General features: G+C 71.9%; 57 protein-coding genes (2 of these 57 only partly in view). 36 read left to right on the top strand and 21 right to left on the bottom strand.

The genetic code is table 11. The annotated features are described in order from the left end of the window. From EF879_RS01860 to EF879_RS01850, 3 genes are all read left to right on the top strand, one after another. Positions 1–137, top strand: the end of a protein-coding gene (locus tag EF879_RS01860; protein WP_123554005.1) for an ABC transporter substrate-binding protein. 1,066 nt of this gene lie to the left of the window's left edge; only the last 137 of its 1,203 coding nucleotides appear in the window; its start codon lies beyond the left edge, outside the window; its stop codon occupies positions 135–137. Positions 138–207: 70 nt separating this feature from the next. Next, positions 208–1,398, top strand: a complete 1,191-nt coding sequence (locus EF879_RS01855) for a D-arabinono-1,4-lactone oxidase (RefSeq protein WP_123554003.1) — start codon at positions 208–210, stop codon at positions 1,396–1,398. Next, a complete protein-coding gene (locus EF879_RS01850) occupies positions 1,395–1,787 on the top strand; it encodes a sensory rhodopsin transducer (RefSeq protein ID WP_123554001.1) in 393 nt (130 codons plus the stop codon). Before EF879_RS01855 ends, EF879_RS01850 begins: the two co-directional genes overlap by 4 nt. A 100-nt stretch (positions 1,788–1,887) precedes the next feature. Here EF879_RS01850 and ddaH read toward each other — a convergent pair whose 3' ends face one another. Then, complete coding sequence (gene ddaH / locus EF879_RS01845; protein WP_123553999.1) at positions 1,888–2,697, bottom strand: dimethylargininase; 810 nt, start codon at positions 2,695–2,697, stop codon at positions 1,888–1,890. 82 nt (positions 2,698–2,779) lie between these two features. On the opposite strand from ddaH, the gene EF879_RS01840 reads away from it, so the two are divergent. After that, entirely contained in the window at positions 2,780–3,238 is a 459-nt protein-coding gene (locus tag EF879_RS01840; protein ID WP_123553997.1) for an Lrp/AsnC family transcriptional regulator, read from the top strand. A gap of 150 nt (positions 3,239–3,388) precedes the next feature. Next, the gene (locus EF879_RS01835; protein WP_123553995.1) at positions 3,389–5,404 is read left to right on the top strand and encodes a beta-propeller domain-containing protein; all 2,016 of its coding nucleotides are present in this window, start codon (positions 3,389–3,391) and stop codon (positions 5,402–5,404) included. 22 nt (positions 5,405–5,426) lie between these two features. Here EF879_RS01835 and EF879_RS01830 read toward each other — a convergent pair whose 3' ends face one another. After that, positions 5,427–6,530, bottom strand: coding sequence for a hypothetical protein (locus EF879_RS01830; protein ID WP_123553993.1), 1,104 nt, complete (start codon positions 6,528–6,530; stop codon positions 5,427–5,429). A 216-nt stretch (positions 6,531–6,746) separates the two neighbouring features. Beyond that, the gene (locus EF879_RS01825; protein WP_123553991.1) at positions 6,747–7,643 is read right to left on the bottom strand and encodes a PHB depolymerase family esterase; all 897 of its coding nucleotides are present in this window, start codon (positions 7,641–7,643) and stop codon (positions 6,747–6,749) included. Positions 7,644–7,739: 96 nt separating this feature from the next. On the opposite strand from EF879_RS01825, the gene EF879_RS01820 reads away from it, so the two are divergent. Further along, positions 7,740–8,507: a PadR family transcriptional regulator gene (locus EF879_RS01820; RefSeq protein WP_123553989.1), complete on the top strand. Its 768-nt coding sequence runs from the start codon at positions 7,740–7,742 to the stop codon at positions 8,505–8,507. Here the strand turns inward: EF879_RS01820 and EF879_RS01815 are convergent. From EF879_RS01815 to EF879_RS01800, 4 genes are all read right to left on the bottom strand, one after another. Then, entirely contained in the window at positions 8,448–8,774 is a 327-nt protein-coding gene (locus EF879_RS01815; RefSeq protein ID WP_233604167.1) for a DUF6457 domain-containing protein, read from the bottom strand. The two genes, EF879_RS01820 and EF879_RS01815, sit on opposite strands and share 60 nt — an antisense overlap. Then, positions 8,771–9,412, bottom strand: a complete 642-nt coding sequence (locus EF879_RS01810; protein WP_123555238.1) for a molybdenum cofactor guanylyltransferase — start codon at positions 9,410–9,412, stop codon at positions 8,771–8,773. The genes EF879_RS01815 and EF879_RS01810 overlap by 4 nt, the downstream gene beginning before the upstream one ends. Before the next feature lie 199 nt (positions 9,413–9,611). Continuing rightward, complete coding sequence (locus EF879_RS01805) at positions 9,612–10,658, bottom strand: DUF4192 domain-containing protein (RefSeq protein ID WP_123553987.1); 1,047 nt, start codon at positions 10,656–10,658, stop codon at positions 9,612–9,614. A gap of 280 nt (positions 10,659–10,938) precedes the next feature. Next, the gene (locus EF879_RS01800; protein WP_123555236.1) at positions 10,939–11,562 is read right to left on the bottom strand and encodes an HAD-IA family hydrolase; all 624 of its coding nucleotides are present in this window, start codon (positions 11,560–11,562) and stop codon (positions 10,939–10,941) included. Positions 11,563–11,613: 51 nt separating this feature from the next. Here EF879_RS01800 and EF879_RS01795 point away from each other — a divergent pair, with 51 nt between their 5' ends. The 5 genes from EF879_RS01795 (at position 11,614) to EF879_RS01775 (ending at position 16,579) form a co-directional block, all read left to right on the top strand. Next, entirely contained in the window at positions 11,614–12,873 is a 1,260-nt protein-coding gene (locus EF879_RS01795; RefSeq protein WP_123553985.1) for an ROK family transcriptional regulator, read from the top strand. A gap of 152 nt (positions 12,874–13,025) precedes the next feature. Further along, positions 13,026–13,916 carry a fructosamine kinase family protein gene (locus EF879_RS01790; RefSeq protein WP_123553983.1) on the top strand — a complete coding sequence of 297 codons (891 nt, stop codon included), beginning with the start codon at positions 13,026–13,028 and terminating at the stop codon, positions 13,914–13,916. A 17-nt stretch (positions 13,917–13,933) separates the two neighbouring features. Then, positions 13,934–14,971 (top strand): GTP 3',8-cyclase MoaA, encoded by a 1,038-nt coding sequence (gene moaA, locus EF879_RS01785; RefSeq protein ID WP_370375431.1) that lies wholly within the window; start codon positions 13,934–13,936, stop codon positions 14,969–14,971. A gap of 2 nt (positions 14,972–14,973) precedes the next feature. Beyond that, positions 14,974–15,240 carry a MoaD/ThiS family protein gene (locus tag EF879_RS01780; RefSeq protein ID WP_233604166.1) on the top strand — a complete coding sequence of 89 codons (267 nt, stop codon included), beginning with the start codon at positions 14,974–14,976 and terminating at the stop codon, positions 15,238–15,240. Positions 15,241–15,250: 10 nt separating this feature from the next. Beyond that, positions 15,251–16,579 (top strand): metallophosphoesterase, encoded by a 1,329-nt coding sequence (locus tag EF879_RS01775; protein ID WP_123553979.1) that lies wholly within the window; start codon positions 15,251–15,253, stop codon positions 16,577–16,579. Positions 16,580–16,663: 84 nt separating this feature from the next. On the opposite strand, the gene EF879_RS01770 is transcribed toward EF879_RS01775, so the two are convergent. Genes EF879_RS01770 through EF879_RS01760 form a run of 3 tightly spaced genes read right to left on the bottom strand, consistent with a single transcriptional unit; the run spans position 16,664 to position 19,349 of the window. After that, positions 16,664–18,784, bottom strand: a complete 2,121-nt coding sequence (locus EF879_RS01770) for a hypothetical protein (RefSeq protein ID WP_123553977.1) — start codon at positions 18,782–18,784, stop codon at positions 16,664–16,666. Next, positions 18,781–19,038 (bottom strand): hypothetical protein, encoded by a 258-nt coding sequence (locus EF879_RS01765; RefSeq protein ID WP_123553975.1) that lies wholly within the window; start codon positions 19,036–19,038, stop codon positions 18,781–18,783. The genes EF879_RS01770 and EF879_RS01765 overlap by 4 nt, the downstream gene beginning before the upstream one ends. Next, the gene (locus EF879_RS01760) at positions 19,035–19,349 is read right to left on the bottom strand and encodes a DivIVA domain-containing protein (RefSeq protein WP_123553973.1); all 315 of its coding nucleotides are present in this window, start codon (positions 19,347–19,349) and stop codon (positions 19,035–19,037) included. The genes EF879_RS01765 and EF879_RS01760 overlap by 4 nt, the downstream gene beginning before the upstream one ends. 399 nt (positions 19,350–19,748) lie before the next feature. Between EF879_RS01760 and EF879_RS01755 the strand changes: the two genes are divergently transcribed. From EF879_RS01755 to EF879_RS01745, 4 genes are all read left to right on the top strand, one after another. After that, positions 19,749–19,976, top strand: a complete 228-nt coding sequence (locus EF879_RS01755; protein WP_123553971.1) for a winged helix-turn-helix domain-containing protein — start codon at positions 19,749–19,751, stop codon at positions 19,974–19,976. Positions 19,977–20,081: 105 nt separating this feature from the next. Further along, on the top strand, positions 20,082–20,342 hold the full coding sequence (locus EF879_RS01750; protein ID WP_123553969.1) for a hypothetical protein: 261 nt from the start codon (positions 20,082–20,084) through the stop codon (positions 20,340–20,342). Continuing rightward, a complete protein-coding gene (locus EF879_RS26910; protein WP_148086336.1) occupies positions 20,339–21,004 on the top strand; it encodes a hypothetical protein in 666 nt (221 codons plus the stop codon). The genes EF879_RS01750 and EF879_RS26910 overlap by 4 nt, the downstream gene beginning before the upstream one ends. Beyond that, positions 20,979–21,410 (top strand): hypothetical protein, encoded by a 432-nt coding sequence (locus EF879_RS01745; RefSeq protein WP_123553967.1) that lies wholly within the window; start codon positions 20,979–20,981, stop codon positions 21,408–21,410. The genes EF879_RS26910 and EF879_RS01745 overlap by 26 nt, the downstream gene beginning before the upstream one ends. A gap of 124 nt (positions 21,411–21,534) precedes the next feature. Here the strand turns inward: EF879_RS01745 and EF879_RS27465 are convergent, their stop codons facing one another. Both EF879_RS27465 and EF879_RS01735 read right to left on the bottom strand, forming a co-directional pair. Further along, the gene (locus EF879_RS27465; RefSeq protein ID WP_199736141.1) at positions 21,535–21,945 is read right to left on the bottom strand and encodes a very short patch repair endonuclease; all 411 of its coding nucleotides are present in this window, start codon (positions 21,943–21,945) and stop codon (positions 21,535–21,537) included. A 395-nt stretch (positions 21,946–22,340) separates the two neighbouring features. Further along, positions 22,341–23,645: a DNA cytosine methyltransferase gene (locus tag EF879_RS01735; protein WP_123553963.1), complete on the bottom strand. Its 1,305-nt coding sequence runs from the start codon at positions 23,643–23,645 to the stop codon at positions 22,341–22,343. A 188-nt stretch (positions 23,646–23,833) separates the two neighbouring features. Between EF879_RS01735 and EF879_RS01730 the strand changes: the two genes are divergently transcribed. After that, positions 23,834–24,292 (top strand): DUF4259 domain-containing protein, encoded by a 459-nt coding sequence (locus EF879_RS01730; RefSeq protein ID WP_158624089.1) that lies wholly within the window; start codon positions 23,834–23,836, stop codon positions 24,290–24,292. Positions 24,293–24,369: 77 nt separating this feature from the next. Here EF879_RS01730 and EF879_RS01725 read toward each other — a convergent pair whose 3' ends face one another. The 3 genes from EF879_RS01725 to EF879_RS01720 form a co-directional block, all read right to left on the bottom strand. Continuing rightward, positions 24,370–25,272, bottom strand: a complete 903-nt coding sequence (locus tag EF879_RS01725; protein WP_148086335.1) for a GIY-YIG nuclease family protein — start codon at positions 25,270–25,272, stop codon at positions 24,370–24,372. A 98-nt stretch (positions 25,273–25,370) separates the two neighbouring features. Further along, positions 25,371–25,568 carry a hypothetical protein gene (locus EF879_RS26905; RefSeq protein WP_148086334.1) on the bottom strand — a complete coding sequence of 66 codons (198 nt, stop codon included), beginning with the start codon at positions 25,566–25,568 and terminating at the stop codon, positions 25,371–25,373. A 189-nt stretch (positions 25,569–25,757) separates the two neighbouring features. After that, on the bottom strand, positions 25,758–26,597 hold the full coding sequence (locus tag EF879_RS01720) for a DeoR/GlpR family DNA-binding transcription regulator (RefSeq protein ID WP_123553958.1): 840 nt from the start codon (positions 26,595–26,597) through the stop codon (positions 25,758–25,760). Positions 26,598–26,917: 320 nt separating this feature from the next. Here EF879_RS01720 and EF879_RS01715 point away from each other — a divergent pair, with 320 nt between their 5' ends. From EF879_RS01715 to EF879_RS01665, 11 genes are all read left to right on the top strand, one after another. Then, a complete protein-coding gene (locus EF879_RS01715; RefSeq protein WP_123553956.1) occupies positions 26,918–28,204 on the top strand; it encodes a sugar ABC transporter substrate-binding protein in 1,287 nt (428 codons plus the stop codon). A 61-nt stretch (positions 28,205–28,265) separates the two neighbouring features. Continuing rightward, on the top strand, positions 28,266–29,228 hold the full coding sequence (locus tag EF879_RS01710) for a carbohydrate ABC transporter permease (RefSeq protein ID WP_233604165.1): 963 nt from the start codon (positions 28,266–28,268) through the stop codon (positions 29,226–29,228). Position 29,229: 1 nt separating this feature from the next. Next, on the top strand, positions 29,230–30,078 hold the full coding sequence (locus EF879_RS01705; RefSeq protein WP_123553954.1) for a carbohydrate ABC transporter permease: 849 nt from the start codon (positions 29,230–29,232) through the stop codon (positions 30,076–30,078). Between the two features lie 28 nt (positions 30,079–30,106). Then, on the top strand, positions 30,107–30,967 hold the full coding sequence (locus EF879_RS01700) for a ketose-bisphosphate aldolase (RefSeq protein ID WP_123553952.1): 861 nt from the start codon (positions 30,107–30,109) through the stop codon (positions 30,965–30,967). 1 nt (position 30,968) lies between these two features. After that, positions 30,969–32,261 (top strand): ADP-dependent glucokinase/phosphofructokinase, encoded by a 1,293-nt coding sequence (locus tag EF879_RS01695; RefSeq protein ID WP_123553950.1) that lies wholly within the window; start codon positions 30,969–30,971, stop codon positions 32,259–32,261. Then, positions 32,258–33,214, top strand: a complete 957-nt coding sequence (locus EF879_RS01690) for a class I mannose-6-phosphate isomerase (protein ID WP_123553948.1) — start codon at positions 32,258–32,260, stop codon at positions 33,212–33,214. The genes EF879_RS01695 and EF879_RS01690 overlap by 4 nt, the downstream gene beginning before the upstream one ends. 581 nt (positions 33,215–33,795) lie before the next feature. Further along, the gene (locus EF879_RS01685; RefSeq protein ID WP_123553945.1) at positions 33,796–34,662 is read left to right on the top strand and encodes a hypothetical protein; all 867 of its coding nucleotides are present in this window, start codon (positions 33,796–33,798) and stop codon (positions 34,660–34,662) included. 115 nt (positions 34,663–34,777) lie between these two features. Then, complete coding sequence (locus EF879_RS01680; RefSeq protein ID WP_123553943.1) at positions 34,778–38,017, top strand: UvrD-helicase domain-containing protein; 3,240 nt, start codon at positions 34,778–34,780, stop codon at positions 38,015–38,017. Positions 38,018–38,239: 222 nt separating this feature from the next. Beyond that, positions 38,240–39,127 carry a flagellar basal body protein FliL gene (locus EF879_RS27900; protein ID WP_233604164.1) on the top strand — a complete coding sequence of 296 codons (888 nt, stop codon included), beginning with the start codon at positions 38,240–38,242 and terminating at the stop codon, positions 39,125–39,127. A 148-nt stretch (positions 39,128–39,275) separates the two neighbouring features. After that, positions 39,276–40,187, top strand: a complete 912-nt coding sequence (locus EF879_RS27895) for a hypothetical protein (RefSeq protein ID WP_233604163.1) — start codon at positions 39,276–39,278, stop codon at positions 40,185–40,187. 261 nt (positions 40,188–40,448) lie between these two features. Further along, complete coding sequence (locus tag EF879_RS01665) at positions 40,449–41,690, top strand: ATP-binding protein (protein WP_123553942.1); 1,242 nt, start codon at positions 40,449–40,451, stop codon at positions 41,688–41,690. A gap of 19 nt (positions 41,691–41,709) precedes the next feature. Here EF879_RS01665 and EF879_RS01660 read toward each other — a convergent pair whose 3' ends face one another. Further along, a complete protein-coding gene (locus EF879_RS01660; RefSeq protein ID WP_123553940.1) occupies positions 41,710–42,249 on the bottom strand; it encodes a GNAT family N-acetyltransferase in 540 nt (179 codons plus the stop codon). Positions 42,250–42,332: 83 nt separating this feature from the next. Between EF879_RS01660 and EF879_RS01655 the strand changes: the two genes are divergently transcribed. Together EF879_RS01655 and EF879_RS01650 are read left to right on the top strand one after the other, a co-directional pair. Beyond that, the gene (locus EF879_RS01655; protein ID WP_123553938.1) at positions 42,333–42,878 is read left to right on the top strand and encodes a DoxX family protein; all 546 of its coding nucleotides are present in this window, start codon (positions 42,333–42,335) and stop codon (positions 42,876–42,878) included. 341 nt (positions 42,879–43,219) lie between these two features. Then, positions 43,220–44,665 carry a glycosyltransferase 87 family protein gene (locus EF879_RS01650; RefSeq protein ID WP_123553937.1) on the top strand — a complete coding sequence of 482 codons (1,446 nt, stop codon included), beginning with the start codon at positions 43,220–43,222 and terminating at the stop codon, positions 44,663–44,665. A gap of 147 nt (positions 44,666–44,812) precedes the next feature. On the opposite strand, the gene EF879_RS01645 is transcribed toward EF879_RS01650, so the two are convergent. From EF879_RS01645 to moaC, 4 genes are all read right to left on the bottom strand, one after another. After that, the gene (locus EF879_RS01645) at positions 44,813–45,277 is read right to left on the bottom strand and encodes a molybdenum cofactor biosynthesis protein MoaE (RefSeq protein ID WP_123553935.1); all 465 of its coding nucleotides are present in this window, start codon (positions 45,275–45,277) and stop codon (positions 44,813–44,815) included. Then, positions 45,274–46,545 (bottom strand): molybdopterin molybdotransferase MoeA, encoded by a 1,272-nt coding sequence (locus tag EF879_RS01640; RefSeq protein ID WP_123553933.1) that lies wholly within the window; start codon positions 46,543–46,545, stop codon positions 45,274–45,276. Before EF879_RS01640 ends, EF879_RS01645 begins: the two co-directional genes overlap by 4 nt. 88 nt (positions 46,546–46,633) lie before the next feature. Then, positions 46,634–47,116, bottom strand: coding sequence for a molybdenum cofactor biosynthesis protein B (locus EF879_RS01635; RefSeq protein ID WP_123553931.1), 483 nt, complete (start codon positions 47,114–47,116; stop codon positions 46,634–46,636). Further along, positions 47,113–47,604, bottom strand: a complete 492-nt coding sequence (moaC, locus tag EF879_RS01630) for a cyclic pyranopterin monophosphate synthase MoaC (protein ID WP_123553929.1) — start codon at positions 47,602–47,604, stop codon at positions 47,113–47,115. The genes EF879_RS01635 and moaC overlap by 4 nt, the downstream gene beginning before the upstream one ends. A gap of 1,005 nt (positions 47,605–48,609) precedes the next feature. Between moaC and EF879_RS01625 the strand changes: the two genes are divergently transcribed. The 7 genes from EF879_RS01625 (at position 48,610) to EF879_RS01595 (ending at position 55,498) form a co-directional block, all read left to right on the top strand. Then, on the top strand, positions 48,610–51,123 hold the full coding sequence (locus tag EF879_RS01625; RefSeq protein ID WP_123553927.1) for a bifunctional diguanylate cyclase/phosphodiesterase: 2,514 nt from the start codon (positions 48,610–48,612) through the stop codon (positions 51,121–51,123). A gap of 206 nt (positions 51,124–51,329) precedes the next feature. Then, positions 51,330–52,616 carry a glycosyltransferase 87 family protein gene (locus EF879_RS01620; protein ID WP_123555226.1) on the top strand — a complete coding sequence of 429 codons (1,287 nt, stop codon included), beginning with the start codon at positions 51,330–51,332 and terminating at the stop codon, positions 52,614–52,616. After that, positions 52,613–53,128, top strand: coding sequence for a fluoride efflux transporter CrcB (gene crcB / locus EF879_RS01615; RefSeq protein ID WP_233604162.1), 516 nt, complete (start codon positions 52,613–52,615; stop codon positions 53,126–53,128). The genes EF879_RS01620 and crcB overlap by 4 nt, the downstream gene beginning before the upstream one ends. After that, positions 53,122–53,490, top strand: coding sequence for a CrcB family protein (locus EF879_RS01610; RefSeq protein ID WP_370375430.1), 369 nt, complete (start codon positions 53,122–53,124; stop codon positions 53,488–53,490). The genes crcB and EF879_RS01610 overlap by 7 nt, the downstream gene beginning before the upstream one ends. Positions 53,491–53,560: 70 nt before the next feature. Next, entirely contained in the window at positions 53,561–54,196 is a 636-nt protein-coding gene (locus EF879_RS01605) for a phosphoribosyltransferase (RefSeq protein WP_123553925.1), read from the top strand. A gap of 19 nt (positions 54,197–54,215) precedes the next feature. Further along, the gene (locus tag EF879_RS01600) at positions 54,216–54,605 is read left to right on the top strand and encodes a zf-TFIIB domain-containing protein (protein ID WP_123553923.1); all 390 of its coding nucleotides are present in this window, start codon (positions 54,216–54,218) and stop codon (positions 54,603–54,605) included. A gap of 170 nt (positions 54,606–54,775) precedes the next feature. Next, positions 54,776–55,498, top strand: a complete 723-nt coding sequence (locus EF879_RS01595) for a maleylpyruvate isomerase N-terminal domain-containing protein (RefSeq protein ID WP_123553921.1) — start codon at positions 54,776–54,778, stop codon at positions 55,496–55,498. 116 nt (positions 55,499–55,614) lie between these two features. On the opposite strand, the gene dnaB is transcribed toward EF879_RS01595, so the two are convergent. Continuing rightward, positions 55,615–56,384, bottom strand: the end of a protein-coding gene (gene dnaB, locus EF879_RS01590; protein ID WP_123553919.1) for a replicative DNA helicase. It continues 1,765 nt past the right edge of the window; 770 of the gene's 2,535 nt are visible here — the last part of the coding sequence; the start codon falls outside the window, past its right edge; its stop codon occupies positions 55,615–55,617.

The raw sequence follows: 56,384 nt of genomic DNA, 5'->3' as shown, positions 1-56,384 counted from the left end.
AGATCGACAGCCCGCGCGGGCCGTGGCAGTTCAACCAGCCGCGTACCCCGCAGCAGAAGTGGTACCTGCGCCGGGTGCAACGGGACGGGCAGGTCCTCTCCAACGTCCTCATCAGCGAGTTGGCGACCCTGGGCTGACCGCCTCCGTACCGCCGCGTCGCTGTTTCGGTCCCCCCGGCCTGGGTAAGAACCGGACGAGGGGGGTGGCATGGCCCGGGAATGGCGCAACTGGTCGGGCAGCCTCCGCTTCGTTCCGGGCGAGTACGCGGAGCCGGCCAGCGAGGACGAGGTCCGGGGGCTGGTCGAACGGGCCCGGGCCACCGGCCGGACCCTGCGACCGGTCGGTTCCGGGCACTCCTCCAGCCCGCTGGTCCGCACCGACGGGATCCTGATCGACCTGCGCCGACTCGACGGCCTGCTGCACCAGGACCAGCAGCGCCGGCAGGCCACCGTCGGCGCCGGCAGCCGGCTGCGGGACCTCGGCGAGCAGCTCTACGACGCCGGGTTGGCGATGGACAACCTCGGCGACATCGACCTGCAGACGATCGCGGGCGCCACCGCCACGGGTACGCACGGCACCGGGCTGCGGTTCGGCAATCTCTCCACGCAGATCGTGGCGGTCCGGTTGGTCACCGGGACCGGTGACGTGCTGGACGTCTCCGCCACCGACCACCCCGACCTGCTGCCGGCGGTCCGGCTCTCCCTGGGCGCGCTCGGCGTCCTCACCCGGATCACCCTGCAACTGAGTCAGGTGTACAAGCTGCACCGGCGCACCTGGTGCAGCCACGTGGACTGGACCCTCGACAACCTGGAACAGCTCCAGCGGGAGAACCGGAACATGGACTTCTACTGGTACCCGCGCAGCGATCAGACCCAGATCCGGACACTGAACCCGATCGGGCACGAGCCGGAGCTGCGGCCGCCGACGCCGTACCGGGAGAGCCTCGCCGAGGCGAGCCACCTCAGCATTCCCCGCCACCGCGAGCTGCGGTTCGACGAGATCGAGTACCTGATCCCCTCCGCGGCCTTCCCCGACTGTTTCGCCGAACTGCGGCGGCGGATCAGGGACCGCCACCGGCGGGAGGTGGGCTGGCGGATCCTGGTCCGTACGGTGGCGGCGGACGACATCTACCTCAGCGGCGCGTACGGCCGGCCGACCACCACCATCGCCTGCCTCCAGAACACCTCCCTGCCGCACGACGCGTACTTCGCCGACGTCGAGGAGGTGTTTCTGCAGTACGGCGGACGACCGCACTGGGGGAAGAAGCACTCGCTCACCGCCCGGGAGCTGCGTCCGCTCTATCCCGCGTGGGACGCCTTCGCCGAGGTCCGTCGCACCCTCGACCCGGACGGCGTCTTCCTCACCCCGGACCTGGCCCGCCTGCTGGAGCAGCCGTGACCCGGGAACTGGGGCACCGGGTGTGGGTGGTCCCCGCCGGCCGGATCCCGTTCCCGAGCAACGGGCCCGAGCCGGCCTTCACCAGCTTCGACGAGGTCTGCGTGCTGAACGCGGGAGACGAACCCGCCGACCTGGTCCTGACCATCTACTACGAGGACCAGGAGCCGGTGGGCCCGTATCCGGTGCAGGTGCCGGCCCGCCGGGTCCGGCACATCCGGTTCAACGACCTGATCGACCCGGAGGCGCTGCGGCTGGACCGGCCGTTCGGGTGTGTGCTGCACTCCAGCGTGCCGGTGGTCGTGCAGTTCGGCCGCCAGGACACCCGGCTGCCCGGGGCGCTGGGCATCGCGACCGCTCTGGCGCACCCGGCGGACCTGCCGGACGGATAGCGGCTGGCGGCGCCCTCGGCCACGGCCGGAGCCTCGACCACGGCCGGAGCCTCGACCACGGCCGGAGCCGGCGCCGCGCCGGGGTCGGGTCGGGGTCGGGCTACGCCCGGAGCTCGGCGACGCAGCACTTCACGCTGCCGCCGCCCTTCTTCAGTTCGGACAGCTCCACCGGCACCGGCAGGTAGCCGGCCGCCTTGACCTTGGCCGCCATCCCGGTCGCCTCGCTGCTCAGGACGACGTGCCGGCCGTCGCTGACCAGGTTCAGCCCGAACGCGACCGCGTCGGCCTCGTCGGCCAGGACCGCGTCGGGGAAGAGCTGGGCCAGGACCCGCTGGGAGGCGGCCGAGAACGCCCCGGGGTAGTAGGCGATCGTCCGGTCGTCGAGCGGGGCCAGCGCCGTGTCCAGGTGGTAGAAGCGGGGGTCGACGAGCCGCAGGGACACCACCGGCCGGCCCAGTACCTCCTGCGCCTCGGTGTGCGCGGCGGCGGTGGTGCGGAAGCCGTACCCGGCGAGGATCAGGCCGCCGTGCGCCTCGGGGAGGTACGTGAAGTCTCCCTCGCCCTCGTTCGTCTCGGTGGGCGCGACGTACGGCCAGCCGTACGCCTCGTAGAACGCCCGGTGGGCGTCGGACTCGGCCGCCCGCTGCCGGTGCCGGAACCGGGCACCGTAGCTGGTGCCGTCGACGGTGAACGCGCCGTTCGCCGCGTAGACCATGTCCGGCAGCCCCGGCTCGGGGGTGAGTTCGTGCACCGTGTGGCCGAGGTCGAGCAGGGTCTCACGCAGCCGGTGCCACTGCTTGACCGCGAGTTCGCGGTCGACCGGGGTGGCGGTGTCCATCCACGGGTTGATGACGTACTCCACCGCGAAGTACTCCGGCGGACAGAGAAGATATGTCCGCTTTCTTGGCATCCTCGGCTGGCTCACGGGTCCAAGGGTAGGTACGGTGCAGGTTTACTAACAGCCGGAACCGTTGCCTACGAGAGGCGGAACGTTGCAGATCGACGACGTTGACCAGCGAATCATTGCGTCGCTGGTGGCGGACGCCCGGGCGTCGTACGCGGAGATCGGGGCCCGGGTCTCCCTCTCCGCGCCCGCCGTCAAGCGGCGGGTCGACCGGCTCCGGGCCGCCGGGGTGATCCGGGGATTCACCAGCGTCATCGACCCGGCCGCCGTGGGGTGGAGCACCGAGGCCTTCGTCGAGCTCTTCTGCACCGGCCGGACCACCCCGGCCCAGATCGCGGTCGCGACCCGACGGCACCCGGAGGTGGTGGCCGCGTACACGGTCTCCGGCGAGGCGGACGCCCTGGTGCACCTGCGCGCGGCCGACATCGCCCACCTGGAACAGGCGTTGGAGCGGCTCCGCGCCGAACCCTTCATCACCTCGACCCGAAGCATGATCGTGCTCTCCCGGCTGGTCGAGGCGCCGACGGTGATCGCCGCCCCGGAATGACCCGGGCGACGCACTCCCACACCCTGACCGCGACCGAGAGATCCTTCGGCGCTGCGGTGCCCCCGGCCCGGATGGGGCGGGTGCCGGGGTGACCGGTCCGTCCCGACGTGCCGCGGGAACGGTGAGCCGGGTCCCCGCGTCTGACCGGGCATGAGCTCCGATCGCGGAACCCGCGCCGCCACTCCCGGCACCGCGCTGATCGCGGGGCTGACACTGCTCGCCGGCACCCTGCTCGCCGGCTGCACCGCCGAGCCCGAACCGACGCCGACCGCCCCGGTCCGCGACCCCGGCGTACCCGCCGGCGGGTTCCGGCTCGTCTCCTTCGACTCCTGCACCGACGCGCTGGAGGGGCTCCGGGCCGCCACCGTGGCCGCGGTCGGGCCGTACGGGCTCGTCGGCGACGGGTGGTTCCGGGCGGAGCCGGCGCTGGAGGGCGCCGAAACCGACAACCGGGCCGCCACGGAGCAGGGCGTGCCCGACGGTCCCGGCGGCCCCGGCCACTCCGGCACGAACACGCACGAGGCCGGGGTGGACGAGCCCGACCTCGTCAAGACCGACGGCCGGCGGATCGTCACGGTCAGCCGGGGCACGCTCCGGGTGGTCGACCCGGCGGGCCGGCGGCTCGCCGGCAGCCTCGACCTCGATCCCGGTACGGACCGGGACGGCTGGGCCGAGGCGGAGCTGCTGCTGCACGGCGACCGGGCCCTGGTGCTGGTCCGGCAGTACGGGATCGACCTGTCCCACCCCGTGGGTCGGCCGGGCGGAGCGGAGGTACCGCCGGCCGACGACACCCCCGTCGTCGGCCCCCGACTGATCCTGGTCGACCTGGCCGGCGCGCCGCGGATCCTCGGCGAGTACCGGTTCGACGGTGAGCTGGTGGATGCCCGGCAGGTGGGCGCGACCGTCCGGGTCGTGGTGCGCTCCAGGCCCCGGTTCGCCTTCCCGACGCACCGGGGATCGGGGCCGGTCGACGAGCGGAAGAGCCTCGCCACGAACCGGAAGATCGTCGAGAAGGCTCCGATCGAGGCCTGGCTGCCCCGGTACGAGACGACCACCGCCGGCCGGACCACCACCGGTCGGGTCGGCTGCGACCGGCTGAGCCGGCCGGCGGAGTACTCCGGCACCTCACTGCTCTCGGTGCTCAGCTTCGACCTCGGGGCGACCAGCCTCGGCGACGGCGATCCGGTCACCGTGGTGGCCGACGGCGACACCGTCTACAGCAACGGATCCCGGCTCTACGTCACCAGCGACCAGCGCTGGCGGATGTCGGTGTTCCGTGCCGACGGCGGGGTGACCACGCCCGACCCGAAGAACGAGCGGACCGAGATCTACCAGTTCGACGTGACGGGTAGCGGCCGGCCGCGCTACGTCACCGCCGCCGCCGTCCCGGGCTGGCTGATCAACCAGTACGCCCTCTCCGAGTGGAACGGCCACCTGCGGGTCGCCACCACCAGCGGCGAGTCCCGGCGCGACGCCGCGGCGTCGAGTTCGGCGGTGTACGTGCTGCGGGCGGACGGGCGGACGCTGACCGAGACCGGCCGGGTCACCGGGCTGGGCAGGGGTGAACGGATCTACAGTGTCCGGTTCGTCGACGGCACCGGGTACGTGGTCACCTTCCGGCAGACCGATCCGCTCTACACCCTGGACCTGCGCGATCCGTCGGCGCCGAAGGTCACCGGCGAACTCAAGATCACCGGATACTCGGCGTACCTGCACCCGGTCGGGGCGGGCCGGTTGATCGGGATCGGCCAGGAGGCGGACGGTCAGGGGCGTACCCAGGGCTGCCAGGTCTCGCTCTTCGACGTCTCGGACCTGAGCCAACCGACCCGGATCGCCCAGCACCACGTCCGGTACGGCCACTCCGAGGCCGAGTTCGACCCGCACGCGTTCCTCTACTGGCCGGCCACGGGCACCCTCGTGGTACCGCTGACGACGTACCAGCCGCAGGGCGGCGCCCCGGGCGGTGGGGCGCTGGTGCTGCGGGTGGGCGACCGCAGTCTGGCCGAGGCCGGCCTGGTGGACCACGCCGAGTTGGCGAGCCCGGAGACCGGCGGGATGATTCGCCGGTCCCTGGTGGTCGGCTCCGTGCTCTGGACCGTCTCCGACGGCGGACTCAAGGCGACCGACCTGAACAGCCTCGCCACCCTCGGCACCGTACGGCTCTGAGTGGCGGCGCCGGGAGGACGGGCTAGAGGTACATCCCGGTGCGGTGCTCGCCCTCCCGCTGCGCCGGCTTGTCGCCCTCGACGAAGAACCGCCGGCCGCCGAACTCGCCGTGCAGCCGGTCGTCGAGTTCGTCCGCCAGGCCGGTCATCACCTGGACGGCCAGCATCAGGTGGGTGGGCTGGAAGTTGCGGCCGAAGACGGGGATCGAGGCCCAGACGGTGTCGTTGGTGCAGTAGAGGCGGCCGATCGGCATCCGGTTGGTCAGCTCGGAGAGCTTGACGTACAGCTGCTCGGTCGGCTCGACCTCGGTCAGCACGGGAGAGAAGACGTCGACGAGTGGCGGGTTGTCCCGGACCCGGACGAAGACCATCGCGGAACCGGCCCGGATCCCGATGTCGCCGTCGGAGTCGACCTGGAGCTGGTCCACCGGTGACTTCAGCATCGCCGAGATCACCGTCCGGACCCGCTCGTTCAGGGCCAGCGACTCGTCGCCGATCTGGCCGGCCCGGGCCGCGACGAGCGCCTCCTCGCGCTCGAGTTCGAGGCGGGGGTTGGTCGCCGTCTCGGGCCGGGCGGTGCCGAGGGGTTCCACCGGGATCGGCTCGTCGTCCGCGTCGTGCACGAGGAAGACGAGGAAGGCGGGGTGCGGTGCGCCGTACACGTCGCGCAGGGTGCGCGAGACCACGGTGGCGAGCCGGCCCGCCTCGGCCGCGGTGGCCCGCATCCCGAAGTGCTCGCCGGAGCCCTCGATGACGCCGGGGGGTGACCAGCCGAGCGCGACCATGCTGGCGACCGCGGACCGGTCCAGCCGGTATCCCTGCGGCAGCGCGGCGTTGCCGACCGCCCGGAGGTCGATCTGGCCCTCCTCACCCACCTCGATGCTGACCGAGTAGATCGCGTCCCCGGTGCCGGAGGCCGTGGGGTCGAGGGTCAGGACGACCTGTGCCCCGGCCGGCAGGCTGCGCAGCTGACTCGCCAACGCCCGGGCGAAGTCCTGCCACGCCTCGGTCACCTTGACCCGCAGGTCGGCGGTGGTGGGATCGTCGAGCAGGATCGGTTCGTACTGGTCGGCGGAGTTCGCCGAGGCCACCCCGCCGCCCGGCGGTGCCGCGTTGTCAGCCGTCATGATCGCCTCCGTCCGTCAGGGCATCGCACACCCTACCCAGCGGACCGGAGGGGCGGGATACTGGCGACCCCCATCGGACAATCGAACGCTGTCATTATTACTCACAGTGTCGACTGTTACACCCCTCGGCGGCCACCGTCCTGACCGCCGCTCGCGGGCGACGGCGTCACGGGCGTACGGGGACGCCCGTCGACGGTCACGGGCGCCGGCCAGCGGTCACGGGCGTCGCGTGTGGGCGGTGAAGAACTCCCACATGGCCTGGCTCGCGTCGACGGCCCAGTCCGCCGTCGACGTCGGCCAGGCGTGCCCCATGCCGTTCAGGGTGTAGTCGACCACCTCGCTGCCGTCGGCACAGCGGCTGACCGTGCGGTTCACGGTCTTCTCCCGGTCGACCCAGACCGGCTTCCCGACCTGGCAGCCGAGGTTCTTCTGCCACCGCGCCAGGCCCGCGTAGATTCGGGCCGAACCGCGGTCCTGGCTGCCGACAAAGGTGATCACCGCTACCGGCCGGGAGGGCTTGTAGGTGGGGTCGGCCTCGGCGGGACCTCCGGCGAAGGCACCGCTGACCGGGGCGATCGCGGCGAAGACGTCGGCGGCCTCCACTCCGAGCGCGTACGTCATCCGGGCGCCGGAGGAGAAGCCGGTCGCGTAGACCCGGGCCGGGTCGACCGACCACCTGGTCACCAGGTGGTCGACGAGTGCCCGGACGAACGTGACGTCGTCGCCCTGGTCGGCCAGCCTGCTGAACTCCCGGCCGAGTGCCTTCGGGTACGCGACCAGGAAGCCCTCCCGGTCGGCGACCGCGTCCAGTCCACTGGTTTCTCGCAGCGTCGCCACGCTCTGGTCGGTGCCGTGCAGGGCGACCACCAACGGAACCGGCGTACCCGGCCGGTAGGTGGGCGGGGCATGCAGATCCCAGGTCCGCTCGACACCGCCCGAGTCGATCGTCAGGCTGTGGTCACCGGGTGCCGGCGCGACCTCCGGGCGCTCCGCACGGGACGGACTCGGCGCGCCTCCCGCGCTCGTCCCGCCCTCGCTCCCACAACCGGCCGCGCCGAGCATCGCCGTCACCGCGACCGCCGCCAGAATCCCGTGTCCGAGCCTCCGTGCCATGAGCTTCCCCCGTTCGATCCATCACGTCAGTGCCGGGGCACTATGTCAAAACTGACATAGCTAGGCTGAAGCCGGGAGGCACCGGGAGGTAACAGTTTGGCCACTGTCAGCCCACTGGGCTATGCCCTGCTCTGCACGCTGCATCGCGGTCCGCTGACCGGCTACGAGATCGTCCGCCGGATGCGCAAGCCCATCGGGTACTACTGGACGGCGCAGCAGAGCCAGATCTATCCCGAGCTGGCCCGACTGTCGGCAGCCGGGCTGATCACCCACGATGCCGAGGCCGGTCCGGGACCGCGGCAGCGCAAGACCCACCGGCTCACCGACGCCGGCCGCGCGGCGCTGGCCGCCTGGCTGGTCGAGCCCCCCGCGCCCCGCGCCCCGCGCGACGAGGCGGTGCTGAAGACGTACGCCCTCGCGGCGGCCGACCCGGCGCGGATGCGGGAGTTCTACCTCGCCGAGGCCGAGGCGTACGAGCGGCGCCACGAGGACTTCCGGGCGCAGCACGCCGACCTCGTCTCCCGGAACGCGGACGACGTCCAGCACCCGCAGTTCGGGGCGTACGCCACCCTGGAGCTGGCCCTGGCGACCGGACCGGTCCGGATCGCCTGGTACCGCTGGCTGGCGGAGAAGATGGCCGAGCTGGCCGAGCGGGGCGGCCCGCCGCAGCCGGCCGGTGCCCCGCCCGGCTCCGCCACCCCGGCGGAGGACAATGCCGCAGACCCGGCGGAGGGCGAGCCCGGCGGCCCCACCGGGACGGCCGTGCCGGGCGCGGACGAGCCGGACTCGGCGTACGGCCGCCGGTCAGGCCGGGGCCACCGCGCCGGAGTCCGGCGACCCCGTACCGGCGGCACCGGCGCCTGACGGCCTAGGTGCTCCCGACTCGGCCGCCCCGGACTCGGCGTCCGCCCAGCTGGTGGCGAGACGGGCCAGGCCGGCGGCGGCGGTGGCCGGATCCGCGCCCCGGCCGACCGCTATCCCGAGCAGGTACGCCGTCACCGGTGCGCCGGGCCGAAGCACGTGATGGGCGACGTCGCGGGCCAGGTCCAGTACCACCCGCACGTCGACCTCGGCCGGCGTCAGGCCGAGTTCGGCGCAGGCCGCCGCCACCCAGTCGTCCATCCTGCTCATCGTGTCCACTCCTCCGCCCGGCGTAGGTCCTCGTCAGTGTCGCAGTCGAACCAGGGCGGGGGCCCCAGACCGAGCCACGACACCTCGGCGACGGTCAACTCGGCCATCAGCGCGCGCACCGACGTACCGGTGAGGCCGCCGTGCCGGGCGGCCAGCCGGTCCAGCGCCCGCCGTAGCGCCGCCGGCCGCCAGACCCCGCAGAGCCACTGCGGGTGGCCGGCGTCGTCGACGTAGACGGCGCCGTCAGCCGTGCTTCGGTCCAACGCGGCCCGGAGGCCGTGCACGGCGGCGGCGGTCAGCAGCGGCAGGTCGCCGGCGAGCACGGCGACGCAGTCGACGGGTGCGCGTCGGGTCTCACCGTCGCCGTCGGCGCCGTCGGGCCCCGGGCCGTCGTGCGCCGTGTCGGGCCCGGGGCTGGCGTGCCCCGCGTCGGTCCCGTCGAGCAGCGCCAGGCCGGCGGCGAGCGCCGCGACCGGACCGCCACCGGCCGGTTGCTCCCGAACGTCAAGGACGTCCGGCGGCAGGTCGTCCGCCGGGCCGACGACGATCCGGGGCCGCGCGGCGGCGACCGCCGCCAGCACGCGGTCCCGCATCCGGCTGCCGCCCACCGGCAGCGCCGGCTTGTCCACGCCGCCCATCCGGCGTGCGGCCCCGCCGGTCAACACCACCGCCGCGAAGCCGGCCGGTTTCACCTGCCCGGTCACAAGGTCAACGGTATCCGGATCGCGGTCCGGTCGGCAGTCGTTGCCCGCCGACCGAAGGAACCCGGACGGGCGCGGCGGCTCCGGATGACCCGTGCGGCGCGGGTTCGGGGCCCCGAGGGCGCCCGGCACCTCATCAGTCGTCCGACCGGTCGCACGCCGACCGCGCCACCTCGGCCCAGTCGTCCAGGATGGACGGTGGTATCCCGACCCGCAGGGCCTCGGCGAGCAGCAGTGCCATCGAGTAGTCGGGCTGCGCCTCCAGCGCCCGATCCACCGCCACGCTCGCCAGCGCTCCCTGGCCCGCACACCACGCGGCGAACGCCAACAGGCTGGCCGGCGCCGCACCCAGGTCTGGTTCGGCCCGACGGAGCACGTCCGTCCACAGTGTCAGGTGCCACTCCTCACCGCCGGTCCACCGCCAGGCGTCGTCCCGGGTCGGCAGGTGCACCAGCAGCAGGCTGAGCCAGGCCACCTCGTCGTCGGTGAGCTGCCCTCCGTCGCGGTGTCGCCGCAGCGCCAGCCGTACCGCCGCACGGCCCGCGCGCCACACCGTCCGCTGGTTCAGCGCGTCGGCCGCCGGTGCCCGGCCCAGCAGGTCCCGGAGTCGGACCTCCGCCTTTCGGGTCGCCTCGCGCATCGCCCGGCGGGCCGAGCCGCCGACCGGGGCGATCTGGCGGACGAGCGTGTCGCGGTCGGGGAGCGCCACCTGGCCGGCGAAGGTCGCCGCCGCGGCGAACTGGCTGGTCGAGGCGTCGAACGGCGTACCCTCGGGTGGACAGCCGACGGGGTCCCCGCAGACGTGCGACCAGTAGCGGTCACCGGTCACCCGCAGCGCCTCCAGGACGGGCAGGTCCACCTCACCGAGGGCGACGATCAGCGCGTCGATCATCGGCGTGGTCCGGGCCGCCGGACCGTACCCGACGACCATGGTCGCGTGGACGCCCTGTCGGGCGACGACCGCCGCGAGCTCCGCGGCGGCCTCGCCGAGCCCGTCCCCGGGCGGCTCCGACGCGGCCGGGAGACCCGGCAGGTCGCCCCGGGCCAGGAAGACGATGCGTGTGCCACGCAGCGCGACCACCACCACGCTGTCGGCGGGATGGAAGCCCAACAGGTACGGCACGGCGGCGAGCAGGTCCGCGGTGGATCGGACCACGAGGGACACGTGAACGGTCGAGGTCATGCCCGGCAGCGTGGCGGGACGCATCGATGATCGGAAGTGCACCGAGATCTGGCTGTGGACGACACGCCGGGTTATCCACAGTTACCGAGCGTAGTTTGCCTGCTCAGGGCCGAACCTCGGCCCGCCGGTAACGCCGAAAAAAGTTCGGGGCGGGTGGCCGGGAGGGCCGGGACGCGGTCAGGTGACCCGCCATTCGTGCGGGGGCGGGCGCTCCCCGGCTGGTTCCTCCCGGTCAGCGGCGACAGCCGCCGCCCGTGTGCGGGGCGGACGGCACCGGCGCTCAGGCCCGGGCCGCCTCCAGCAGGCGGGCGAGGTGCGCCAGGTCGTCGGGGCGTACGTCGCCGTCCAGCCCCTTCAACGCGGCGGTCCGCGCGCCCGCCGCCCGTCCGGCCCGCAGCCCCACCTCGGTGTCCTCGACGACCAGGCACCGCGCCGGCGGGACGCCGAGCAGCGCGGCGGCGCGCAGGTAGCCCTCCGGATCCGGCTTTCCCGCGCTGACGTCCTCGACGGTCACGAGCACCGGCGGGGTGATGCCGGCGGCGGCCAGCCGGGCCTTGGCGAGCCGGGCGTCCGCGCTGGTCACCACCGCCCAGGGCAGGCCGAGCCGGGCCAGCGTCGACAGCAGGTGGGTGGCGCCCCGGGTGGGTACGACGTCGGCGAGGTCGTCGTACTGCAACGCCAGTTGGCGGGCGGCGGCCGCCGCCACCCCCGCCTCGTCCAGCTCGGGCAGCAGCCGGCGCACCGTGTGGTCCGCCGGGCTGCCATGCGCGATCGCCAGCGCCTGGCCGGGGTCGACGCCGTACTCCGTCGCCCAGCGACGCCAGGCGCGCTCGACGGCGGCGTCCGAGTCCACCAGGGTGCCGTCCATGTCCAGCAGCACCGCGTCGACCTCGATCCTCTCCACCACAACCCCCTAATATGCTCGTCCTACGAGCATAAGGTGGTGACGCCGAGCATGCCACGAAACCCTGACCAGGGGCGGGCCGCCACGCTCCGCTGGCACACCGCGGCACAGGTGCTGGCCACGCTGCGCCGGGTCCCGGGGATCACCCGCGCCGCGCTGGCCCGGGAACTGGGGCTGACCAGTGGGCTGGCCACCGAGATCGTCGCCCGGCTGCGCGACCTGCGGCTGCTGACCGAGGCGCCGGCGCCGGTGGTCGGCCGTGGCCGGCCCACCACCGTGCTGCGACCGCACCCGGAGGGGCCGGTCGTGTTGGCGCTCGCCCTCCGTCAGGAGGACTGGCGGGCCGCAGTGGCCACCGTCGACGGGCGGTTGATCGAGCCACGACGCCGCCGCCACCCGAGCCGCGAGCCCGACGCCGTCCTGGCCACCCTGCGCCGCGCCGTCGACCGGGCCCGGGACCGGTACGGCCACCGGCTACGCGCGGTCTCCCTCGCGGTGGCCGGGGCCATCTACGACGACCACCTCGTTCAGGCGGCCACCCTCGGCTGGGGCGCCGTCGACCTGCGTGCCGTCGCCCGCGACACGTCCCTGCCGCTGCTGCTCGGCAACGACGCCACGCTCGCCGGGGTCGCCGAGGCCCGGGCCGGCGCCGCCACCACCGCCGGAACGGCGCTGCACCTCATCGTCGAGGTCGGGGTCGGCGGGACGCTCACCATCGACGGCCGCCCGGTCACCGGTGCCCACGGCGCGGCCGGCGAGTACGGCCATCTCCCGTTCGGCGACCGCGCCCTCCGCTGCCCCTGCGGAGCCCGAGGATGCTGGGATCTCGCCGTCGACGGCCGCGCGCTGGCCCGTCACCTCGGCGAACCCCCGCCCGTCGACGCCCTCAGCTACGCGTGGGAGGTGATCCGCCGCGCCACCGGCGCCCCGCACCCCGGCCCGGACCCCGATCCCCGCTCCGGCCGGCGGGTTCCGGCGCGCGACGGCGGCGACCCGGCGGCCCGACGGGCGGTCGACGCCGTCGCGGCGGCCCTCGGCGACGGCATCGCCGCCCTGGTCAACCTCCACGACCCGGACCTGGTCACCCTCGGCGGGCTCGGTCCGGCGCTCCGCCGCGTCGCCGGCCCGGCGTTCGACGACGCGTACGCCGCCGGCCTGATGTCCGTCCACCGGGCCCAGCCCCCGCCGGTCGTGGCCGCCGCCTTCGGCGACGAGGGACCCCTGCACGGTGCCGCCGTGCTCGGCCTCGACCACATCACCGGGGAGAGTGCCCTCGCCGAGTGGGCTGCGCACCTCCGCTCGGCGGACTGACCGGCGGCGGACCCGCGACACCCGCCCGGCACGGCCGGAGCCGGGGACCCCCGTCGAGGCCAGAGCCCGGGACTCCCGCCGAGGCCGGGGTCCGGGACTCCCGACGTCCGACACCCGACACCGGCGCGCCGGCGAGCGGTTACCGTTCCCGCATGGACCTGGCGTACCTCCGGACCCACCCGAGGCAGCTTCCGCTCTTCCTCACCCACCAGCGGATCCGAGAGACGCCGGTCTCCGGCGGAGACATCTGCGCCGCGAACCGGCTCACCCTCGACGACGGCAGCTCGCTCTTCGCCAAGAGCTGGCCCGAGGGGTCGGACGCCGACATGCCCGAGGGCTTCTTCGCCAGTGAGGCGGCCGGGCTGCGGTGGCTGCGGGAGGCGAACGCGGTGCCGGTGCCCGAGGTGGTCGTGGCGCTGCCGGAGCTGCTCGCGCTGGAGTGGGTGGAACCGGGCGAGCCGACGCCGGAGGCGGCCCGGCGGTTCGGCGCCGAGCTGGCGGCGCTGCACCGGGCCGGCGCCCCCTCGTTCGGCGCCGAGTGGCCCGGCTTCATCGGGTCGCTGCCCCAGGACAACACCCCGAGCGACGAGGACTGGCCCACCTGGTTCGCGCACCGCCGGCTCACCCCGTACCTGCGGCGCTCGGTCGACAACGGCGCGCTCTCCGCGACCGAGGTCGCCCTGGTCGAGCGGCTGATCTCCCGGATCGACGGGTACGGCGGGGCCGAGCCGCCCGCCCGGATCCACGGCGACCTGTGGCCGGGGAACGTGCTGTGGGGCGCCGACGGCCGGGCCTGGCTGGTCGATCCCGCCGCGCACGGTGGACACCGGGAGACCGACCTGGCCCAGCTCACCCTCTTCGGGGGCGCCCCGCACCTGGACCTGATCCTCGACGCCTACCAGGAGGTGTGGCCGCTGGCCGACGGCTGGCGGGAACGGATCCCACTGCACCAGCTCCACCTGCTGCTGGTGCACACCGCGCTCTTCGGCGCCACGTACCGGAACGCGGTGGCCGCGGCGGCGCGCGCCGCGCTGTCAGCGTGACGCGCTACCGTCGAGCGATGACCATCTCCGGTTCCCGGCCGGAGGTGCCCGGCCTCGTCGACCGGTACGGCCGGGTGGCCACCGACCTCCGGGTCTCGCTGACCGACCGGTGCAACCTGCGCTGCACGTACTGCATGCCGGCCGAGGGGCTGCCGTGGCTGCCGAAGTCGGAGGTGCTGACCGACGACGAGGTGGTGCGGCTGGTCGGCGTGGCGGTACGTCTGCTCGGCGTGACCGAGGTGCGCTTCACCGGCGGCGAGCCGCTGATCCGGCCCGGGCTGCTGGGGATCGTCGCCGCCGTCGCCGCGCTCACCCCACGACCGGTCCTCTCCCTGACCACCAACGGGATCGGGCTCGACCGGCTCGCGGGCCCGCTGCGCGCGGCCGGGCTCGACCGGGTCAACGTCTCGCTGGACAGTCTCGATCCCGACCGGTTCACCGCGCTGACCCGGCGACCGCGGCTGCGGGCCGTTCTGGACGGGCTGGCCGGGGCGGTCGCCGCCGGCCTGGCCCCGGTCAAAATCAACGCGGTGCTGATGCGCGGCGTCAACGACGGCGAGGCGCCGGCGCTGCTGCGCTTCGCCCTGGAACACGGCTACGAGCTGCGCTTCATCGAGCAGATGCCGCTGGACGCCCAGCACAGCTGGGACCGGTCGACGATGGTGACGGCCGAGGAGGTCCTCGCCGCGCTGCGGGCCGAGTTCACGCTGCTGCCGGATCCGGCCGAGCGGGGCGGGGCACCGGCCGAGACGTGGTTGGTGGAGGGCTGGACCACGCCGGACGGTCGGCCGGCCCGGGTCGGGGTGATCGCCAGTGTGACGCGGCCGTTCTGCGGGGACTGCGACCGGACCCGGCTCACCGCGGACGGGCAGGTCCGGAACTGCCTCTTCGCGCTGGAGGAGTCGGATCTGCGTACCGCCCTGCGTGGCGGTGCCGACGACGAGGAGCTGGCCCGCCGGTGGCGGGTGGCGATGTGGGGCAAGCGGGCCGGGCACGGCATCGACGATCCGAGCTTTCTCCAGCCGGTACGCCCGATGTCCGCGATCGGGGGTTGAGAGTGGAGACCACGCACACGGAACCCACCCTGGTCGTACGCTATTTCGCGGCGGCCCGGGCCGCCGCCGGGGTCGCCGAGGAGTCGGTGCCCGGCGGTCGCAGCCTCGACGAGCTCGCCGACGACCTTGCCCGGCGACACGGCGAACGGCTCGCCCGGGTGCTCGGGGTGGCGAGTTTTCTGGTGAACGGCGTCGCCTGCCATGATCGTCAGGCCCCCATCCCGGCGGGGGCGACGGTCGACGTGCTGCCGCCGTTCGCGGGCGGCTGAGGAGGGGCAGGTGTTCGGGGTCCTGGGGTTCGTCGGGGTCATGGTGCTGGTCACCGGCCTGATCCACCTCTACCTCTGGAAGCGCCTGGTCCGGGACACCACCACGCCGGGGCGGTGGCGTCGGGTCGGGACGGTGGCCGCGCTCGTGCTGGCCCTGCTCACCCCGGCCACGATGATCGGCACCCGGGAGGGGCTGTACTGGCTCGCCTGGCCGGGCTACCTCTGGCTCGCCGTGATGTTCTACCTGCTGGTGGTGCTGGCGGTCCTGGAACCGCCGATGCTGGTGACCCGGCTCGTGCTGGCCCGGCGGTCTCGTCGCGCCGCCGCGAAGGCCCCGGAGACGGTGGCCGTACCGGCGGGGGCCGGGGCGACGACGGTGGCCGAGCCGCCGGCCGGGGCGACGACGGTGGCCGAGCCGCCGGCCGGGGCGACGACGGTGGCCGAGCCGCCGGCCGACGCCGTACCGCCGGTGGACACCCCGCCGGTCGAGCCGGATCACGACCCCGACCGGCGGCGGCTCCTGGCCCGGGGAGCGGCGATCTTCGCCGGGCTCACCGCCACCGGGATCGTCGGGTACGGCGTCCGCACCGCGCTGGGGCCGCCGCGGCTGGACCGGGTGCAGATCCCGCTCGCCAAGCTGCCCCGGAGCATGGACGGGCTGCGGATCGCCACCGTCTCCGACATCCACATCGGACCGCTGGCCGGCCGGGCCCACACCGAGCGGGTGGTGGCCGCCATCAACCGGCTCGACGCGGACCTGGTGGCCGTGGTCGGCGACCTGGTCGACGGGACGGTCGCCGAACTGGGCGACGCCGCCGCCCCGCTGCGCGACCTCCGGTCCCGGTACGGCGCCTTCTTCGTCACCGGCAACCACGAGTACTACTCCGGGGTCGAGGAGTGGGTGGTCGAGATCGAACGGCTCGGGCTGCGGGTGCTCCAGAACGAGCGGCAGGAGATCCTGGCCCGGGGTGGGGCGCTCGACCTGGCCGGCGTGAACGACCCGGCGGGGGAAGGGCTCGGGTTCGCCCAGGGCCCGGACTTCGACGCGGCGCTCGGCGGCCGGGATCCGAGCCGGCCCGTGGTGCTCCTGGCCCACCAGCCGATCAACGTGCACGAGGCGGCCAAGCGCGGCGTGGACCTGCAGCTCTCCGGGCACACCCACGGCGGCCAGATCGTGCCGTTCAACCTGGCGGTGGCGCTCCAGCAGCCGGTCGTCTCGGGTCACGCCACCATCGACGGCACCCAGATCTACGTCACCAACGGCGCCGGTTTCTGGGGCCCGCCGGTCCGGGTCGGCGCCCCGCCCCAGGTGACCCTGGTCGAGCTGCGCTCGGCGTAGGCGCCGCCGGCCGAGCCGCGCTCGTGGGCGGGGACGGCGGCGCGTTCGCCCCGGTGGCGCCGTGGCCCGGTACGCCGATCGTGCTCAGGACGCCCCGTCGGCCCGCCGCTCGGGGCACCCGTCGTCGGCGGGTACGCCGAGGGCGGTGAGCGCGGCGGCGAGGGTCGGTGCCGTGGCCAGCCGGCGGGGTACGCCGTACTCGTGCAGGTGGACGGTGCAGCCGGCCCGGTCGAGACGTACCGTGACCGGGGTGCCGGCGTAATGTCGGCCGAGCCGCGCGACGAGCCGGCCCGGGTCGGCGGCCGGCGCGGCCGGGTTGGCGACGGGTGCCGGTGTCGGCGGCGGCACCGGGGTCTGCGGCACCGGGATCGGCCGGTCCGGCTCGGCGGGGGCCGTCGCCGCCAGCGCCACCTCCAGGTACGTCACGCAGTTCGACACCGCCGCGGCGAGGCTCGGCTGGGTCGGCAGGTCGGTGAACGGGGCGGCCGGGTCGGCGGGTAGCACCTCCACCGCCCAGCGTTCGCCGTGGATCCGCCGCGGGTCGTCGGCGTTGGGCCGGTGGTCCTGCACGGTGATCGCGATCGCGAGGTGCAGGCCGAGGGCGATCCGGATCAGCTCGATCAGCGGCGGCGCCTCCGGTGGGCGGGCCGCCAGCAGCAGCCGGCCGCCGGGTCGGCCCCGGGTGGCGCGGGCGAGCTGCGCGGCGAGCGGGTGGGTGTCCGGGTGGTCCAGCGTCACGACCCCGTCCCGCAGGTCCTGGCAGACCGTGTGCCCGAGGTCGAGTTCGGTGAGGTCGGTCGGTGCCTGGTCGAGCCGGGTGGCCAGCCGGGCAAGCCGGTACCGTTCGGGCAGGTGGACCACGGGCTTCCCGCCGGGCTGGGTGGCGACCAGCGGCGCGGTCACCGGCGCCATCGGCCAGTTCTCGTGGACGACCCGACCGGCGAGGTCGGTGACGCTGATGACGGCGCCCCGGTAGACGCGCCGACTGTCGCCGCAGGTGTGGCAGGGCAGGTGCTCGACGTGGACGCCGGTCCCGCCGCAGGCGGCACAACCGGGGTCGGTCGGACGGCCGCCGAGCCGACACCAGCAGGCCCGGAGCCGGCTGTGGGGGTCGCAGTCGGGGCAGTCGTCGTACGGGATCGGGGCACCCCACCAGTCGGGAGCGGGCGGCTCCCACCTCCGGGTCAGGATGGTGGTGACCCGGCGCGTCACCTGTCCGGTCGGTTCCTCGTGGAGCGTCTCGACGGTCCGGCCGACCCGGAGCGAGGTGTGCCACCACCGGCCGTTCCGCCAGATCGCCTGGGCGCCGGGCCGGTCCTCGGCGTCCCGGAGCACCCGCCGCTCGACCTGGTCGAGGTCGATCGGCTCGGGCCGGTCGGGCGGGCCGGCACCGGGCCGGAGGAAGTACGCCGGGGCGTCGAGGTTGCGGGGCTCGAACCCGTCGAAGGCGTCGACGATCGTGGTGGCGGCGACGGCGGCCGGCAGGTCGTCGCCCTGTACGCGGGGTCGGGTCGGCACGCTGCCGCCTGGCAGCTCGTAGCGGACGTCCCAGGCCGACCCGCCCCACTCCGGGTGCCGTACCTCGACCACCAGGTCGAGGTGGAGCTGGTCGGCGAGCCGGCAGAGCTGGGTGAGCCGGGTGCCCGGGTCGAGGGGTGGCGGTGCGACGGCTCGCCCCTGGTAGACCCGCCACGGGTTGTGGGCATGGTCGGCGAGGACCGTCGCGACCAGGGCGTCCCGCTGGTCGGTGGGAAGGTCGGGGCGCCATTCGGCGGGCAGGATCAGCTCCTCGTCGCCGAGCGGCTGGCCGCCGCCGGTCAGCTCGACCAGCGCGGTGGCCGACACGGCGGCGGCCAGCTCGAGGATCAGCGGGGTGAGGGCGAGCACCCAACGGCCGTCCCGGGGTCGGGGTTCGACGGCGCCCGGGGTGACGCTGGCCGACGCGACGGCCCCGGTGTCGGCGTTGACCACGGTGAGGACGAGTTGGGCGCGCCGCCGGCCCCGCTGGCCGCACCGGTGGCAGCCGCTGGCGACCGTGCCGGTGCCCTGGCAGAGCTGGCAGTCCTGGTACGCCTCGCCGCTCCGGACCGGCGGCAGTTCGTCGTCGACCAGGAACCGGTCGCCGTGCCAGGTGCAGCGACAGGGGTCGAGGGTGAAGGTCAGTCCCGCGCAGGCGGAACAGGTGACGACGGGTGGGACGGTCACCGGGGCACCTGCGGGGCACACTCGGACTGGTGTTCGGCCCGGAGCGCGCAGCGCCGGCCGTCCGCCAGCAGCCGATCGCAGAAGACCCGGTGGTGGACACCCTGGTTGTCCTCCTCGGAGACGGTCGTCTCCCGGGCGTCGACGGCGAGGAACGACAGCGCCCGGGCGGCGGTCCGGGCCAGGATGCGAGCATGGCGCAGGTCGGTGGCGACGACCGGCACGTGGATGACGTACCGGTTCACGTCCTCGCTCATCGCCGAGCCAGGTCCCGCATGCTCGGCGCCTGACTGGACTGCCAGCGGCGCAGCGCGTCCTTGATCCGCCGGTTCTCGTCGTCGCTGACGGCCAGCCGGGCGTAGAGGCTGTCGAGGTCGTGCGCCACCCGGTCGAGGAAGGCGGCGACCTCGGCGGGGTCCAGCCCGCGCCGGGTGATCGTGAAGTGCCGGCCCCGCACCTGCCAGGGCCGCAACGGGGCGTACGTCGCCGTGCGGTACGCGCCAGTCGTCACCAGGCGCGGCTGCGGCCCGCGCCGGGCCGGCCGTAGCCAGCGGAGGAATCTGCGCACGTCAAGGGCTCCTTTCACACCGTCGGGAATGGACGGGGTGGTCCGGACCGCCCGGGTCCGGCCCGGACCACCCCACCCCGCCACCGCAGCCTCCGTTGGCAGTACGGCACCGGGGTCGCTCCTCTTTCGGTTCGCACCTGGCCCCGGGCAGAACTGATGAACGGAGGGGCGCCCACCAGCACTCCGACCCAGGTGATTTCCGGCGGGTGCCCTGACCTGCGCGAAAGGTGCCAACCGACCGCACCCGCCCGACAACCGCCATCGATGACGCTAGCCAACCTCTTTCACCTACGTCAAGTAAGGAAGACGCACAAGCTATGTCTTCGCTGGTAGCTGCGTTGCCTACGTCGAGAACGGTGATCAATACTGGAGAGGCCAACCGACCGCAAGGGGCGAGCCATGCCTATCCCGCCGACGATGGATGAGTTGATCGAGGATCTTGTCAGGCGCATCGACGAAGGCATCTACCCGCCTGGCACCAAGATCCCCTCGACCAAGGAGTTGTCCGACTACTACGACGTCTCCATGTCAACCGTCTCTCGCGCCGTCGCGAAGCTTCGGCAGCGCGGGATCTTGGTCGGCCGACCCGGCCGTGGTGTCTTCGTCGCCGAGACGCCAGAGAGTTAGCGAGCCGAGAGTCAGGCGGTACCCCGCATTGAGGTCACCCGATAGTGTTTGTCGCAGGTGGACCTACCGAGGCAGCGAGGGTGAGTCGACCATGATCGAGGCGCGATGAGTGTCGGTGAGGCGAAGGCCACCATCAAACGGGGCCTACAGTCAGCCGAGCACAGCCGAAGGGCGATCCAGGCAGTCATGAGGGAGGCTGCCGAGGCAAGGGCTCTCGCTGCCCAAACCCTGCACGACAGCAGGCATGAGGAGGTCAAACAGGGTCTCGCGTGCCTGAAAGCTGCCGAGCACGAGCTGGAGTTGACAGCACGCCGCCTGAAGGCGACTGTCGACGCCGCGACCTCCTACCTGTCGGCGCTCGGATGACCAGCATCGGCGAGGTGGTAGCGCGCCTCCTGCAAGCTGTAGAGGCCATCGACCGGTCCGCTATCAACGCCGATGGAGCCAGGAACGAGTCCGAGCTGTCACATAAATCCTTTGTGGAGGCCGGGCGAGGAACTGCCGATCCGAGAATGCGAGCCGCCATCACGGAGAGCCGAACGGCCAGTGAGAAGGCGGGCAAGGTCGCGCGTCTGCTCAGTGAGGCGGCAGGCCACTTCTCCGCTTACATCAACATCATCGCGCCGGGCGCTACTCCCAGTAGAGACGCCGCCTCTGATGTCATGCCCGACGGCGAGCGCTTGGTGAGCGAGGCGGCCGACCGAGAGGCTAGGCTGGCGAGGTTTCATCGGAGAACGGTTCAATTCCTCGCCGACCGAGAGGGCGACATCAAGAATGTCGAACAGCTCTCGCGCGAATCGGTAGCCGCGTTCCGGGACAGACTTCGTCCGGGTGACGGGCAGGCGTCGGTAGGGACGCCCAGCCAGCCACCTCCAGCTCAGCCGATGGCCAGCAACAGTCAACCTCCAGCTACGGACATTTTGCTTGCAGCCGCAAGTTTGACGCTGGCGGTGAGAGCTGGCATCGAAAAAGTTAGGGAAATTCGCAAGAGGAGACGGCAACGTGACGACGAATCCGAAGCTGATTGAGTTCCTACGCACGTTCGTACGCGATGAGGCAGACGCGAACGATCGCCTGGAAAAGGAGTTGGACGAGGAAGGTTGGGGCAACTATGCCCTGCTCCTTAACGCAGCCTTCTTCCTAGCGGTCGATCGGTACTTCGACGGACGGCGTGACGACGCCGCCATCATCCAGTTCGTCGCCGGGATGAGATCGCAACTTGATGTCGGCGGTAGCTCCATAGACCCTACCGCCGCTGAAGCGCTGATCACGAGCGTCTTCGACCCTGACACTCCCTTGAATATTGAGCCGGGCATGATGGGCAAAATTCAAACTCACGCGCTACACAAGGCCCTTAACGACAGGCCCATTTCCGACGACGACCTCGCCAACCTTCTCAACGAAGCAGCGTCGATCGCATCGTCGCAGGGGTAGCTCGCACCGCACACCATGATGTCATGCGTTTCAATGCCTAACGAGTTGAAGGGACAGCGACTTCAGCGCCAACGAGGCTCGCCGAGCACACGGCTCAAGGAATCTTCACGACCGGTACGCTAATTCAGCACGGTCCGACGCATCTAGGGGGTTGCGGCGTTTTGGCCGCTTCTCTAACGACGCGTTGGACCAATCGTGCAGCCGTCGCTGGATCCTCATGTTCCCAGATCCGAATCACAGTCCACCCAGCGTCGGTAAGCAGCTGATCAGTTTCACGGTCACGAGCACGATTACCTTCAATCTTGTTCCGCCAGAATTCGTTGTTCACTCGAGCGGGACGATAGTGCTCCGGGCAGCCATGCCAATAGCATCCGTCAACGAAGACCGCAACGCGAACGGCGGAGAAGACCACATCGGCGGTGCGGCGTAGAGTCGGCAGTGGTTTCGCGTTAACTCTGTAACGCAGGCCAGCCTTGTGTAGTAATGACCGTAGTCTCCGTTCAGGACCAGTGTCCCGTGCCTTGTTGGCACGCATCACCGCTCTGACTGCCGGGCTCTTCGCCCACGACGTCCGCACCGTCTCGGGCGGAACGACGAGACCTTGGGCGAAGGCCAGGCGCCAACCCTCGGCAAGATTCTCCGCGCGGGTGGCGTGATGCACCTCTCCGAGATAGCGAGTCGGTGAGTGCCCCTTATCCGACCAGCGCAGGTAGGCGCGGATCCGGCGTGTTCGTGGCAGTAGTTTGAGGTCAACGGACGCTCGTGCTCGGCGGCCATCCCCCAGGTCAACCCACCGTCGGTCGGCCCCGCCGGCAGCGGCGTCCTGTTCAGCCGCAGCCGCTCGTCGACTGCGGCCTTTCCGCCCTTTCCACGCCTTCGGGTCCGGGGACTTCTCAGCCCACCGATGATCGGGCTCCGCCGTTGGGGTAGTCACCGTCGACTCTCAGCCTCGTCCAGTGCGGCGTAAATCTTCCTAGCGAAGAACTCACCAAGGGCCACGGGAACCGCATTGCCCAGTTGCCGCATCTGCTCACCACGTGGACCAGCAAGCTTCCAATCATCCGGAAAAGTCATAACGCGCGCTGTTTCACGTACGGTCATGTACCGATGCCGGTATGGGTAAGGCGAATCCTGCGGCTGTTCTGGCCAGAGTTCGTCAGTCAACAAAACAGACTCTCCGCCAGGTACCCCGTGCACTCCCGCCTTCACTGTCTTCGCGGGGCGGTCAAGTTCGTTAGGCGTATGACCCGGATAGATTCGGGCGCCGGGCCAGCCAATGTGGTCTGTAAAGCCGCCGAGGTGATGCTCCTGTCGATCGAGCCATTCCCATGGCACCGGCGGAAGCGCGGGCTGACTATCAGTGCCGTGGAGGGCGTCTCGCAACGTTCGCCATGGCAACTTTCCATCATCCAAGGGCAAGGTATTCGATATCCGGGACATAACCCGTTTGCGCACATGGCCAGGAACATTGGGGTGCCGATCCCAATAGGATCCGTCCAGCATTGAACGAATAAGCGCTGCCTCCGAGTGACTTGGCTGCACTTCGCGCTCAAATCGCTGGATGTCGACTTCGAGGTCAGCGCGGAACGCTACGAGAATAATCCTGTTTCGGATTTGCGGAACCCCGTAATCAGCAGCGTTCACTCTTGTCGTAAGCACGACATAGCGTCGCTTCGGGTCAGTAGGATCTTTCGATAGCTCGCTGCGCAATACTTCATCATGCTCGCGCCAGGTGATATCCTCGCCGCGCTCATCAAACGGCAAGCTCATCGCTCGTTCAATGTATTCAAAGTAGGGCCTAAACGATGGGCGCAACAAGCCCTGGACGTTCTCGCAGATGACCGCCTTTGGTTGAATCTCCCGAACGGCCCGAATCATCTCCGGAAACATGTTGCGCTTATCCTCATCGCCCCTAGCGACACCCCCGAGGCTAAAAGGCTGACAAGGGGGGCCTCCCGCCAGCAGATCGACCTGACCCCACAGATACTCAAACCTGACGTCGCGTACGTCGCCCTCGATCAACGGCCAGCGCTCGCCAGGCCCAGGGACTCGCTCCCGCTCACCTCGCGGCTCGGCAGCGTTGATCTTAAGTGTCTCGCACGCGTACTTGACGATCTCGTTGACCAAGAGAGGACGAAAGCCAGCCCTATGGACCGCCATCGCCAGCCCACCCCCGCCAGCGAACAACTCCACCGACGTGCGATCCCGGGTTGGCTCCAGCTGCGGCTCAGGCATTGCGAAATCATACCGCGGAGTTTCCGATCTTGGAAACCCACACGCGGTGTGCGATGCTCACTCTCGCCGTGAGCCGCCCGTGCGAGCCCGGGCGCGGCGAGTCGTCCCGGCCCGATCGGACCCGAAGCCACGCCAGCGCCCACCTCCATCCATACGCCCACCGACCTACTTGGACACGAGGAGGATCCATGGCCACATGGCAGCTCGGACCATTTGACAACGACGACGCGGTTGACTGGTGCGGAACCCTGAAAGGGACGAATACCCCCGAGCGCCTCAGCCTGGTTCGCCGAACCCTTGAGCGCGCCGCCCAAGCCGGTCCCGCGCTCGGCACGGAGGACGCGGCCCGTGCGATCGCGGCAGCGGCGACGGTATCGCAGGCGCTTACCGGCACGCCCCCGTCGGACTCGGCCTACGCACCGCGTTTCCTTGGCCCTCGCGACATCCCGGTTAGCCCGTCGCTTTTGGACCTGGCCGGACGAGCGCTCGACGCGGTGCTAGCCGAAGGGTCAGCATGGCGCCAGCAATGGGTCGGACACATTGAGGAGGAAGAAGCCGTCAGCGTCGTAGAACGGCTACGAGCGGGGCTCGCTCCAATCGAATCGGAAACCGAAGTCGTCCCGACTCCAACCCACGATAATCTCTAGCGACACACAGACCCTTCGGCACTTTACGCCCGGCGGGCCGGATGGTCCATCCGCACGAGAGGGACCAAAAAGCTAAGCTATGTTTCAATCTCTTCGTTCCCGTTGTCACGAGAGCCTTCGTCGTCCTCATCCGGCTCCTCAACGATGTCCGTAGCCGGAGCGAATAAGGCAGGTCCTGGGGTCTCGATAACTTCCGAGCCGGAACGCCTCCACCAGCACTGAGCACTGTTGTAGCTGGTGTTCTCGTAGTAAAGGATTAGATAGCCAGGAAGAGCAGTACCCTGCCATCCCTCGGGAAGTGCGCCCACGACCAGCTGGAGCGCCGCCCGCACGGTCATGGGGTGGGACGGGACTTCTACATTAAGCTTGTAGTCGTGACGTGCCCGGGTACTGTTCTTGGGCTGCTCGAAGCGAAGATTGTACGGCAGGTTATCCTTTAGCTCGGTCAGCACCTTGCCGACCGGCCTCACGCCTGCGGTAAGCCAATCGATCGTCAGATCGAGGTTGACCGGATACAGAGCGTCGAAATGGTTGGCCGCGACTTCGCTGGTATCGCGCCTCCGTCCCGGGTCGTTGTTCCCGAACCCGTTGTTGTTCCAGGGCAGCTTCTGCGCTGGCTCACCGTCAGCGCGCTCGTACTTGCCCTCGTACTTGCCGAGTAGCATCTTCTCTGGCGCTGACGCCTCTAGATCTTCCTCAAGATAGAGGCAGACAAAGGAAACCTCTCCGGTGATAGGGCGACCCGACAGCTTTCGATAGTGCTTGCGGAGCCTTGTGGGCAACGACTTGCTCGCCTTGCCGACGTACACGGGCTGACCGTCGAGGTATAGCTGGTAGACGCCAGGACCCTTGGGAAGCACGTCAATCACCTCGGCGGTCAAGGGAGCCGGGGTCAGCTTCTTCAAAGCGGCTGAAAGCTGGTCAGCCAGCGCCTTGGTGATCGACAGCTTAAACTCAGCGTGATGGTTCGTGTTTGACACGTGAGGGAGCGTACTGGCAAGCACGGCACCTAGCCACGGGGAGACCTCCACTGTCGATGCCAATGCCCCCGGACCTCGCCTTTAGAGCTTGCGGTCCCTCAATCGTGTTCGGCCTCGTCCCGGCTGACAGGCGCCGTACGGTCATTGACGTACGCGGTCAGGGCCTCACGGATGATGCCGGGTCGGCGGGCTGTGGCCTGCTCGGCGAGCTGGTCGAGGCGTCCGACGAGCGGCACCGGCAGTTGGGTGTTGACCAGCGTCATGGGTGTCTCGGGCGCGGCCCCGGATGCTGGCACGGGACGCATCGTTCTGATGATCGGGGCCAGTCCGCTGGGGCAGGACGTGGGTAAGACGGCGGTGGCCTCGACCCTGGGCGGCACCGCCGGGGCAGGCAGAACCGCCCGCTACCGCAGCGCCGGCCACCGGCCGCGCCCGTCGCGGCCGGTCCGACGGCGGCGAGCAGCCGTCGCTCGGGCAGCCGTCGCTCAGGCGGGAGCGTGTCGTGGCCTCGGGGACGCCGCCGGAGTCAGCAGCTCCACGCCGTTCGCGGCGAGCGCATCCCGCAGATCGGGCGGCGGCATCGAGTCAGTGACAAGGTAGTCGGCACTGGCCAGCTCTGACACCTGCGCGAAGAGCCGACGGCCGAACTTCGAGGAGTCGGCGAGGATCGCCACCCGCGCCGCCCGCGAGATCATGTCCCGCATCATCGCCGCCTCGGCGAGATTGCTCGTCGTGTAGCCGGCGTCCGCGGAGACCGCCCCGACGCCGATCAGCGCCAGGTCGCAGCGGATGTCCAGCTCGTCGCCGCCGGAGGTACGGAAGCTGACCGGGCCGATCGTGGCCAGGGTGAGCGAGCGGACCGCCCCGCCGAAGACGTAGATGTCCCGGATCGCCGAGGGCGGCAGCGCCGCCGGCACCAGCAGGTTGTTCGTCGCCACGGTGAGGTCGCGGTGCTGGCGCAGGTTACGGGCGAGCGCCAGGGTTGTCGTCCCACCGTTGATCATGATGGTGGAACCGTCCTGGACCAGCGTCGCGGCCAACGCCGCGATCTTCTCCTTCTCCCGCTCCTGGATGGTGAGCCGCTGGTCGACGGTGCGGTCGGTGCGGAAGGCCGTCGCCAGGCTCACGGCGCCGCCGTACGTCCGCACCAGCACCCCGTCGGCGCTGAGCTGATCAAGATCGCGCCGGACGGTGTCGATGGAGACGCCGAAGCGTTCGGCCAGCGCAGCCACGGTCACCTGCCCGGCCTCGGCGACGTACGCGGCCAGTTGGGCCTTGCGTCCCGCGGGCAGGCGGCGCTGTCGGTCGTCCTTCTCAGGGCTCACGTGTTCCCCCTCGCTAGTGCGGCAGTATGCCACAACCGGGCGCCGGCGAGCCGAACCGCCGCACAGAGCGGCGAAGTGCGGCACACTCGCGCACCACCCGTAGCCATCTCATCTCTACCTGCCCGTTCCTCAGGTCAACGCGCTACCGTTGACGCCCCCGCTCTGCCGCATCTCGCAAGAGTATGCAGTACTTAGCCGAGTCTTGCCGTTCTTGCTCTTGTCCCCAGCTCTAACACGCTGCTAGCGTGGCGACAACCCGGCAGAGAACAGAAAGATCTCCCCGGCATAGAGCAAGAAGATCTCCATGGAAGGAGTTCGCCATGGCGGTACGCGCAGCCCGGCTGAAGCGACTGGGAGCAGTGACGGCGGCCGTGGCGGTCGCGTTGGCGGCGGGAGCCTGCGGCTCCGGCGACTCGGGCGACGCGAGCTCGGACGGGACGGTGACGCTGGAGTTCGCGCAGTGGTGGGCCCCTGAGCTGCCGGAGGGTTCCTTCGACAAGCTCATCGCCGACTTCACGGCGCAGAACCCCAACATCAAGGTCAAGCTGTTGAGCGCGCCCTACGCCTCCACCAAGCAGCAACTGGTGACCGGGGCGGCGTCGAGAACCCTGCCCGACGTGGTCGGCCTGGACGGCGCCTGGGTCAACGACTTCGCCAAGCAGGGCGCGATCGCCGACCTGACCCCGCTGATGAGGGAGGCGAACTACGACGCCAGCCAGCTCGCCAGCCAGGTGCAGGTCAACGGGAAGACGTACATGATCCCGGTGGTCAACTTCGTCTACCCGCTCTTCGTCAACCAGGACCTGCTCTCCAAGGCGGGGGTCTCGGCGGTGCCCAGCACCCGCTCCGAGTTCCTGGACGCGGCCAAGAAGATCAGCGCCACCGGCGGCAACGTCAAGGGCTGGGCCCTGCCGCTCGACACGGCCGTCCCGAACGGTGTCCAGAACGACGTGATGTCCTGGCTGTGGGCCTCCGGCGGCAGCATGCTCGCCGACGGCAAGCCCAACCTGACCAGCGCGCCGGTCAAGAGCACGATCGAGTTCATCAAGAGCCTGAACGACGCCGGGGTCATCGTGCCCGGCTCGCTCACGATGAAGGAACAGGACAAGGTCGAGAAGTTCACCACCGGCCAGGTCGGCATGGTGATCGACTCGCTCGCGCACATCAACCTGATCAAGAAGAACAACCCGGACCTGAAGTTCACGGTGGCGGCCCTGCCGGCCGAGGACGGCTACACCGGTCAGCGCGGCATGCCGTACGCGTCGTGGGGGATCGGGATCGCCAACTCCTCGAAGCACAAGGCCGAGGCGTTCAAGCTCGTCCAGTTCCTGCTCAGCCAGCAGACCAACGCCCAGTTGAGCACGCTGGCGAACGGGTTCCCCGGCAACAAGACCGCCGTACCGGACTTCAGCCAGAGCGACCCGCTGTTCAAGACCGCCTTCGACATCTACTCCCAGGGCTACCCGGCCAACGAGTTCGTGGGCCTGCCAAAGTCCGAGGACCTGATGCGCAGCTTCGCCGAACAGCTCCAGCTCGTGCTGACCGGCAAGCAGAGCGTCGACGACGCCCTCGCCAGGTCGCAGGAGGCCTGGTCCTCGCAGATGTGAGGACCGTCGGCCCGGGTGCCGCGCCGGTGGACCGGCGCGGCACCCGACCAAGGAGACAGCGATGACATCCGCGCACGTCGACCACCCCATGCTCGCGCCGGAGGCCGCCCCGCCGGCCCTCCAACCGGTCACCCCCCGCCGCGCCCGGCCCGCCGCCGTTGCCCGGCGCCTGGTGCCGTACGCCTACCTGTCCCCCACGGCGCTGCTGATCGCGGTCCTGATGGTGGTCCCCATCGTCATGGTGATCAGCTACTCGTTCCGGGACAACGTGATCGTGCAGGAGAACCCGGTCTTCGTCGGGTTCGCCAACTACACCAGGGTCCTGACCGATCCGGAGTTCCTGACCGCGCTGAAGAACACGTTCGTCTTCATCACGGTCAGCACGGTCGCCCACCTGGTTCTCGGCCTGGCCTTCGCGATGATGCTCAACACGCCGCTGCTCAGCGGGGTCACCAAGGCCATCTTCCGGATCGTCTACATCCTGCCCTGGCTGTTCACGATCGCGGTGATCGCCGTCATCTGGCGCCTCCTGCTCGACCCGGCCGGCGTGGTGAACTACGTGCTGGGCACGCTGGGCCTCATCCACGACGGGGTGAACTGGTTCGGTGACCCGGGCAAGGCGCTCTGGGTCCTGACGTTCGTCAACATCTGGTCCGGCTACCCGTTCTTCATGATCAGCCTGCTCGCCGCGCTCCAGGGCATCCCCGCCGACCTCTACGAGGCCGCCGCGGTGGACGGAGCGAACCCGGTCCAGCGGTTCCTCAGCGTGACGCTCCCGCAGTTGCGTCCGGTCATCGTCAGCATGGCGGTGCTCGACCTGATCTGGACCTCGCAGCAGTTCGCGCTGATCTGGATGACGACCGGCGGCGGGCCACTGAACGCCACCGAAATGCTCAGCACCTACACCTACAAGCAGGCATTCAGCGAGTACGAGTTCGCCACCGCCTCCGCCAGCGCGGTGATCGTCCTCCTGCTCACGATGATTCTGGCCTTCTTCTACGTCCGCCAGCAGAGGGAGCGGTGAGATGCGCGGACGCACCTCCAGGGCACGGCGGACCGCCGCCAAGGTCGGCGTTCTCACCGGACTGGTTCTCGGCGCGGCATTCGCCGGGCTCCCCGTCCTGTGGATGCTCTCCACCTCGTTCAAGAGCAACGGCGAGGTCTTCGCGACACCGCCGAAGCTGATCACCGAGAACTTCTCGTTCGACGCCTACCGCGAAATCCTCGGCAACACCGCGCAACTGCGGTTCTTCGTCAACAGCTACGTCGTCGCCCTCGCGGTGACCATTCTGACGCTCGTGGTGGCGACCCTGGCCGGGTACGCGTTCAGCCGATTCCGCTTCCCACTCCAGCGACTCATCAACGCCGTGATCGTCAGCGTCCAGGCGGTGCCGCCGATCACGCTCGTCATTCCGTACTTCGGGCTCGTCGTCGCGCTCGGCCTCTACAACACCTATCCGGGGCTGATCCTCACCCACATGGTGTTCACCCTGCCGTACGCGATCATCATGATCACGGCGTACTTCAACACGCTGCCGCGCGAACTGGACGAGTCCGTCAAGGTCGACGGCGGCAACGGCTGGACCGCGCTCTGGCGCGTCCTCGTACCCGTCTCGGTCCCCGGGCTGGTCGCGGTCGGGGTCTACACCTTCATGATCTCGTGGAACGAGTACCTGTTCGCGCTCACCCTCACCCGTACCGACAACATGCGCACGGTCCCCATCGGCATTCAACTGCTCATGGGCCAACACTCGTACGAATGGAACCAGATGATGGCGATGAGCATCCTCGGGTCGATTCCCGTGCTCCTCCTCTTCCTCCTCTTCCAACGACGGTTCGTCGGCGGCCTCGCCTCCGGCGCCGTCAAGGCCTGACATCCCATCCCAAAAGGAGACCACCAACATGCTGACGACCGGCAAGGCGATTCTCGACGTCGCGAACGAGCACAACTTCGCCGTGCCCGCGTTCAACATCAGCGACTGGGCCATGTTCAACGGAATCGTGGAGATCAGCGAGGAGAAGAACGCGCCACTGATTCTCGGTATCCACCCCGACGAGGTACGGCACGTGGGCGCCGACATGATCGCGGCGGTGATCCAGCGGGCCAACCGCTCCAGCGTCCCCATCGCGATCCACTGGGACCACGGCGCCACCTACGAGCAGATCCTGACCGCGATCCGCATCGGCTTCACGTCCGTGATGATCGACGGCTCGATGCTGCCGTTCGAGGAGAACATCGCGCTGTCGAAGCGGGTCGTCGAGACCGCGCACGCGGTGGGCCTGTCGGTCGAGGCCGAGCTGGGCACCATCGGGGCCACCGACGGCGAGGCCGAGGAGGGCGCCGAGGGCATCATCTACACCGACCCCGACGACGCCGCCACCTTCGTCCGGAAGACCGGGGTGGACAGCCTCGCCGTGGCGATCGGCACCTACCACGGCATCTACCCGCCGGACCTCAAGCCGGAGCTGAAGCTCGACCTGCTCAAGGAGATCAAGGACCGGGTACGGATCCCGCTCGTGCTGCACGGCGGCTCCAACAACCCCGACGAGGAGATCGCCGAGGCGGCCCGGCTCGGCATCAACAAGATCAATATCTCCAGCGACATCAAGGTCGCGTACCACAACAAGATGCGCGAGGTGCTGGCCGACCCGAAGCTGCGGGAACCCCTCAGCATCCAGCCTCCCTGCGTCGCGGCGATGAAGGAGGTCGCCGCGCAGAAGATCGACCTGTTCGGCAGCACCGGCAAGGCCGCGCTCTACTGAGATGGCCGCCCGTGTCGTCCTCGGGCTGGGCGGGTGCGTCGACTACGAGCTGAAGCTCACCGGCCCGGCCCTGCAACAGCTCGCCGCCGACTACGCCGTCGGCGCCGCGGACCTGGCGTCGCCGGGCGCGGTGACCAGCGAGCGCGATCTCGTGGTGTCGATCCTCGGGTACGTCGCCCGGGGCGGAGGAGGCGAGCACTTCGTCGCCTCCGCCCCGGCGCTGGAGACCTTCGCCCGCCGGTTTCCCCACCGCACCACCCTGGGCGGCACCTCGGTACGGGCGGCGATCGTGCTGGACCGGCTGGGCGTCCCGTCCACCCTGCACCTGGTCAGCGTCAACGACACCGTCCGTCGGTTGCTCCCGGCAACCTGCGACTACGTCTCCAGCGGCGACACGGACACCTACTACCCCCACCTGATCGTCCAGTACGACCGCGGCCTGCGGGTCCGGACCGGCGACCTCGACATCACCGCGCCGCTCCCGAACCGCCTGATCTACGTCAACGATCCGGCCAACAGCAGCATGGCGCTCGCCGACGACCTGGGCGCCCGGTTGCGCGACGCGGACGTCTTCCTGATCTCGGGCTTCAACGCCATGCGCGACGAACGCCTGCTCGACGAGCGGCTTGCCGCGCTCCGCGCGCACATGCGGCACCTGCCACCCGGGGCGGTCACCTACTACGAGGACGCGGCGTTCCACGAGCCCGCCCTCAGCCAGCGGGTCCGCGACGCGCTCCTCGACGTGATCGACGTGTACGGGCTGAACGAGGACGAGATGCAGACCTACCTGGGGCACCCGGTCGACCTGCTCTCCGTGGACGAGGTCCGGCGCGCGCTCACCGCGGTGCACGCGCTCATCCCCGTACCCACCCTGGTGCTGCACACCAGGTTCTGGTCGGCCGCGGTCGGGGAGCGGGCCGGTGACCTCGCCGCCGCCCTCGACCTCGGCACCCTGATGGCCGCCACCCGGTACAGCCACGGCGACGACGTCACCGACCGGGACATCGACCTCATGCGCCGGCGCCCGCGCCGGCCCGAGGCCCGCGCGTTCGCGGCGGCGCTGGAGGAGCGGATGGGCGGCACGGTCCGCTGCGTACCCGGCTTCGCCCTCAACGTCGACAACCCCACCACGGTCGGGCTCGGCGACACCTTCGTCGGCGGCTTCCTCGCCGCCGTCGCCCGGTCGACCTCCCCCGCCGCGCCACACCGACCGGTCCCGGGCCAGGTCACGCGGCGCCCGCCGGTCGTCTCGCCAGGTGTCGCCGGTCTCGCGTCACAGAGGGAGCATCCGTGACCGTCGAAGTACTACCCGCCAACCAACCCGAGACCTTCTACCGCGGCGCGGGCCGCATCGCCGAGTTCCGCAACCTGCCGGCGCTGGCCGACCGGCCCGAGGACTGGGTCGGCTCGACGACCAGCCGGTTCGGTCTGGCCCCGGCCGGCCTCTCCACCCTGCGGGACGGCCGCCTGCTGGCCGAGGCGATCGCCGCCGAGCCGCGCTACTGGCTCGGGCCGGACCGCACCGAGCCGGGCATCCTGGTGAAGCTCCTCGACGCCGGGCAGCGGCTCCCGCTCCACGTACACCCGGACCGTCGCTTCGCCACCGCCCACCTGGCCTCGCCGTACGGCAAGACCGAGGCCTGGGTGATCGTGTCCGCCAGGCCGGACGCGTACGTCCACCTCGGGTTCTCCCGTGACGTGGACGCCGACGAGCTGGCCGCGTGGGTCGCCGGGCAGCAGATCGAGCAGATGCTCGCCGCCACCAACCGGATTCCGGTCGCCGCCGGCGACGCCATCCTCTGCCCGGCCGGCCTGCCCCACGCGATCGGCGACGGCATCCTGCTGGTCGAGGTCCAGGAGCCGACCGACTTCTCGGTGCTGCTGGAGTACGAGGGCTTCGGCCTGGCCGAGGGCCACCTGGGCCTCGGCTACGACCTGGCCCTACAGTGTGTCGACCGCGGCGCGTGGTCGCCGGCCCGCCTCGAGACGCTGCGCGGCGTGAATCGGCTGCTGCCCGAGGCCGCGGACGAGTTCTTCACCGCCGAACGCCGACACGGCGGCGACCGCCTGGACCAGGGGTTCAGCGTCCTCGTCGTGGTGGCCGGCGCCGGCACCCTGAGCGGCGAGCACGACAACCTGGCGGTCCGGCGGGGCGACACGCTGCTGATCCCGTACGCGGCCGGCCCGCTGCGACTGGACGGCCAGGTGGAGGCGATTCGCCTCGCCCCGAGTCGGGCGCACCGCTGAGGTCGGTGCCCCGACACCGGCACCGACGACGGCGGCCCGGGCAGCCGCGCCGCGTCGCGAACCGCGTCCAGCACCGGCACGACGACGGCGCGGCCGGCAACCACCGTCGATGCGTCACGGGCCCACGCCGACTTCGGGTGAACGCGCGTCTGATCGGTTGCGCGGACGGACCCGGTACCGGCACGATCATCAGCGGGCGTCCACAGTGCCTGTCTGAGACCACCCTGGTGGTTCACGGCTCGGCCGTTCGTCCAGGCCAACGTTGCTCGCCCAGGCCCGGAGTTGACAACGCCAGGCCCGCTCACTCCGGCAGAACCCGCTCGCTGAAACCTGACGATGCCCGCCAGTACCGACGGACGCGACATCGGCGGACCGTCCGGCGGCGTGAAGGTGAGGATCCCGTGACGTGTCCGGCGTGTGGAGAGGTCGCCGAACCCGGGGCGACGTACTGCCTGCGGCCCGAGTGCGGGGCCCGGCTGGACCCGGGTGACCCCGTCGAGACGCCGCCTGACCCAGCCACCGCGACAGGCCCGGCCACCGCGACAGGCCGGGCCGGCCCGACGAAACCGACGGACTCGGCGATGTCGGGCAACCCGGCGGTGTCGGGCAACCCGGCCGACAAGGAGGGTTCGCCCCGGCCGGCGGGTGCCGCCGTGGCGGCGGTGGCCGACACACCGCCGGTGACCGCCCGGGCGAACGGCCCCGGTCCGGCCCGCAACTGGCTCGCCGCCGCTGCCGCCGCCGCGGTCGGGCTGGCACTGGCCGGCGCGGTTACGGTGACGGTCCGCGGCGGCGGACCGGAGCAGCAGCGGCAGCTGGCCGAGTCGGTGCCCGTCCCCACCGCCCGGCCCGTACCCACCGGTGTGCTGCCCTCGCTGCCGGCCACCCCGACCGGTGCGGCGGAGACCGGTCGCCCCGGAGACGGTCGCGACTCGACCGGCGGCAGCAGCGGGAACGACGACCGCCAACCGGCGGGCGGCCAGGGGGCGACCGACCCCGACCGGCGGTCGTCCGGGGGCCAGGGATCCACCCCGACCAGGACGACGGCGCCGGCCACGACCAAGCCGCCGGCCACGACGAAACCGCCGGCCACGACCAAGCCACCGACCGCGACCAGGTCGCCGACGAAATCGCCGACCAGGTCGGCGCCGGCCTCCATCAGCGCCTCCGCGTCGGCGGTCTGCTACAGCGACGGGCGGTGGGCCGTCCGGATCACCGGTCGGATCGTCAACGGCAGCGCGTCCGACGTGTGGGGCTACACGCAGAGCGACACCTGGGCGTACACCGGGTTCCAGATCGGCCGCGGCACCTCGTTCTCCGGTGTCATCGACCCGACCTGGGGCACCGGCGAGTTGCGCAGCCGGACGTCGACCCAGTGGTACGTCAGCGCGGTCGTCAACGGACGAGAGATCATCTCTCCGACGTACACGGTCAGCAAGAGCTGCTGACCCGGCCCGTGGGAGCGCGCACGGGCCGGTCGCCGGCCCCGTGGCGCCCGCAGCGAGAAATCACACTCGCGCGTGGCGACACGCGGGGCGGCACCGGTCCGTGACAGGATGCGGCGTGTCTCCGTTGCGCGCCGCCACCGCTGACGGCTCTCCCAGCGTCGCCGTGCCCTTCGTCGCGGACCTGCACATCCACTCGAAGTATTCACGCGCCTGTAGCCGTGACCTCACCCTGCCGAACCTGACGTGGTGGGCGCGGCGCAAGGGCATCAGCCTCCTCGGCACCGGCGACTTCACCCATCCCGCCTGGTACGACCACCTGCGCGAGTCGCTGCGCCCGGCCGAACCCGGGCTCTACCGGCTCAGCCCCGACGCCGAACGGGAGGTCAACCGGAAGTTGCCGCCCCGGCTGGCCAGTGCGGCCGAGGCTGCCCCGATGCGGTTCATGCTCAGCGTCGAGATCTCCACCATCTACAAGCGAGGTGACCGGACCCGGAAGGTACACCACCTGATCTACCTGCCGGATCTGGACGCGGTCGCCCGGTTCAACGCCGCGCTCGGCCGGATCGGCAACCTCGGCTCGGACGGCCGCCCGATCCTCGGCCTCGACTCCCGCGACCTGCTGGAGATCACCCTGGAGGCCAGCCCCGACGGCTACCTCGTGCCGGCGCACATCTGGACCCCGTGGTTCTCGGCGCTCGGCTCGAAGTCCGGCTTCGACGCGATCGCGGACTGCTACGCCGACCTCGCCCCGCACATCTTCGCCGTCGAGACCGGGCTCTCCTCCGACCCGTCGATGAACTGGCGGGTGTCGGGTTTGGACGCGTACCGGCTGGTGTCCAACTCGGACGCGCACTCCCCGGCCGCGCTGGCCCGGGAGGCGACCCTCTTCGCCACCGACCTCGACTACTTCGCCGTCCGGGAGGCGCTCCGCACCGGGAACGGCCTGCACGGCACGATCGAGTTCTTCCCGGAGGAGGGGAAGTACCACGCCGACGGGCACCGGCTCTGCGGGGTCAACTGGCCGCCCCAGCGGACCCGCGAGGCCGGCGGACGCTGCCCCGAGTGCGGCAAGCCGCTCACCGTCGGCGTGCTGAGCCGGGTCGAGGACCTCGCCGACCGGCCGGAGGGGTACGTCCCGGCGAACGCCCCCCGGGTCATCCACCTGATCCAGCTCGCCGAGATCCTTGGCGAGGTCAACAGGGTCGGGCCGAAGTCGAAGACGGTCGAGGGGCAGCTCAACACCCTGGTCGCGGAACTCGGCGCGGAGCTCGACATCCTCACCGTCACCCCGCTCGACGACATCCGCCGGGTCGGCGGCGAACTCGTCGCCGAGGCGATCGACCGGCTGCGCCAGGGCCGGGTCCGCCGGGTGCCGGGCTACGACGGCGAGTACGGCGTCATCACGCTCTTCGAGCCGGGCGAACTGGCCGGTGCCCGGGGCGGCCAGCAGGCCGACACCCTCTTCGCGGACGCGCTCTTCGACGTACCGGCGCCACAGCCGCGACCACCGGCCGAGCCGAAACCGACGCCCCGGGCGAAGAGCACGGCGGCGGCCGCGTCGACCGAACCGGCCCCCCGACGCCGGTCGAAGGCGGCTCCGGCCGAGCCGGTCCCACCGCTGCCCCCGGCACCGTCCCCACACGAGCCGTTCGAGCCGATGCTCGCCGGCATGGAGGAGGTCGGCACCGGGCTGCTGGACCGGCTCGACGCGATGCAGCGGGTCGCCGCCTCGGCCCCGGGCGGACCGCTGCTGATCGTCGCCGGGCCGGGAACCGGCAAGACCCGCACCCTGACCCACCGGATCGCGTACCTCTGCGCCGAGCTGAACGTCTATCCGGAACACTGCCTGGCGATCACCTTCACCCGGCGGGCCGCCGAGGAGCTGCGGCAGCGCCTCGACGGGCTGCTCGGCCCGGTCGCCGAGGACGTCACCGTCGGCACCTTCCACTCGCTCGGCCTGACCATCCTGCGGGAGAACGCCGCGCTGGCCGGGCTGCCGACCGACTTCCGGATCGCCGACGACACCGAGCGGGCGACCGCCCGCGCCGAGGCCGGCGACGACGACGCGACGTACGTCAAGCTGCTCCGGGCCGCCGACCTGGTCGATCTGGACGAGCTGGTCAGCCTGCCGGTGTCGCTGCTGCGCGAGCACCCGGAGCTGGTGGAGCGCTACCGCGACCGGTGGCGTTGGATCTTCGTCGACGAGTACCAGGACGTCGACGCCACCCAGTACGAACTGCTCCGGCTGCTCAGCCCCGCCGACGGCAACCTCTGCGCGATCGGCGACCCGGACCAGGCGATCTACTCGTTCCGGGGTGCCGACGTGACGTACTTCCTGCGGTTCTCGCAGGACTTCGTCGACGCCCGGCTGGTCCGGCTGACCCGCAACTACCGCTCGTCGGCGCCGATCCTGGCCGCCGCCGTCCAGGCGATCGCGCCCTCCACCCTGGTCCGGGGCCGGCGGCTCGACCCGGCCCGGCTGGACCCGGAGGCGCCCCTGGTCGGTCGCTACCCCGCGGCCTCGGTCGCGGACGAGGCCACCTTCGTGGTCCGCACCATCGACGAACTCGTCGGCGGCCTGTCCCACCGGTCGCTGGACTCGGGACGGATCGACGGGCGTACCTCGAATGTCTCCTTCTCCGACATCGCGGTGCTCTACCGGACCGACGCGCAGGCGGCGCCGATCCTGGACGCGCTGGCGCGGGCGAACATCCCGGTGCAGAAGCGGTCGCACAACCGGCTCCGCGACCGGCCGGGCGTGGCGGCGATCGCCCGCGAGCTGCGGCACGCCGACGGGCTCGGCGGCTCGGTCGCCGCCCGGGTCCGGCTCGCCGGCCAGGTCCTCGCGCAGCGGTACGCCACCCCGACCCTCGACGCGACCGGTGCGATCAGCCCGGAGGACATCTGGTCGGCCGTGGAGGTGCTGACCCCGCTCGCCCAGCGCTGCGGCGACGACGTGGCGTCGTTCCTCGCCCAACTCGCCGCCGGCGCCGAGGTCGACGCCCTCGACCCCCGCGCCGAGGCGGTCACCCTGCTGACCCTGCACGCCGCCAAGGGGCTGGAGTTCCCGGTGGTCTTCCTGGTCGGCTGTGAGGACGGACTGCTCCCCCTGCGGCTGCCGGGTACGACGCCGACCGAGGAGGAGGTGGCGGAGGAGCGACGGCTCTTCTTCGTCGGGCTGACCCGGGCGCAGGACCGGCTCTACGTGAGCCACGTACGGCGGCGGTTGCGGCACGGCCAGGAGCGGGAGTGCGTACCGTCACCGTTCCTCGACGCGATCGACCCCGGGCTCTTCGAACGGCTCGGCGACAGCGCACCGCGCCGGCCGAAGGACCGGCAGCTCCGCCTGCTGTGAACATCGGCACGGATGTCTCGGCCGACCGGGTGGCGGCGGCCGTCGGGAGCGTCCCCTCCCGACGGCCGCCGCCACCCGTCATCCGAGGCAGAAGGCGTCCGGCGCGCTGGTTGGCGCGATTCCGGGAGGTGAGCTCATCAGGGGGTCACGCTACGGTGACCACAGCAGGCACGTGACCAGCGGGTGACGCGCCTTCAGGACGGTGGAGCAGGAGGATCCTCGATGGCGAACTACGGACCGCCGGGCGGCCCGTATCCCGGCTCGTCGCCGGAGCCCTGGCCACGACAGGACCGGGAGTCCGCCGACGAGTACGGCCAGCCCGCCGACCCGTGGAGCGGCAGCGACCAGCTCGGCGGGGACGACCGCTGGGGTGGCGCGCCGCCCTCGGTCACTCCTGCCGCGCCCGGTTCGCCGGCCGGCCACGCGTATCCGGCCGCGTCCGGCTACCCCGGCTCCACACCGGGCTATCCCGAACCGGGCGCCGGCTATCCACCGCACCGCCGGCCCGACGTGGGCTACGGCGCACCGCGGCACCCGGGCGGTCCCGTCTCGCCGCCGCCCGGCTGGACCCCGCGCGAGCCGGAGCCGATGTGGGGCTCGTCCATGGCGGACTCCACCTGGTCGACGCCGGAGCCGCTGCCGGCGCCCAGGCGCAGCGTCGGCCGGGTCGTCGCGATGGTCGCCGCCGCGTTGGTGGTCCTGGCGGCCGGTGGGGTCGCGGTCGGGTTCTACCTCGTCGGGCGGGAGAAGCCGACGACCCCGACCGTCCTGCCGAGCACCGATCCGACAAAGGACGGGGTGCCCGCGGAGGAGTCCCCCGATCCCGACCTGCCGACGCCGAGCGCCCCGGCCGCGGCACCCACCACCGACGCCCGGTTCGTCAAGACGGGGCAGTGCGTCGCGAACGAGGGCACCGCGCGACGGCCCGTGTTGGTCATCACCGAGTGCGCACCGAGGACGTACGAGGTCCTGGCCCGGTTCGACGAGCCGACGACCGGCGAGGAGGACGCGAAGGCCAAGTGCGCGGATGTGAAAAATTACACCAACTATTACTTCTTTAACAGCGACCTGGATGACCTGGACTTTGTCCTGTGTCTCAGGCAAAGATAACGGCCGCGCACCGCTCGACAGCATCGCCCACAATGTGGTGCGGAGGTCGAGGGTAGCCGCCCGTGCCGCGGGGCGCCCCGCAACTCCCTACCAACCACCCCAGGTCCCGCGTCCCAGTCGGAACGCGTGGCCGTGACCCTGGAGCATCATGTCGATCTACGGCTCCCCGAGCTCTGGCCAGCCCGAAGACCCCTACCAGCCCCCTGCTTCGGCGAGTCCGCCGGCCGGTGGCTACCCGCCACCGCCCCCCGGCAGCTACCCCACGCCGCCGGGTGGTGGCGCAGGCTACCCACCGCCGGGCGGTGGTGGCTACCCACCACCGCCGAGCAGCGGTTACCCGCCTCCGCCCAGCACCGGCTACCCGCCACCGCCCGGCGGCGCCCACCCCTCCCCGCCGGCGGGGACCGAGTGGGGCCAGCCGCCCACCAGCGGCGGTCCACAGCCGACCAGTGGCGGTCCGCAGCCGCCGACCAGCGGTGGTCCGACGCCGCCGACGTACGGCACTCCCGCCGCGCCCGGCGCGGGGCCGGGATACGGGGCCCCCGGTACGCCCGGCGCCCCCGGGACGCCCGGCGCTCCGTCCGGCGCCCCGGCTCCCCAGAAGGGCCGTGGTCTGAAGATCGGCCTCATCATCGGCGCGGTCGTCCTCGTGCTGCTCTGCGCCTGTGGGATCGGCGGCGTCGTCTGGGCCATCAACCAGTCCGACGACGGCGACCCGGAGGCGGCGCCGACCACCTCGACGTCGGCCAGCCCGTCCGCCGAGCCGAGCCCGTCGGAGGACTCCGGCTCGGACTCCGGATCGGACGACTCGGGCTCGGACGAGACCGACTTCAAGGAGGGCGACTGCCTGGTGAACGACGGCACCGACGACGATCCCGAGCTGCGGAAGGTGCCGTGCGGGCCGAACACGTACGAGGTGCTGTCGCGGATCCCGTTCACCACGGACGGCGACCGGTGCATCGAGGACCCGATCTTTGGTGACCCGGACACCGACGTGAACTACGTGTACGACGACTCGATGGACATCGGCGACTTCGTGCTCTGCCTGAAGAAGCGTTGAGTCACGCCACCCACGCAGGCCGTGACCCGTGTGCCGGGCGGAGCGCCGCGGCCGCTCCCCACGACCGGCACCCCCACGGTGCCGGGTACGGCCGGTCCGAGGTCACCAGCGGAAACTAGGGCTGTCTAGTCTGGATGCTAGACAGCCCTAGTTTTTGCTCGATGTACCCCTCGACGTACGCCGGCGCGCCGACCACGACACGCGTGGCGCGATCTACCCGTTTCTAGCCGGAGGGCTAGACGGATCGATACGGTGCGAGACGTGGATCCCGTCCGCAACCCGTACGCCCCGGGCGCCGGCCAGCGCCCGCCCGAACTCGCCGGGCGGGGCCGCGAGCTCGAGGTCTTCGACATCGTGCTGGAGCGCATCGCCCGAGGCCGCCCGGAACGCAGCCTGATGCTCACCGGGCTCCGCGGCGTCGGCAAGACCGTCCTGCTCAACACGCTCCGGTCCCAGGCCATCGGCCGGCTCTGGGGCACCGGCAAGATCGAGGCCCGGCCGGACCAGTCGATCCGCCGCCCGGTCGCCGCCGCCCTGCACATGGCGATCCGGGAGCTGGCCCCCCGGCACCGCGCCCCGGACCGGATCGACGGCTTCCTCGGCGTGCTGAAGGCGTTCGCGCTGCGCTCCGCCCCGGCGGGCCGGAGCTCCGGCGGCGCCCGGCTGCGCGACCGCTGGCAGCCGGGGATCGACGTACCGGCGGCGAGCGGACGCGCGGACTCCGGCGACATCGAGATCGACCTGGTGGAACTCTTCACCGACGCGGCGGAGGTCGCCGCGGACGTCGGCACCGGCGTCGCCCTCTTCATCGACGAGATGCAGGATCTCGGTCCGGAGGACGTCTCCGGGCTCTGTGCCGCCTGCCACGAGCTGTCCCAACTGGGTGCGCCGCTGATCGTGGTCGGTGCCGGGCTGCCGCACCTGCCGGCCGTACTCTCGGCGGCGAAGTCGTACTCGGAACGGCTCTTCCGCTACCAGCGCATCGACCGGCTGGACCGGATCGCCGCCGACCAGGCGCTCTGCGCCCCGGCCGCCCGGGAGGGCGTCGAGTACGAGCAGAAGGCCCTCGACCTGCTCTACGAGAAGTCCGGCGGCTACCCGTACTTCGTCCAGGCGTACGGCAAGGCCACCTGGGACCACGCGCCGCGCTCGCCGATCACCCCCGCCGACGTCCGGGTCGCCGCGCCGGAGGCGGAGGCCGAACTCGCGGTCGGTTTCTTCGGCTCCCGGTACGAGCGGGCGACCCCGGCGGAGCGGGAGTACATGCGGGCGATGGCCGCGCTCTCCCGGGTGGCGGGCGGCGACGGGACGGCGCCCGGCGACGACATGGATGTGGCCGTCTCCACCGCCGAGATCGCCCGGTCGCTGGGCCGCAGGCCGGCGAGCCTCTCCCCGGCCCGGGACGCCCTGATCAAGAAGGGGCTGATCTACTCCGGCGAACGCGGAACGGTGGCCTTCACCGTCCCGCACTTCGGCCGTTACCTGCGCACCCAGCCGTCCTGACCGCGACGGCGGTACACCCTCAGACCTGGGACCACGGTGGCGGATAGGCCACCTCGCCGCTCGGCACCACCGGTCGCGAGCCGTCCACCGAGGGCAGCACCAGGACCTGCCACGGATCGCCGAGCCCCGACCACGGGCCGGTCAGACCGAACCGGGCCGCGGGGATGAAGCCGAAGCGCCGGTAGTACGCGGGGTTGCCGAGCACCACCACCAGACGCTCGCCGAGTTCGGCGGCGGCGTCGAGCGCGGCCTGCACGACGTCCCGGCCGTAGCCGCGGCGCTGCCGGCCGGGGAGGACCGCCACCGGCCCGAGGGCCAGCGCGGGGATCCGGCCCGGCTGCACCCAGACCCGGCTGAGCAGGGCGTAGCCGACCACCTCGCCGTCGACCTCGGCCACCATGGACAGCTCGGGAAGCCAGGCGTCACTGCCGCGCAGCGCCTCGACGAGCCGGACCTCCGGCGGCGACCCGCCGTCCGACCGGGCGAACGCCTGGGCCACCAACCGGCGAATGTCAGGATGGTCGGCCGGCCCCTCCGGTCGCAGCCGCACAGTGGTCACACCTCGCGACGGTACCGCCACCGTGCCATCCAGTCCGTCCCTTCGCCGGGTGAAATGTGGGGCGAGCGGGTAAGACTGAACCCATGAGACCTGTCCGGGCCATCGCCCGCGCCCTGTTGAGCTCGATCTTCGTGGTCGGTGGCGCCCGTACGTTCCGCGACCCCGATTCGGTGGTCGGCCGGGCGCAGAAGGTGGCGGAACGGGTCGGCCCGGTCCTGTCCCGCGTGCACGCCGGCATCCCGACCGACGCCCGGCGCCTGGTCCGGCTCAACGCCGCCGTCCAGGTCGTCGGCGGGGTCCTGCTGGCCACCGGCCGCCTCAGCCGGCCGGCTGCCGCGGTCCTGGCCGGTTCCCTGGTGCCGACCACGCTCGCCGGGCATCCGTACTGGACGTTCGAGGATCCCGCGGAGCGCCGTGGCCATCGGATCCACTTCATGAAGAACCTCGGCCTGATCGGCGGGCTGCTGCTCGCCGCGGCCGACACCCGGGGCCGCCCGAGCCTGGGCTGGCGCACCAGCCACGCGGTGGGAAGCGGACGCCGCACGGTACGCCGGGCGGTGCGGACGGCGCGCCGGGACGCCCGGATCGCCGTCCGGGCCGCCGCGGCGGCTCGCCGGATGCCGGGCTAGTCTGTCTCGCCAGCTGTCTCCTCCGCCGCCCGACGCGGGCCCTCTTCCGCCGCTACGCGGGCCGCCGCACCGGGAGCGACGGCAGGTCCCGCCGGATCCGGAGGGATAGAGCTGCGCCGAATCACCCGATGCCGCATGCCAGACATATGCTATTTTCTCCTGACTGAGCGGCCGTGAATCACCTGAACCGCACTCCCTGCGTTAACGCGGTGGAAATGTCGCGAACCAGTGTGGGATCGGACACGGTCGCATAACGCAGGAGGCACTCGAGTGACCCACCGTTCTAGGCTCCCTGGAGGACCTGGGCGGAAGACCGACATCGGTACGGGGGTGGCCACGCCATGCCGGCGACCGTCGCGAGACGGCTAGGCCGCCTCGCCCCAGTCCGTCGCTTCGCTCGGGGGATCGACCGTCGGACGGTCGTACGGATCGGCATCGTCGCCGCCGCCTGCTACGCCTCGTGGCTCGCCATCGCTACGTTCGGACGGCCGTACACCTTCTTCGACATGGCGATCTACCACGGCGCGATGGTCTGGTGGGCGAGCGGACACGACCTTTACGCGTTCGTCGCACCCAGGACCACCCTCGGCTTCACCTACCCGCCCTTCGCCGGCCTCGTCATGCTGCCGATGGCGAAGATACCGCTCAGCCTGGCCGGCTGGCTCAACGCGATCGCCAGCGTCGCCGCGCTCACCGCCGTCCTCGCCGCGCTGCTCAGGCCGATCACCGACCGACTCGGGTGGTCGCTCGGCCTCACCCTCGGCATCGCCGTGCCGGCCGCGGTGGCGATCGAGCCGGTCCGGGAGACCCTCGGGTACGGCCAGGTCAACCTCCTGCTCTTCGGCCTCGTGATGGCCGACCTGGTGGCGTTGCGCTGGCAGAGCCGGCGGGGCGCCCGGATCCGTCCCAGCGACGGCCCGCTGCGGCGACTCTTCTTCAGCGGCGCCTGGGCCGGTGTCGGGATCGGCCTGGCCTCCTCGGTCAAGCTCACCCCGGCGCTGTTCATCGTCTACCTTGTGCTGACACGGCAGTGGCGGGCCGCGATGACGGCGATCGGCACCGCCATCGGCGTCACGGTCGGGACGTTCGCGGTCGCCAGCCGGGAGTCGACCGCCTACTTCACCTCGGTGCTCTGGCAGACCGAGCGCGTCGGCGCGGCGGACATGACGCCGAACCAGTCGCTGTCCGGCGTACTCGCCCGGCTCTACGACTCGATCGAAACGCCGACGCTGCTCTGGTTCTCGTTCGCGATGCTGCTGCTCGCCCTCGGGCTCTCCCGCGCGGCGAACGCGCACGCCGACGGCGACGAGTTGACCGCCTTCACCCTGGTCGGGCTCACCACGAACGTGATCAGCCCGATCTCCTGGTCGCATCACCTGGTCTGGGTGGTCCCGGCGATCCTGGTGCTCGCCGACACGGCGATCCGGCGCCGCTCGGCCAGCCGACTTCCGACGCACCGGCCGTCGCTCTCGGCGGCCGGCCCGGGGCTGGCCGCCGTCGGCGGGCTCCGTTCCCCGATCTGGTTCCCGGCCCTGGTCGGGCTCCGGCACGGGCTCGCCGCGGTCGGGCTCTACCTGCTCTTCCTGATCTCGCCGATCTGGCCGTACGAGCACCAGCTGCCCGAGGTCTCGCACTACCAGGACGGCTTCTTCGGCGTCCTGATGGAGAACTCCCTCGCGCTGGCGATCATCGTGCTGCTCGCCGCCCTGCCATGGCGGCCCGGCGCGGAGCCGACGTTCTACGCCGAGCAGGTCCGCTTCGAACGGCGGCTCGTCGGCCAGCCGTGACCGGCGGCGACGCGCGACGGCCCGACCGGTCGACCCGACCGCCCGCAGCGGACTGTCGACGGGGTTCGGTGGACGGGACGGCCGGACCACGACGGCCCGGACGGTGCGGGCGGGCAGCCGCGGCTCGCCGCGGGCCACGGCGAACGGTCAGGCGCAGTTGACCCACTCCTCGGTACCGTCGGCGAAGAGCTGCCGCTTCCAGACCGGCAACCGGGCCTTCACCTCGTCCACCAGTCGTGCGCAGGCCGCGAACGCGGCCGCCCGGTGCGCGGTGCTCACCGCCGCCACCAGGGCGACGTCGCCGACCTCCAGCATGCCGAGCCGGTGCGACACCGCGACCGCGTAGACGTCCGGATCGGCGGCGATCTCGGTGGCCACCTCCCGCAGCACGTCGGCGGCGCTCGGGTGCCCCTCGTACTCCAGCCGGGTCACCGCGCGCCCGTGGTCGTGGTCGCGGACCACCCCCTGGAACGAGACGACCGCGCCGGCGGCGGGGTCGGCGACCAACGCCTCGTGGGAGGCGACGTCCAGCGGCTCGACGACGACCGCGGCGTGCACCCGGAGCCCGGGTGCGGCGCCGGGGTCGGTGACCTGCTCGGCGTCGACGCTCATCGTGGTCCTCTCTGGACGCGCTCGTCCGGCAGCAGGGGCAGCGGCACGACGGGCACCCGGTTCCCGGGCTCGCCGCGGGTGCCGGGGGCGATCACGGCGAACCCGTCGGCCTGGGCGAGCCCCCGCAGCATCGCCGAGCCGACGTGCCGGACCGGATGGGCGGTGCGCTGGACCGGGTCGACCCGGACCAGGGCCAGGTGGGTGTACTCACCGCGCCCCGGCACCGGCTCGGCCAGCGTCGCCCGGGGTAGCTCGGGCATCGATCGGCCGCGCAGCCCGGCGAGAAGCGGGGCGACCAGCGAGACGATCGCGACGATCGCCGACTGCGGGTTCCCGGGCAGGCCGGCGACGAACCGGGTACGCCCGTCCGCCCCGGTCACCCGCGCCAGCAGCATCGGAAACCCCGGCCGGACGGCGACGGTGTTGACGACGTACGCGGCGCCGAGTTCGGCGAGCGCCGGATGGAGGTGATCCACCGGACCGTGCATGGTGCCCCCGGTGGTGCAGACCAGATCGGCCTGCTCCAGTGCCTGGCGCAGCGCGGCGACGTGCGCGTCGAGGGTGTCGGCCACCGGGCCGACGACGTCCGCGGCGGTGCAGACGCAGCCGTAGCGGCGTAGCCAGCCGGGAACGGCCGGGCCGAGTGCGTCGCGGACCCGGCCCGCGCCGGGGCGGCCGGCGGTCAGCAGCTCGTCACCGAAGACGATCAGCGCGGCCCGGGGCGCGCGGCGCACCCGCAGCGTGTCGTAGCCGCAGGAGGCGGCGAGCCCGATCACCCCGGGGTCGACCGGGGTCCCGGCGGGGAGAAGTTCCTCTCCGGCGTACGCCTCCTCGCCTGGGCTGCGCCACTCCGGGGTGGCCCGCAGCGTCCCGGTCACCAGCCCGTCGGCGGTCCGGGTCGACTCCTCGACCCGGAGCACCCCGGTCGCGCCCGCCGGAACCATCGCACCGGTGGCGATCTCGACGGTCGTGCCGTCCTCGGTCAGCGGTGGCGGGGTGCCGCCGGCCAGGACCCGGCCGACGATCCGCCATGGACCGGCGCCCCGGACGGCCCAACCGTCCACGCTGGAGGTGGGGAAGGCCGGCAGGTCGGTGAGGGTGGTCAGCGGCTCGGCCAGGGTCTGACCGTCGGCCTCGGCCAGCGGCACCTCCACCGGCTCGCCGGCGGCGGCGCGACCGGCGTCGTACGCCCGGGCGCGGGCTTCCGTCCAGGCCAGCGTGACCGGCGCGGCCTGCGGGTCGGCGGTGACGGCGGCGTCCGTGCTCATGCCGGCCCTTCGGTCCTCTCGTCCAGACACCTCACGTTCACCGTCCGAGCCTATCCTCGGGGGACGACCGCCGGCGGGTGAGTTCGGTTCAGTCAGTCCGGGGATGGTCACCGCCGCGCAGTTGGTCGATGGCGTGCTCGAGGATCGGGCCGAGGACGGCGAGCCCGTCGCGGGCTCCGCCGGTCGAGCCGGGAAGGTTGACCACCAGGGTCCGGCCGAGCACTCCGGCCACGCCCCGGGAGAGGACGGCGGTCGGCACCCTGTCCCGGCTGTGCGCCCGGATCGCCTCGGCGATGCCGGGAATCTCGTAGTCGAGGAGGGCGCGGGTGACGTCGGGGGTACGGTCGTTCGGGTTGATGCCGGTGCCGCCGCTGGTCAGCACCACGTCGACCCCGTCCGCCGCGGCCCGGCGCAGCTCCTCGCCGACCGGGTCGCCGTCCGGCACCACGACCGGCGGGTCGACCTGGCAGCCGAGTTCGGTCAGGCCGGCGACCAGCAGCGGGCCGCTGGTGTCGGCGTACACCCCGGCGGCCGCCCGGTTGGAGGCCACCACGACCCGGGCCCGGATCACGGCCGGTCCGCCGGTCGGGTCCAGTCGCCGCTCTTGCCGCCTTCCTTGCGCAGCACGCGTACCCCCTCGATCGAGGCCGCCGGGTCGACGGCCTTCACCATGTCGACCAGTGCGAGCCCGGCGGTGGCGACGGCGGTCAGCGCCTCCATCTCGACGCCGGTCCGGTCCGCGGTCCGGACCGTCGCGGTGATCTCGACGGTGTCGGTGCCGAGTTCCAGGTCGACGGTGACGCCGTGCAGGGCGATCGGGTGGCAGAGCGGGATCAGGTCGGGGGTGCGCTTGGCGCCCATGATGCCGGCGAGCCGGGCGACGGCGAGTGCGTCGCCCTTCGGCAGCCCGTCCCGACGCAACAGCTCGACCACCTCGGCGGTGGTACACAGTCGACCGGCGGCGACGGCGCGGCGCGCCGAGACCGACTTGGCGGAGACGTCCACCATCCGGGCGGCGCCACCGGCGTCGACGTGGGTGAGACGCGCGGGCTCGGTCACGCCCGCGAGCCTACCGACCGGCGGGTGTCGACCGGTGGGGTGCCCGGTGGCTGGTCGATGGTGTGGCCGGCCGCCGACGTGCCGCCAGGGTCGGCTGGTGCCGTTCCCGCCCGGGGCCGGCCGGTGGAACGCCGGCCGATGCCGTGCCCGCTCGGCCGCTCGGTGGGGTGCCGGCCCGATGTCGGAAAAGGCACGCAGGTCGTGGTGCGGGGCAGCGTACGGGCGCGATGGCATTGGAGTCGGGGCACCGGGAGTCAGATCGTGATGATCAAATAATCAAGAGTCCCGGTGTCGCCCCGGGCGGCACGCCGGATCGGACCCGCGATGTTGACCGACCACGAGACACATGCATTTACTGACGTCATTATCTCGTCATGGTGGACAACATCACGCCAAGCTGCAACTTCTGCCACCATCTCCCGAAACATCATGCTTTGCCAGCAGCGACCCACGCACCGTCACTCGATCGACACGGGACGAGTTCTGGCAGGTCATCCGATGGCGTTCACCCGGCGGTCACCCCGACACTCACGCAATCCGAGTGGAGTACATCACATCGCAGACGACACCGCGAACGCCCGGCGCTTCATCCGATGGAATCCCTCGCGGAAGGAGATCAGTCTTCCGGAGCGGCCCCCGAGCGAGTATCCCGGAGTGAAGCCCCTCCACGCCCCCAACCGCATGGGGAAGACCGTGATCACCGCACTGAGTCCCCATTTATGGACAGAGGGTAACGAATCAGTCGGTAGTTGACTAATACTGCGCATACCGACATTTATTGTCGCCAAGCATGCCGTACTTCCCCTACGATTCCCTCATCGCCCACGCGATAGACAGCTAAGGATCATTCCCGTCATTCCGGAAGAGAAAAGTTCTCGGCAAATCGAGAGGAGAAAGCGGCCATGCGGTCCAACGACTGGCACTGAGGTTTATGGGTCACCACACTCCGCGTTCGAGTTGCTACCGTTACGGACCACAAGGGTTCAGTGACGTTGAGGAACCGACGTGAGACAGCGAAACGACAACGAGACCGATCAGCGGCTGGTGCCGCTCCTCGGTCTCGTCGCTGTTTCTGCGGCGATCGCCGCCGTGCTGTCCGTGCTGGCCACTCCCCAACCACCCGACTCGCCCGGGGAGCTGGGGCTGCTGGTGGCGCTGGTCGTGTCGATCGCGGTGAGCGCCAGCGTGCGGGCTCCGATCCGGATCCGGTCGACAACCCACGCCATCACCTGGAACGACACGGCGATCGTGATCGGCGTCGCCGTGGCACCCACCTCCTGGGTGGTGCTCTGCACCGGGGTCAGTCTGGCCATCTCGAGCCGGATACACCGGTCGCCGCTCAACAAGACGGTATTCAACATCAGCAAGAACATGCTCGTCGCCGCCGCGGCGGGGACCACCCTGACCGCCGTCGCCCCGGCGTGGCCACCCGACGGGCTCGGCCCGATGATCGGCCCGGTCGCCCTGGCCTTCACCGTCGCGGCGCTGGTCGACGAGATCGTCGCGATCCCGGTGATCGCGATAGCGAGCCGGCAGAAGGTCCGCCGGCAGTTCACCGCCCACTGGGATCTCCGGCTCGTCGGTTATCTGGTGCGGTTCGTCGTCGCGGTCCTCACCCTGATGCTGGTCCAGCACGACCCGCGGCTGCTCGTGGCGGTGCCCCCGCTGGCGCTGAGTCTGCACCTCGCGTACTCGACGCGGGTCCGGGCACGCGCCGAACGTGAGGCCTGGCAGCGACTCGCCCACACCACCGACGCGCTCAACGTCGTCGACCTCGACACCGTCCTGCACACCGCCGTGGCCGAGGCCGCGAACCTCTTCTCGGCCGACGAGGTCGAGGTGGAGCTGCAGGAGACCGGACGCACGGTACGCGGCACCAGCGAGACCATCACGTACGACGGCACCGACCGGCGTCCCTCGAGCACCACCGGCACCGTCATCCCGGTGCCCCTCAAGGGGTACGACGACAGCGCCGTCGGGACGCTACGGCTCCGCTTCGACGGGCCGGTGAGGCTCTCCGAACGAGAGCAGTACACCCTGCGTACCTTCGCCTCGGCACTCTGCACCGCGGTCCGCAACGCCTCGGCGTACGCCGAACTCAACCGGGCCGCGGAGGAACACGCCCACGCGGCCCGGCACGACGCGCTGACCGGCCTGGCCAACCGACGCCACCTGCTCGACCGCGGTACGGAGCAGCTCGGCCAGCGCCGTACCGAGGGGGTCATCGCCCTCCTGCTGATCGACCTCAACCACTTCAAGGAGGTCAACGACACCCTCGGCCACACCGCCGGCGACCGGGTCCTGGTCCAGGTCGCCGAACGGCTGCGTGGAGCGGTCCGCGGCGAGGACCTGGTGGCCCGGCTCGGCGGTGACGAGTTCGCCGTCCTCTTCCACGCGCTCCCGGCTCCGGCGGTCGCGGCGCACCGCGCCGAGGCCCTGCTCAACGCCCTACACGAGCCGATCGAGCTGGACGGCATGCGGATCAACGTCGAGGCCAGCGGCGGCATCGCGGTCGCCCCGAGCAGTGGTGGGATGACCGAGCTGCTACGCCGCGCCGACGTCGCGATGTACCAGGCCAAACGGACCGGACGTCGGATCGCCACGTACACGGCGGCCCGGGACACCGCCGACCTCGGGCGGCTGGCGCTCGGCGGCGACCTGCGCCGGGCGGTCGCCGAGCACGAGTTCACGGTCACGTTCCAACCCATCGTGGACCTCGGCACCGGCGAGGTGCTGGCGGCCGAGGCGCTGGCCCGGTGGAAGCACCCCGCGCGGGGCACCATCGACCCGTTCCGGTTCCTGGAGACGGTCGAACGCTCCGGCCTGCTGCCGGCGTTCGCCGAGGCGGTCCTCGACCAGTCACTGCTCGCCGTCCGGACCTGGCGGGAAGCCGGTTTCGACCTGCCGGTCGCGGTCAACGTCTCACCGCGCAGCCTGCTCGACGCCCGGTTCCCGGGATCCGTACTCGCCCGGCTGCGCGCCCACGACCTCCCCCCGCACCGGCTCGTCCTGGAACTCACCGAGACGCTGGCCCTCAGCCAGCTCGAGGTGGTCGACCAGGTGCTCGGTCAACTCCGGGACGCGGGAATCCGCCTCGCCCTCGACGACTTCGGCACCGGCTACTCGTCGCTGTCGGTGCTGTCCCGGATTCCCGTCCACGAACTGAAGATCGACCGGGGATTCGTCGCCGCCATGGAGACCTCGACGGAGGCCGCGGCCGTGATCCGGTCCACCGTCGACCTCGGCCGCAGCCTCGACCTGATGGTGGTGGCCGAGGGGGTGGAGAGCGAACCACAACGGCGCGCGCTGTGGGAGCTCGGCTGCGCGGCCGGCCAGGGCCACCTCTTCGCCCGGCCGATGTCCGCCAGCCGGCTCCTCTCCGCGCTCCAGCAGGGCGCCGAGGGGCGCCCCGGCACGCTGGCGCCCGCCCTGCACGACGCCGGGGCCGTCGTCCGGCTGTCTCCCGGACGTCGACCGGGGCCACGGCGCGCGGAACGTCTGCCACACTTGCCCGCGTGAGCGCTGGCGACAATTCAGGACCCGCCGCCCGACGCCGGGCGGTCGCATCCGGACGAGAGTCCGCCCGACCGGAGGCCACCGGAGGAGGGGCCACCCCGCCGGAGACCGCCGCACGAGAGTCCACCTCACCGGCCAAGCCGCCGACCGGGGCGGGCCGGCTCTGGCGGCGGGCCGACGAGGCCGCCGGCGGGCTCGCCGCCGACCTCGTGCTCTACGCGCTCTCCACCGCGTTCGCGGCCGTCACCGCCGCCACCTCCACGCTGCTGCCGCACCGGGCCTGGGGATCCGTCGCCGCCGTCGGCTACCTCGTCGCCACGGTCGCGGTCCTCGGCCAGCTCCTCGTCCGGCGCCGCCGCCCCGACTCCCCGCTGGCCGGCGTCACCGGCCGGGCCGTCCTGGTCGCGCTCACCTGGGCCGGCACCGCGCTGCTGCCGCTGGTGTGGCAGGCGGTCGAACGGGCCGGAGGCCGGCTCGACCGGGCCCAGGAGGAGGTCGTGGTGGTCGAGCACGCCGGCGCCCGGCTCCTCGAGCATGGCACGCCGTACCTCGGGCGGGACGCGATCGCGGCGCTGCCGGTCGACGAACGACTGCTCGGGTACACGCCGTACCAGCCGGGAATGGCGATCTTCGGCCTGCCCCGGGCCGTCGCCGGCGACGCCTGGTGGACCGACGCGCGGGTCTGGTTCGCGGTCGGCACCGCCGCCGCCCTGGTCGGCGCCGTCCTCCTCCTGCGCCGGCCGCCCCGGTCCACGGCACCCGAGCCGTCCGTCGCACTCCCGGCCGGCGCCCTGGTCCGGGCGGTGCAGCTGGCGACCGTACTCCCGGTCTGCGCCCTGACCCTGGCGACCGGCGGCGACGACCTGCCGGTACTCGCCCTCTGCCTGCTCGCCCTCGCCTGCGCCGCCCGGGACCGGTACCTCGGCGCGGGGCTGGCCGTCGGCCTGGCCGCCGCGTTGAAGCTCTTCGCCTGGCCGGTGATGCTGGTGCTCCTCGTCCACGCGGTCGTCCGGAGCCGACCCCAACCCGGCCGGCCCGCGCGCTGGTCGGTCGGGCCGCAGTTCGCCGTCGCCGCGCTCGGTCTGCCGGTCCTCGCGCTGGTTCCGGCCCAACTGGTCGACTCGGCGGCGCTGGTCGAGAACGTCCTGCGCTTCCCCCTCGGCGACGGGCTCGTCACCAGCCCCGCCCAGTCGCCGTTCCCCGGCTACCTGATCGCCCAGGCGCTCCCCGGCGGCCGCGGCATCGCCACCGCGCTGCTGGTCGGGGCCGGACTGCTGATCGCCGTCGTGCTCGTCCGCCGTCCGCCCCGCACCGCCGCCTCCGTCGCGCTCTTCTGCGGGTACGGCCTGCTCACCGCGATCCTGCTGATGCCCGCCACCCGCTTCGGCTACCTGCTCTACCCGGTCGCGTTCCTGGCCTGGGCACCCGCCCTGCGTACCCCCGACCCGCGACCCACCTCCGGCACGGCGGCCACCGCCCTGGCCACCGCCTCGTGACCCCGAACCGGCCCGGCGGGCCGGAGCCGTCGCCCGGCACCGAGCCCCACGTACCCGTACCGCCACCCGGCACCGAGCCCGTCGCGGCGCGGCCACCGGCCGGCACCGGCGGCACGTCCGGCCGGCCCCGCTGGGACGTGGTCGCGGTCGTCGCCCTCGGCGGGGCACTCGGCTCCACCGCCCGGTACGGCCTCGCCGTCGCCTGGCCGCACACCCCCACCGGTTTCCCCTGGGCGACCCTGGTCACCAACCTCTCCGGATGCGTCCTGATCGGGGTGCTGATGCAGGTCATCGCCACCCGGATCACCCCGCACCGGCTGGTCCGCCCGTTCCTCGGCACCGGGGTGCTCGGCGGCTTCACCACCTTCTCGACGTACGCCGTCGAGACCCGGGGACTCCTCGCGGCGGGCCGCCCCGGGCTCGCCCTCGGCTACCTCCTCGGCACGCTCGCCGGGGCGCTCGCCGCGGTACGGCTCGGGATGTGGGCGGTGGATCGGGTCCGGTCATGCTGACCTGGCTGCTGGTGGCGCTCGGCGGGGCGGCCGGGGCGGCCTGCCGGTTCGGGATCACCTGGCTGGTCGAGGTTCGTTCCCGGCCCACGCCGTGGGGCACGTTCGTGGCCAACCTGGCCGGGTCGTTCCTGCTCGGCCTGCTCGGCGGGCTGGGCGCCGCCCTGCCCGGCTGGGTCGCCGCGCTCCTCGGCATCGGCTTCTGCGGCGCCCTGACCACCTGGTCGACCTTCGCCCACGAGTCCGTACGGCTGGCCCGCACCGGCCCCGGCGGGGCGGCTCGGGCACTGCTCATCATCGCGGCCACCCTCGCCCTCGGCCTCGGCGCCGCCGCCCTGGGCTGGCTCCTCGGCGAACGGCTCTGACTGATTCCGGCCGCGTCCCTTTCTCCGCCGTCCGCCAGCACGCCGGCCTGACAGGGCGTAAACCTGAGACGTGGACACCACGTACCGGGACCGGGCCGAGGCCGGAGCCACCCTCGCCGATCGCCTGGGATCCCTCGCCAACCGGTCCGACGTCATCGTCCTCGGGCTGGTTCGCGGCGGCGTACCGGTGGCGGCGGCCGTGGCGGAACGCCTCGCCGCCCCGCTCGACGTCCTCGTCGTCCGGAAGCTCGGGGTACCGATGGCGCCGGAGCTGGCGTTCGGGGCCGTCGGACCGGGCGGGGTCCGGGTGCTCAACGAGGAGATCGCCGAGCGGCTGGAACCCGACGAGGTGGAGGAGGTGGTCCGGGCGGAGACCGCCGAGCTGCGACGCCGCGAGGAGCGGTACCGGGGCGGTCGGCCACCGCTGCGGCTCGATGATCGGATCGCCGTCGTCGTCGATGACGGGCTCGCCACCGGTGCCACCGCTCGGGCCGCGGTGGGGGTCGCCCGGAAGCTCGGCGCCCGACGGGTCGTGGTCGCCGTGCCGGTCGGCGCGCCCGAGTCGTACGACCTGCTCGCCCGGACCGCCGACGAGGTGGTCTGCCCGCTCCGGCCGGCCGAGTTCGGCGCGGTGAGCCGCTACTACGAGGACTTCCACGAGGTGTCGGACGACGAGGTGGTGGCGGCGCTGACCGGCTCGGGGTGACCCGACCGGGTACCGTCGAGTGATGCAGCTGACCTGTCCGAAGTGTCGTGGCGAGATGCGGCAGTACGAGCGCAGCGGCGTCACGATCGACCAGTGCACCGAGTGCCGTGGCATTTTCCTGGACCGAGGCGAGCTGGAAAAGCTCTTCGAGGCTGAGGCCAACTGGCACCAGCAGCAGGCTTCCCGGCCGCCCCAGCCCTCGCACGTACCGCCCGCGCCCGGCGGGGGCTACGTCCCGCCACCGCCGCCGGCACCGCACCAGTCCGGTTACACGGCGCCGAGCCACGTCCCGCCGCCGCCACCGCCCGCACATGGCTACCCGGCGCCAGCCTACGGTCACCCGTACGGCTACCACGGACACCACCGGCCCAAGCGTCGCAAGAGCTTCTTTGAGGAGCTCTTCGACTGATCGGCCGCCGACCGGTCCCGCCGCCCGACCGGCCGCGAGCCCCCGTGAGCGGAAGCGCGCCCACGCGTCACCGACGCCCGAGCGCCGCCCGGTCACGGGGCCGGCTCCGGCCGGTTTCGGCCGGGGGTAGGGTACCCCCGGCCGGGCGGCGGGGCTGGGAGGAGGTGCGAGTGAGCAGACGGAACGGGCCCGACGGCGGGCGCTCCGGCACGGGGTCGGCAGAGCGGGTACGCCACCACGGCGCGCTCGCGCGGACGTACGCGGCGATCACGGCGACGGTGGACGGCCTCGCCGACGCCGACCTGCTGCGGCCGACCCGCTGCCAGGGGTGGTTCGTCGTCGACCTCCTCTTCCACCTCACCCTCGACGCCCAGCGGGCCCTGGTCGCGCTGGCGACCCCGGCGGACGGGCCGCCCGACGTCGACTCGGTCAGCTACTGGCGCCACTCCGGCGGCGGGGACGCCAGCAGCCGGCACGCCGCCTGGGTACGTCGCTGCGCCGCCGCCTTTGACCGACCGAGCGGGGTCGTCCGACTCTGGTCCGACACCGCCCCGGCGGCGGTCCGGGCGGCCGGAGCCGCCGACCCGGCCGGGCACGTCGCCACCCAGGGTCACGTGCTGACGGTGCCGGACTTCGTCGCCACCCTGGTCACCGAGGCGGTGGTGCACCAGCTCGACCTGACCGTGGCGCTGCCGGACGCCCCGGCGCCCGATCCCGCCGCGGTTCAGGTCGCCGTCGCGACCCTCGACGGGCTGCTCAGCGACGACGCGGTACGCCCGCCGGACTGGTCCGACGTCGACTACCTGCTGAAGGCGACCGGCCGGCTGCCGCTGACCGGGCACGACCGGCTGGTCCTCGGCGAGGCGGCGGGCTGGTTTCCGTTGCTCGGCTGAGCGGCGGTCCACGCCCGCCCGCCGTCCGCCCCACCGCGGGGACACGCAACCCCTCGGGGCCGCCGGTCCACCGTTCCGGCTCCGCCGTACCCGGGGAGGCCGACGCCGGTCCGGATTCAGACGACCGCCATGTCGACGAAGCGGGACAGGTGGAGCTGAGCGGCCACGGTGATGGTGTCCGTGGGGCCGTTACGGTGTTTCGCGACGATGAAGTCCGCCTCGCCGGCCCGGGGCGACTCCTTGTCGTAGTAGTCGTCGCGATGCAGCAGGATCACCACGTCCGCGTCCTGCTCGATAGATCCACTTTCCCGGAGGTCCGACAGTTGGGGCCGCTTGTCGGTCCGCTGTTCCGGGCCGCGGTTCAGCTGGCTGACCGCGATCACCGGGCACTCGACCTCCTTGGCCAGCAGCTTGAGACCCCGGGACAGCTCCGCGACCTCCTGCTGCCTACTCTCGACCCGCTTCGGCGAGGTCATCAGTTGGAGATAGTCGACGACGATCATCTTGAGGTCGTGCCGCTGCTTGAGCCGTCGCGCCTTCGCCCGGATCTCCATCAGGTTCATGTTCGGGGTGTCGTCGACGAAGAGCGGCGCCTCGCTGATCTCGCCCATCCGGCGGGCGAGCTTGGTCCAGTCGTCGTCGGAGAGCTGCCCACTGCGCAGCACGTGCAGCGGCACCCGAGCCTCGGCCGAGAGCAGCCGCATCACGATCTCGACCTTGCTCATCTCCAGCGAGAAGATCGCGCTGGCGCAGTTGTAGCGGATGGCGGCGTTCCGGGCGAAGTCCATCGACGCGGTCGAGTTGTGGGTCGGGACCATCCCGCGACCGGCCAGGTAGAGATGGTCGGGGTTGTCGACCGTCACGCAGCGGACCGGCACGCTCGGCA

This window comes from Micromonospora sp. HM5-17 (genome assembly GCF_003762835.1).
In the GTDB taxonomy this organism is placed as follows: domain Bacteria; phylum Actinomycetota; class Actinomycetes; order Mycobacteriales; family Micromonosporaceae; genus Plantactinospora.
This window is presented reverse-complemented; position numbering and strand designations above follow the sequence as displayed.

Coding starts and splice junctions, on each gene's coding strand:
- EF879_RS01815 (WP_233604167.1), bottom strand. CDS start 8,774: ATGAGCAGGATGGACGACTGGGTGGCGGCGGCCTGCGCCGAACTCGGC.
- EF879_RS01765 (WP_123553975.1), bottom strand. CDS start 19,038: ATGAGCGAGGACGTGAACCGGTACGTCATCCACGTGCCGGTCGTCGCC.
- ddaH (WP_123553999.1), bottom strand. CDS start 2,697: ATGCCAAGAAAGCGGACATATCTTCTCTGTCCGCCGGAGTACTTCGCG.
- EF879_RS01805 (WP_123553987.1), bottom strand. CDS start 10,658: ATGACCTCGACCGTTCACGTGTCCCTCGTGGTCCGATCCACCGCGGAC.
- EF879_RS01650 (WP_123553937.1), top strand. CDS start 43,220: ATGCCGGCGACCGTCGCGAGACGGCTAGGCCGCCTCGCCCCAGTCCGT.
- EF879_RS01755 (WP_123553971.1), top strand. CDS start 19,749: ATGCCTATCCCGCCGACGATGGATGAGTTGATCGAGGATCTTGTCAGG.
- EF879_RS01730 (WP_158624089.1), top strand. CDS start 23,834: ATGGCCACATGGCAGCTCGGACCATTTGACAACGACGACGCGGTTGAC.
- EF879_RS01835 (WP_123553995.1), top strand. CDS start 3,389: ATGAGCTCCGATCGCGGAACCCGCGCCGCCACTCCCGGCACCGCGCTG.
- EF879_RS01695 (WP_123553950.1), top strand. CDS start 30,969: ATGGCCGCCCGTGTCGTCCTCGGGCTGGGCGGGTGCGTCGACTACGAG.
- EF879_RS27465 (WP_199736141.1), bottom strand. CDS start 21,945: ATGCGTGCCAACAAGGCACGGGACACTGGTCCTGAACGGAGACTACGG.
- EF879_RS01685 (WP_123553945.1), top strand. CDS start 33,796: ATGTCGGGCAACCCGGCGGTGTCGGGCAACCCGGCCGACAAGGAGGGT.
- EF879_RS01710 (WP_233604165.1), top strand. CDS start 28,266: ATGACATCCGCGCACGTCGACCACCCCATGCTCGCGCCGGAGGCCGCC.
- EF879_RS01735 (WP_123553963.1), bottom strand. CDS start 23,645: ATGCCTGAGCCGCAGCTGGAGCCAACCCGGGATCGCACGTCGGTGGAG.
- EF879_RS26910 (WP_148086336.1), top strand. CDS start 20,339: ATGACCAGCATCGGCGAGGTGGTAGCGCGCCTCCTGCAAGCTGTAGAG.
- EF879_RS01610 (WP_370375430.1), top strand. CDS start 53,122: ATGCTGACCTGGCTGCTGGTGGCGCTCGGCGGGGCGGCCGGGGCGGCC.
- moaA (WP_370375431.1), top strand. CDS start 13,934: ATGACCATCTCCGGTTCCCGGCCGGAGGTGCCCGGCCTCGTCGACCGG.
- EF879_RS01645 (WP_123553935.1), bottom strand. CDS start 45,277: ATGAGCGTCGACGCCGAGCAGGTCACCGACCCCGGCGCCGCACCCGGG.
- EF879_RS27900 (WP_233604164.1), top strand. CDS start 38,240: ATGGCGAACTACGGACCGCCGGGCGGCCCGTATCCCGGCTCGTCGCCG.
- EF879_RS01700 (WP_123553952.1), top strand. CDS start 30,107: ATGCTGACGACCGGCAAGGCGATTCTCGACGTCGCGAACGAGCACAAC.
- EF879_RS01705 (WP_123553954.1), top strand. CDS start 29,230: ATGCGCGGACGCACCTCCAGGGCACGGCGGACCGCCGCCAAGGTCGGC.
- EF879_RS01825 (WP_123553991.1), bottom strand. CDS start 7,643: ATGGCACGGAGGCTCGGACACGGGATTCTGGCGGCGGTCGCGGTGACG.
- EF879_RS01810 (WP_123555238.1), bottom strand. CDS start 9,412: ATGGGCGGCGTGGACAAGCCGGCGCTGCCGGTGGGCGGCAGCCGGATG.
- EF879_RS01640 (WP_123553933.1), bottom strand. CDS start 46,545: ATGAGCACGGACGCCGCCGTCACCGCCGACCCGCAGGCCGCGCCGGTC.
- EF879_RS01795 (WP_123553985.1), top strand. CDS start 11,614: ATGCCACGAAACCCTGACCAGGGGCGGGCCGCCACGCTCCGCTGGCAC.
- EF879_RS01715 (WP_123553956.1), top strand. CDS start 26,918: ATGGCGGTACGCGCAGCCCGGCTGAAGCGACTGGGAGCAGTGACGGCG.
- EF879_RS01855 (WP_123554003.1), top strand. CDS start 208: ATGGCCCGGGAATGGCGCAACTGGTCGGGCAGCCTCCGCTTCGTTCCG.
- EF879_RS01790 (WP_123553983.1), top strand. CDS start 13,026: ATGGACCTGGCGTACCTCCGGACCCACCCGAGGCAGCTTCCGCTCTTC.
- EF879_RS01750 (WP_123553969.1), top strand. CDS start 20,082: ATGAGTGTCGGTGAGGCGAAGGCCACCATCAAACGGGGCCTACAGTCA.
- EF879_RS01655 (WP_123553938.1), top strand. CDS start 42,333: ATGAGACCTGTCCGGGCCATCGCCCGCGCCCTGTTGAGCTCGATCTTC.
- EF879_RS27895 (WP_233604163.1), top strand. CDS start 39,276: ATGTCGATCTACGGCTCCCCGAGCTCTGGCCAGCCCGAAGACCCCTAC.
- EF879_RS01830 (WP_123553993.1), bottom strand. CDS start 6,530: ATGACGGCTGACAACGCGGCACCGCCGGGCGGCGGGGTGGCCTCGGCG.